Source organism: Ottowia sp. (assembly GCF_047601385.1).
GTDB lineage: Bacteria > Pseudomonadota > Gammaproteobacteria > Burkholderiales > Burkholderiaceae_C > Ottowia.
Map to the genome: position 1 here is coordinate 57,084 of NZ_JASGJP010000001.1, position 56,738 is coordinate 113,821.

The 56,738-nt window shown below is 69.1% G+C and carries 47 protein-coding genes and 1 pseudogene (2 of these 48 cut by a window edge); 21 read left to right on the top strand and 27 right to left on the bottom strand.

Going from position 1 to position 56,738, the window contains the following annotated elements:
- The 3 genes from QM772_RS00250 to QM772_RS00260 form a co-directional block, all read left to right on the top strand.
- A protein-coding gene (locus QM772_RS00250; protein WP_415133005.1) for a LysM peptidoglycan-binding domain-containing protein crosses the window boundary here: on the top strand, positions 1-2,728 show its 3' portion. 302 nt of this gene lie to the left of the window's left edge; 2,728 of the gene's 3,030 nt are visible here — the last part of the coding sequence; its start codon lies off the left edge, out of view; the stop codon is at positions 2,726-2,728.
- A 4-nt stretch (positions 2,729-2,732) separates the two neighbouring features.
- Positions 2,733-3,053: a hypothetical protein gene (locus QM772_RS00255; RefSeq protein ID WP_415133007.1), complete on the top strand. Its 321-nt coding sequence runs from the start codon at positions 2,733-2,735 to the stop codon at positions 3,051-3,053.
- A gap of 148 nt (positions 3,054-3,201) precedes the next feature.
- Positions 3,202-4,182, top strand: coding sequence for an IS5 family transposase (locus QM772_RS00260; protein WP_415133009.1), 981 nt, complete (start codon positions 3,202-3,204; stop codon positions 4,180-4,182).
- A 189-nt stretch (positions 4,183-4,371) separates the two neighbouring features.
- Here QM772_RS00260 and QM772_RS00265 read toward each other — a convergent pair.
- Positions 4,372-5,392 (bottom strand): annotated as a pseudogene (locus QM772_RS00265) (IS30 family transposase).
- 119 nt (positions 5,393-5,511) lie between these two features.
- On the opposite strand from QM772_RS00265, the gene QM772_RS00270 reads away from it, so the two are divergent.
- The 4 genes from QM772_RS00270 to QM772_RS00285 all read left to right on the top strand — a co-directional run bounded on the left by QM772_RS00270 (position 5,512) and on the right by QM772_RS00285 (position 8,336).
- Positions 5,512-6,687 carry a hypothetical protein gene (locus QM772_RS00270; RefSeq protein ID WP_415133011.1) on the top strand — a complete coding sequence of 392 codons (1,176 nt, stop codon included), beginning with the start codon at positions 5,512-5,514 and terminating at the stop codon, positions 6,685-6,687.
- Positions 6,585-6,836 (top strand): AHH domain-containing protein, encoded by a 252-nt coding sequence (locus QM772_RS00275; RefSeq protein WP_415133013.1) that lies wholly within the window; start codon positions 6,585-6,587, stop codon positions 6,834-6,836. The genes QM772_RS00270 and QM772_RS00275 overlap by 103 nt, the downstream gene beginning before the upstream one ends.
- Complete coding sequence (locus tag QM772_RS00280; RefSeq protein WP_415133014.1) at positions 6,833-7,390, top strand: hypothetical protein; 558 nt, start codon at positions 6,833-6,835, stop codon at positions 7,388-7,390. The genes QM772_RS00275 and QM772_RS00280 overlap by 4 nt, the downstream gene beginning before the upstream one ends.
- A 232-nt stretch (positions 7,391-7,622) precedes the next feature.
- Entirely contained in the window at positions 7,623-8,336 is a 714-nt protein-coding gene (locus tag QM772_RS00285; protein WP_415133016.1) for a hypothetical protein, read from the top strand.
- Here QM772_RS00285 and QM772_RS00290 read toward each other — a convergent pair.
- From QM772_RS00290 to lptF, 5 genes are read right to left on the bottom strand one after another with little or no spacing between them, the layout of a single operon-like run.
- Positions 8,240-9,421 (bottom strand): pyridoxal phosphate-dependent aminotransferase, encoded by a 1,182-nt coding sequence (locus QM772_RS00290; protein ID WP_415133018.1) that lies wholly within the window; start codon positions 9,419-9,421, stop codon positions 8,240-8,242. The two genes, QM772_RS00285 and QM772_RS00290, sit on opposite strands and share 97 nt — an antisense overlap.
- Positions 9,418-10,359 (bottom strand): CysB family HTH-type transcriptional regulator, encoded by a 942-nt coding sequence (locus QM772_RS00295; RefSeq protein WP_415133020.1) that lies wholly within the window; start codon positions 10,357-10,359, stop codon positions 9,418-9,420. The genes QM772_RS00290 and QM772_RS00295 overlap by 4 nt, the downstream gene beginning before the upstream one ends.
- Before the next feature lie 44 nt (positions 10,360-10,403).
- A complete protein-coding gene (locus QM772_RS00300) occupies positions 10,404-10,775 on the bottom strand; it encodes a sirohydrochlorin chelatase (RefSeq protein WP_415133022.1) in 372 nt (123 codons plus the stop codon).
- The gene (gene lptG, locus QM772_RS00305) at positions 10,772-11,881 is read right to left on the bottom strand and encodes an LPS export ABC transporter permease LptG (protein ID WP_415133024.1); all 1,110 of its coding nucleotides are present in this window, start codon (positions 11,879-11,881) and stop codon (positions 10,772-10,774) included. Before lptG ends, QM772_RS00300 begins: the two co-directional genes overlap by 4 nt.
- Positions 11,878-12,981: an LPS export ABC transporter permease LptF gene (lptF, locus tag QM772_RS00310; protein ID WP_415133026.1), complete on the bottom strand. Its 1,104-nt coding sequence runs from the start codon at positions 12,979-12,981 to the stop codon at positions 11,878-11,880. Before lptF ends, lptG begins: the two co-directional genes overlap by 4 nt.
- 28 nt (positions 12,982-13,009) lie before the next feature.
- On the opposite strand from lptF, the gene QM772_RS00315 reads away from it, so the two are divergent.
- The 5 genes from QM772_RS00315 to QM772_RS00335 all read left to right on the top strand — a co-directional run bounded on the left by QM772_RS00315 (position 13,010) and on the right by QM772_RS00335 (position 17,017).
- On the top strand, positions 13,010-14,512 hold the full coding sequence (locus QM772_RS00315) for a leucyl aminopeptidase (protein ID WP_415133028.1): 1,503 nt from the start codon (positions 13,010-13,012) through the stop codon (positions 14,510-14,512).
- Positions 14,513-14,535: 23 nt separating this feature from the next.
- On the top strand, positions 14,536-14,967 hold the full coding sequence (locus QM772_RS00320) for a DNA polymerase III subunit chi (RefSeq protein ID WP_415133030.1): 432 nt from the start codon (positions 14,536-14,538) through the stop codon (positions 14,965-14,967).
- A gap of 1 nt (position 14,968) precedes the next feature.
- Positions 14,969-15,379 (top strand): hypothetical protein, encoded by a 411-nt coding sequence (locus tag QM772_RS00325; protein WP_415133032.1) that lies wholly within the window; start codon positions 14,969-14,971, stop codon positions 15,377-15,379.
- Positions 15,380-15,480: 101 nt separating this feature from the next.
- On the top strand, positions 15,481-16,683 hold the full coding sequence (locus QM772_RS00330; RefSeq protein WP_415133034.1) for a branched-chain amino acid ABC transporter substrate-binding protein: 1,203 nt from the start codon (positions 15,481-15,483) through the stop codon (positions 16,681-16,683).
- A gap of 85 nt (positions 16,684-16,768) precedes the next feature.
- Positions 16,769-17,017: a hypothetical protein gene (locus tag QM772_RS00335; protein ID WP_415133035.1), complete on the top strand. Its 249-nt coding sequence runs from the start codon at positions 16,769-16,771 to the stop codon at positions 17,015-17,017.
- Between the two features lie 65 nt (positions 17,018-17,082).
- Here the strand turns inward: QM772_RS00335 and mnmC are convergent, their stop codons facing one another.
- Both mnmC and QM772_RS00345 read right to left on the bottom strand, forming a co-directional pair.
- On the bottom strand, positions 17,083-19,050 hold the full coding sequence (gene mnmC, locus QM772_RS00340; RefSeq protein WP_415133037.1) for an FAD-dependent 5-carboxymethylaminomethyl-2-thiouridine(34) oxidoreductase MnmC: 1,968 nt from the start codon (positions 19,048-19,050) through the stop codon (positions 17,083-17,085).
- 56 nt (positions 19,051-19,106) lie between these two features.
- On the bottom strand, positions 19,107-19,379 hold the full coding sequence (locus QM772_RS00345; protein WP_415133039.1) for an oxidative damage protection protein: 273 nt from the start codon (positions 19,377-19,379) through the stop codon (positions 19,107-19,109).
- Between the two features lie 100 nt (positions 19,380-19,479).
- On the opposite strand from QM772_RS00345, the gene QM772_RS00350 reads away from it, so the two are divergent.
- Positions 19,480-20,595, top strand: a complete 1,116-nt coding sequence (locus QM772_RS00350; protein ID WP_415133041.1) for a DUF6817 domain-containing protein — start codon at positions 19,480-19,482, stop codon at positions 20,593-20,595.
- A gap of 91 nt (positions 20,596-20,686) precedes the next feature.
- On the opposite strand, the gene QM772_RS00355 is transcribed toward QM772_RS00350, so the two are convergent.
- From QM772_RS00355 to QM772_RS00365, 3 genes are read right to left on the bottom strand one after another with little or no spacing between them, the layout of a single operon-like run.
- Positions 20,687-21,241: a VOC family protein gene (locus QM772_RS00355; RefSeq protein WP_415133043.1), complete on the bottom strand. Its 555-nt coding sequence runs from the start codon at positions 21,239-21,241 to the stop codon at positions 20,687-20,689.
- Positions 21,242-21,301: 60 nt separating this feature from the next.
- On the bottom strand, positions 21,302-22,942 hold the full coding sequence (locus QM772_RS00360; RefSeq protein ID WP_415133045.1) for an FAD-dependent monooxygenase: 1,641 nt from the start codon (positions 22,940-22,942) through the stop codon (positions 21,302-21,304).
- A 38-nt stretch (positions 22,943-22,980) separates the two neighbouring features.
- Entirely contained in the window at positions 22,981-23,943 is a 963-nt protein-coding gene (locus QM772_RS00365; RefSeq protein ID WP_415133047.1) for an MBL fold metallo-hydrolase, read from the bottom strand.
- A gap of 265 nt (positions 23,944-24,208) precedes the next feature.
- On the opposite strand from QM772_RS00365, the gene QM772_RS00370 reads away from it, so the two are divergent.
- On the top strand, positions 24,209-25,693 hold the full coding sequence (locus QM772_RS00370) for a metallophosphoesterase (RefSeq protein ID WP_415133049.1): 1,485 nt from the start codon (positions 24,209-24,211) through the stop codon (positions 25,691-25,693).
- 10 nt (positions 25,694-25,703) lie between these two features.
- On the opposite strand, the gene QM772_RS00375 is transcribed toward QM772_RS00370, so the two are convergent.
- Positions 25,704-26,525 (bottom strand): IclR family transcriptional regulator, encoded by an 822-nt coding sequence (locus QM772_RS00375; RefSeq protein ID WP_415133051.1) that lies wholly within the window; start codon positions 26,523-26,525, stop codon positions 25,704-25,706.
- Between the two features lie 110 nt (positions 26,526-26,635).
- Here QM772_RS00375 and QM772_RS00380 point away from each other — a divergent pair, with 110 nt between their 5' ends.
- Both QM772_RS00380 and QM772_RS00385 read left to right on the top strand, forming a co-directional pair.
- Positions 26,636-27,181, top strand: coding sequence for an NADPH-dependent FMN reductase (locus QM772_RS00380; protein WP_415133053.1), 546 nt, complete (start codon positions 26,636-26,638; stop codon positions 27,179-27,181).
- A gap of 85 nt (positions 27,182-27,266) precedes the next feature.
- Entirely contained in the window at positions 27,267-27,791 is a 525-nt protein-coding gene (locus QM772_RS00385) for a disulfide bond formation protein B (protein WP_415133055.1), read from the top strand.
- A 23-nt stretch (positions 27,792-27,814) separates the two neighbouring features.
- Here the strand turns inward: QM772_RS00385 and QM772_RS00390 are convergent, their stop codons facing one another.
- From QM772_RS00390 to QM772_RS00450, 13 genes are all read right to left on the bottom strand, one after another.
- The gene (locus QM772_RS00390; protein ID WP_415133057.1) at positions 27,815-28,060 is read right to left on the bottom strand and encodes a GlsB/YeaQ/YmgE family stress response membrane protein; all 246 of its coding nucleotides are present in this window, start codon (positions 28,058-28,060) and stop codon (positions 27,815-27,817) included.
- Positions 28,061-28,227: 167 nt separating this feature from the next.
- Positions 28,228-29,502 carry a guanine deaminase gene (gene guaD / locus QM772_RS00395; RefSeq protein ID WP_415133059.1) on the bottom strand — a complete coding sequence of 425 codons (1,275 nt, stop codon included), beginning with the start codon at positions 29,500-29,502 and terminating at the stop codon, positions 28,228-28,230.
- A gap of 5 nt (positions 29,503-29,507) precedes the next feature.
- Complete coding sequence (locus QM772_RS00400) at positions 29,508-30,809, bottom strand: NCS2 family permease (RefSeq protein ID WP_415133061.1); 1,302 nt, start codon at positions 30,807-30,809, stop codon at positions 29,508-29,510.
- A gap of 198 nt (positions 30,810-31,007) precedes the next feature.
- Positions 31,008-33,467, bottom strand: coding sequence for a xanthine dehydrogenase molybdopterin binding subunit (gene xdhB / locus QM772_RS00405; RefSeq protein WP_415133063.1), 2,460 nt, complete (start codon positions 33,465-33,467; stop codon positions 31,008-31,010).
- A gap of 12 nt (positions 33,468-33,479) precedes the next feature.
- On the bottom strand, positions 33,480-35,024 hold the full coding sequence (gene xdhA, locus QM772_RS00410; RefSeq protein WP_415133065.1) for a xanthine dehydrogenase small subunit: 1,545 nt from the start codon (positions 35,022-35,024) through the stop codon (positions 33,480-33,482).
- Positions 35,025-35,353: 329 nt separating this feature from the next.
- Positions 35,354-37,015 (bottom strand): PepSY-associated TM helix domain-containing protein, encoded by a 1,662-nt coding sequence (locus tag QM772_RS00415; RefSeq protein ID WP_415133067.1) that lies wholly within the window; start codon positions 37,013-37,015, stop codon positions 35,354-35,356.
- Entirely contained in the window at positions 37,012-37,305 is a 294-nt protein-coding gene (locus QM772_RS00420) for a hypothetical protein (RefSeq protein WP_415133069.1), read from the bottom strand. The genes QM772_RS00415 and QM772_RS00420 overlap by 4 nt, the downstream gene beginning before the upstream one ends.
- Positions 37,295-37,558 carry a hypothetical protein gene (locus tag QM772_RS00425; RefSeq protein ID WP_415133071.1) on the bottom strand — a complete coding sequence of 88 codons (264 nt, stop codon included), beginning with the start codon at positions 37,556-37,558 and terminating at the stop codon, positions 37,295-37,297. Before QM772_RS00425 ends, QM772_RS00420 begins: the two co-directional genes overlap by 11 nt.
- A 61-nt stretch (positions 37,559-37,619) precedes the next feature.
- Positions 37,620-40,031 (bottom strand): TonB-dependent siderophore receptor, encoded by a 2,412-nt coding sequence (locus QM772_RS00430; protein WP_415133073.1) that lies wholly within the window; start codon positions 40,029-40,031, stop codon positions 37,620-37,622.
- A gap of 141 nt (positions 40,032-40,172) precedes the next feature.
- Positions 40,173-41,369 carry a FecR family protein gene (locus tag QM772_RS00435; RefSeq protein WP_415133075.1) on the bottom strand — a complete coding sequence of 399 codons (1,197 nt, stop codon included), beginning with the start codon at positions 41,367-41,369 and terminating at the stop codon, positions 40,173-40,175.
- An 86-nt stretch (positions 41,370-41,455) separates the two neighbouring features.
- Complete coding sequence (locus QM772_RS00440; RefSeq protein ID WP_415133077.1) at positions 41,456-41,962, bottom strand: RNA polymerase sigma factor; 507 nt, start codon at positions 41,960-41,962, stop codon at positions 41,456-41,458.
- A gap of 201 nt (positions 41,963-42,163) precedes the next feature.
- Complete coding sequence (gene argA / locus QM772_RS00445; protein WP_415133079.1) at positions 42,164-43,510, bottom strand: amino-acid N-acetyltransferase; 1,347 nt, start codon at positions 43,508-43,510, stop codon at positions 42,164-42,166.
- A 528-nt stretch (positions 43,511-44,038) separates the two neighbouring features.
- Positions 44,039-44,467 carry a cupin domain-containing protein gene (locus QM772_RS00450; protein WP_415133081.1) on the bottom strand — a complete coding sequence of 143 codons (429 nt, stop codon included), beginning with the start codon at positions 44,465-44,467 and terminating at the stop codon, positions 44,039-44,041.
- Between the two features lie 86 nt (positions 44,468-44,553).
- On the opposite strand from QM772_RS00450, the gene hrpA reads away from it, so the two are divergent.
- From hrpA to QM772_RS00475, 5 genes are all read left to right on the top strand, one after another.
- Positions 44,554-48,732 carry an ATP-dependent RNA helicase HrpA gene (gene hrpA, locus QM772_RS00455; RefSeq protein ID WP_415133083.1) on the top strand — a complete coding sequence of 1,393 codons (4,179 nt, stop codon included), beginning with the start codon at positions 44,554-44,556 and terminating at the stop codon, positions 48,730-48,732.
- A 106-nt stretch (positions 48,733-48,838) separates the two neighbouring features.
- Positions 48,839-50,986 (top strand): TonB-dependent receptor, encoded by a 2,148-nt coding sequence (locus tag QM772_RS00460; protein ID WP_415133085.1) that lies wholly within the window; start codon positions 48,839-48,841, stop codon positions 50,984-50,986.
- Between the two features lie 10 nt (positions 50,987-50,996).
- Positions 50,997-51,275 carry a hypothetical protein gene (locus tag QM772_RS00465; RefSeq protein ID WP_415133086.1) on the top strand — a complete coding sequence of 93 codons (279 nt, stop codon included), beginning with the start codon at positions 50,997-50,999 and terminating at the stop codon, positions 51,273-51,275.
- On the top strand, positions 51,250-51,579 hold the full coding sequence (locus QM772_RS00470; RefSeq protein ID WP_415133088.1) for a hypothetical protein: 330 nt from the start codon (positions 51,250-51,252) through the stop codon (positions 51,577-51,579). The genes QM772_RS00465 and QM772_RS00470 overlap by 26 nt, the downstream gene beginning before the upstream one ends.
- Positions 51,576-53,255 (top strand): PepSY domain-containing protein, encoded by a 1,680-nt coding sequence (locus QM772_RS00475; RefSeq protein ID WP_415133090.1) that lies wholly within the window; start codon positions 51,576-51,578, stop codon positions 53,253-53,255. The genes QM772_RS00470 and QM772_RS00475 overlap by 4 nt, the downstream gene beginning before the upstream one ends.
- Positions 53,256-53,279: 24 nt before the next feature.
- On the opposite strand, the gene QM772_RS00480 is transcribed toward QM772_RS00475, so the two are convergent.
- Both QM772_RS00480 and map read right to left on the bottom strand, forming a co-directional pair.
- Positions 53,280-55,964 carry a [protein-PII] uridylyltransferase gene (locus QM772_RS00480; RefSeq protein WP_415133092.1) on the bottom strand — a complete coding sequence of 895 codons (2,685 nt, stop codon included), beginning with the start codon at positions 55,962-55,964 and terminating at the stop codon, positions 53,280-53,282.
- 5 nt (positions 55,965-55,969) lie between these two features.
- Positions 55,970-56,738 carry the 3' portion of a type I methionyl aminopeptidase gene (gene map / locus QM772_RS00485; RefSeq protein WP_415133094.1) on the bottom strand. 53 nt of this gene lie beyond the right edge of the window, so 769 of the gene's 822 nt are visible here — the last part of the coding sequence; the start codon falls outside the window, past its right edge; it ends in the stop codon at positions 55,970-55,972.

Sequence of the window (56,738 nt, forward strand, 5' to 3'; positions counted from 1 at the left end):
GCCCACCGAAGCCACCACCCCCGCCCCCCCCAGCGCCGACCCGATGGAAATCGCCGCGCTGGAACTCCTGCTGGCCGAGCCCGCCGCGCAGGAGCTCATCCAGCACTTCGGCGGCGACCTCCAGCCCCCACCCAGCGGCCACGCCGTGGCCGACAGCATCATCGCCCGCTACGGCAGCGACCTCGCCAGCCGGCTGAACCAGCTGCAAAGCGCCCAGCAGGAAGTGCAGAAGCAATACCTGGCCACGCTGGACGCCGCCATCGCCACCCCCGGCCCCCAGCAGCCCGGCAGCATCTTCACCCCCGACACCGGGCTCGGCGATGTGCCCGAGCACCTCATCGCCCTGCCCAGCCGGCCCGGCCAGCAGCAAGGCCAGCAAGGCAGCTGGACCCTGGACCCCGTGGCCTTCACCAGCGCCTGGGCGCAAGGCGACAGCCCCCTGCAAAGGGCCTACGCCCACCTGCACGGCGCCGAAGGCATGCAGCGCGTGACCTTCGATGCCGGCACGGAATACGAAACCACCCACTGGATGCTGGCCGGCCAGAAGCTCCACCTGGCCACGCAGCGCAGCGGCGACGCCGACCACGACACCGCCCAGAGCAAGCTGACCGACGGCTGGGACCGCATCGACCTGGAGCGCCCGCCCAAGCTCATCGACAACGACCTGGTGTGGTTCGACCCCGAGCGCGGCTGGGTCACCGACCGCAAGAACCTCAAGCCCGACGGCATCGACCGGGCCATGCCCATCGTCTTCGGCGCCGCCATGTCGTTCATGAGCATGGGAGCGGCCAGCGCCGCCATGGGCCTGGGCGCCGCCACCAGTTGCACTGCCGCCGGCGCCACCGCCACCACCATAGGCCAGAGTGCCATCCTCGGCGCCGTGGGCGGCGCCACCAACCAGGTGGTGAACATGATCGGCGGGGGCCGGTTCAGCTTCAGGCAGGTGCTGATCTCGGCCGTCTCGGGCGGCGTCGCGGCCGGCGTGACCCAGCTCAGCGGCCTCGGCCAGATGCTGCAAAGCGGCGACACCGCCACGCGCCTGCTCGGCCACGCCGGCCGCGCCGGCCTGCAAGGGGCCATCCAGCAGGCCAGCGGCGGGCGCTTTGCAGACGGCTTCATCAACAGCGCCATGGGCAGCGTGGCCTCTGAGGTCACCCAGAACCTCAACAGCCAGATCGCGCAGATGGAGCAGCAGGGCCTGGGCGCCAGCGAAAGCAGCCTGCTGCGGCTGTTCAGCCGCGCCGCCGGCAGCGCCCTGCGCATCGTGGGCAGCAACGACCCGGCCGCGGGCTTCGCCAGCGACTTCCTGGCCGGCGCCCTGGCGCAAGCCACCCCGGCGGATGCACAGGGCGAAACCGTGGCAGACAACGGCCAGGCCACCGAAGGCGGCGCGCGCGATACCGGGCAGGGGCCAGCCCCCGCCGCGCCGGCCAGCGTCACCGTCGCGGCCGGCGACACCCTGGAGCGGCTGGCGCGCCAGCAGTACGGCGAGCACTGGCGCGCCGGCCTGACCGCCATGGTGGCCGACAACCCCGGCATCGCCGCCAACCAGTGGGGCAGCCCCATCATCCAGCCGGGGCAGACGCTCAATATCCCGTCACTCGACGGCCTGAGCGCCGAGCAGCTGAGCCACTACGGGCAACTGGGCGGGCGCATCGTGGCGGGCAACACCCAGGGGCTGAATGTGCGCGCGGAGCTGCTGGCCGCGCGCGAGGCACAGCAGAGCGCCGTGCAGGCAAGCGGGCCGGCCACCATGAGCCAGGACGAAGCCTATGCGCGCTACATGGCCGAAGGTGGGCGCAGCCGTGGGTATGCGCAGGAAATGGGCGATCAGTACACGCCGACTTGGCATGAGGGAAGTGAGAGCCTGCCGGGAAGAACTACAACAGACTCCATTCGACCGCCGCAAGGTTATTTGGCTGACGTGCAGGCAATTGCCAATAGTGATCTTTCGTGGTCCGACAAGGTTCGGATGATCCGCGACACCACGAGCTACTACTATCAGATAACTCCCGGATTTCAGGGTGCCGTGCAAATGGCTGGGGGGGCTCTAGAGGTGGCTGGCGGCGTGGGCTTATCCGCACTACCCGGAGGCGCAGTGCCAGGGACTGTCGCCATTCTTCACGGTGCCGATACCTTTGTCACCGGTGTTCAACGTGTGGGGGAAGAGCGAAACGTCAATACTGTGACGTACAACTTGGTCTATGAAGCGACGGGGTCGGACCGGTGGGCCGACGCGGTAGATCGAGGGGTGCCTTTTTTTACTGGCGTGGCCGGTGGCGCGGGCACAATAAATGCTGCCAATAATATAGGCAAGATTCCACACGGATTTGAAGGCAATAGAGGTTTTAGGACATTTGGGGTTTATATCCAGGGCAGCTTGGATGATGCTGGTTATTCTGGTGTTAACCCGATTCTCCAGGGGAGCGCGGTGACAGGCAGAAGCTTTTCTACGGGGGCTGCTTTTGATGTTGGCCGCATTAGTGATTTTGATGTTGCTCTGGCAAGCCCTTCGCTATTCGGAAGAGCCCGAGAATTAGGTATTGGTCTCAGGCAAGGAAAAACGCGAACGGGCCCATTAACGCAAGAAGATTTGGGAAGGCTAGGTCTTTCTGATATGGCCAATCTGTTGCGTAGACAGTATGGAAGAGACGTAAATTTCATGATATATGAGTCTGCTCCCGGCGCCACTGCGCGGTCTCCGAGTCTATTAATTCCCATGAGGTAAGCGCATGGACACTTATGATATATACGGCTCAAATCTTGATTTGAAGCAAATAAAGATAAAAATTGAAGATTGCCTAAATATTGATTTTATTTTAAAAGATAGCTCATATTTTGGGGAGTATTTCCAATGGAGAAGTTCTGATGATGAAGGTATTGAGATAAAGAAAAATATAGATCTAACAGATGGCGAACCACTAAAGCCGCAGTTCTCTAACTATTCGGCATTGGTATTTATTGATCGCACAAAGAGATCAGATCAAATTTATAAGCTATTGAATGATAATGGCTTTGAAAGATTGAGCCATAACACTTATATGACAAAATAAATAGTCCGTCCTGAGCAAAGCGCAAGCCCTTGTTGGGCCTTGGGGAAGAAATATCAGGGTCAGATCACGATTTTCCCTAGGGATGCTCTTCACGAATCAGTCACTCGCGTGCTTGGTTGAATCTGCCCGGTGAGCGAACATGCGCCTCATGCAGCAAGACAGCCTTGGCCTTGGCACCAGCACCCGCCGCACACGCAAGCGCGAGTTCCTGGATCAGATGAATCGCGTCATCCCGTGGGTCGAGTTGGTTTGCCTGATCGAGCCCTACGCCCCCGAAGCCGGCCGGCGCGGCCAGCAGCCCTTTGGCGTCGAAGTGCTGCTGCGCATCCACTTCCTGCAGCAGTGGTTCAACCTGTCGGACCCGGCCATGGAAGAAGCACTGCACGACGTGCCCGTGTTTCGCGATTTCGCGCTCCTGAGCAACTGGGGCGACGCACTGCCCAGCGATTCGAGCATCCTGCGCTTTCGTCGCCTTCTGGAGCAACACAAGTTGGCCGATCAGATCCTGGCCACCGTCAACGACCTGCTCAGCGGCCGGGGCCTGCTCCTGAAGGCCGGCACCGTGGTGGATGCCACGCTCATTGCCGCACCCAGTTCGACCAAGAACAAGAACGGCGCCCGAGACCCCGAGATGCACCAGAGCAAGAAGGGCAACCAGTACTACTTCGGCATGAAGGGACACATCGGGGTGGATGCCGAGTCGGGGCTGGTGCACACCGTGCGCGGCACGGCCGGCAACGTCAGCGACGTGCTCGAGGGCAACAGCCTGCTGCATGGCCAGGAAGAGGTGGCCTTCGGGGATGCGGGCTACCAGGGGGTGGCCAAGCGCCCCGATGCGAACGCGAAAGTGACCTGGCATGTGGCGCTGGGCCCGGGCAAGCGCCGGGCGCTGGATGTGGACAACAACCCCATCGACGCGCTCACGCACAGGATCGAGAAGCTCAAGGCCAGCGTTCGGGCCAAGGTGGAGCACCCGTTTCGGGTGATCAAGCGCCAGTTCGGCCATGTGAAGGTGCGCTATCGGGGGCTGGCCAAGAACACGGCTCAACTCAAGACGCTGTTTGCGCTGAGCAATCTGTGGATGGTGCGCCACGTGCTGATGGGACAGGTGCGCCCGCAGCAGGGATGAAGGGCCCAAAGTGCCTGCCAGGAGCGTGTGCAAGCGCTCAAAACAGGCTGCCAGCGCATTCATTCGGCTCAGCGGCGCGCAAGCGATGAAATTTCCCACCGCCTCAGCACATCAGCACGCTCGCATGGGATTGGTGAAGAGCATCCCTAGGCGGTCTCAACTCTGAAGTGCAACACCGCTGATTGATATTCAATGGATGGTAGCGGAGTTCTTTTGGTCGATAGCGGCCATGAACTGCTGGAACGCCTGGTAGGGCGAATCCCAGCCGAGCGTCTGCCTGGGCCGGTTGTTCATCAAGTCGGCGATGGAGTCCAGCGCATCCTGATCATGCACGCTCAAGTCAGCTCCCTTGGGCAGGAACTGGCGCAGCAAGCCATTGGTGTTCTCGCAACTGCCCTTCTGCCAAGGGCTGTGGGGATCGCAGAAGTACACCCGCATGCCCGTGGCGGCAGCCAACTCCTTGTGGCGCGCCATCTCCTTGCCTTGGTCGTACGTCAGCGTCTGGCGCATCGGCGCCGCGATCTGGCGCAGCTTGTTGGTGAACGCAGCCAGCGCACTCTCGGCCGATGCGTCAGGCATCTTGCACAGCAGCACCAGGCGCGTAGAGCGCTCCACCAGCACCCCCACGGCGGACTTGTTACCCGCCCCTTTGATCAAGTCCCCCTCCCAGTGCCCCGGCATCACCCGGTCATTGACCTCGGGCGGGCGCACATGGATGGAAACCATGTCCCGGAATCTGCCCACGCCGATCAGCGCCTGCCGAGCGCGGTCGGCGTGTGCTCTTGCCTTGGCGAAGCAAAGAGATGAGCTGGCGGCGCAACTCGCCGCGCGGGTAGGCGTAGATGGCGGTGTAGATGCTCTCGTGCGAGACGTGCATGCCAGGCTCTGCGGGGTACATGCGCTTGAGTGTGCGGGCAATCTGCTGAGGCGACCAATACCAGCACAGCATGGTGCTGACCAGGTACCAAAGAGCGCCATCGCTGTGCAGCTTGGGCAATGGCCGAGCCGCGATGCGCCGCTGCTCGCTCTTGCGCTGGGCAGGCGCGCTGGCGTAGCGGCCATCGGTGGCATTGCGCCGCAACTCGCGGCTGATGGTGCTGGGGCTGCGCCCCTGAAGCCTGGCCATGGCCCTGATGCTCCAGCCTTGCTGGTGCAGCGAGGCCAACGTCACTCTCTCTTCTGGCTGCAACTGCTCGTATCTCGTTCCCATTTGCGTACAGTACCCTCTGTGAGGGTGTTGCACTTCAGAGTTGAGACCGCCCTGTTGGCATCGATCTGGCGAAGAACATTTTTCACGGGTAAAAATCTTTTTCTGACCCTAATTTCCGCGTGACCGCCGGCCTGAGCCACCTGCCCGGCGTGGGCCAGCACATCGACGGCCTTGCCGAGACATTCAGCCAGCGGCTGATGGAATACACCGGCCGCGCCACGGTGCAAGGCGCGATCCAGACGGTCATGGGCGGGCAGTTCAAGGACGGCTTCGTCAACAGCCTGATGGGCAGCGTGGCCGGCGAGGTCACGGCGCAGCTGGAGATGAGCATCAGCGAGTTGCAAGGGCAAGGGCTCGATGCCGGCCAGGCCAGCGCCCTGCGCCTGCTCACGCGCGCCACGGGCAGCGCGCTGCGCATCGTGGGCAGCGACGACCCGGCGGCGGGGTTCGCGGCGGACTTCCTCAATGGGGTCATGGGGGATCTTTCCCGGGGCGGATCCGACAACCCGCTCGTGAACGGCGAGGACGCCTCGATCCAGCCATCGGAGCCAGCGCCCGCCCAACCGAATGATCCGTTGCCCGCTCCGGCGGATGGCGGTCCCGCGCCAGACTATGGATTGGGCACCGGTGACGATGGGCTGGGCTTGCGGCCTGGTGGTGGCCAAGGCATGCGTTGGGGAGGTTCGCGGGCTGATGACGATGTGGAAGTGGCCTCTCCAGCGCCACGTCCCATCTACGACTTCGATCCTGAAGGCGTATGGGACCCAGAAGCCCGGGAACCAGTCAACGCGGTTGATACACCTGTGGCGTGGCTGGCGCCTCCCCTTAATCCGGTGACAGGTGGATTAGGCGTTGGCGCGGGCGGCTACCAAGTGGTGCGACCGGATGGCGCGGGCGGGCCACCTGGATACGATCCTCTATACGACCTGCCCACCGGTGCGCCAGGCTACAGGCCCGCCGATCCCGGGTTGGGCATTAGGACCCCGCCGTTTCAGGTAGTGGTTCCGCCAGCCAGTATGCTCACCATACTGCCGGCGCTTGGGACGGCGAGCATTGCTGATTACCTGATGGACAGGCGGGCCTCGGGCATCCTGTCTGATAACTTGGAGGCAATTGGTGTTGTCCGCCCCGCAGACACGGATGCACACCATATGTTCCATATGGTGACGCGCGGGCAACTCAACTACGCAGATTGCTGGAGCGCTTCGATATTGACATCAATTCACCCGATAATGGGGTGTTCTTACCGAACAAGCCGAGCAGTGAAGCGCCTGGCTCATATCATCCTAGATTGAATAATCGTGACTACTACGAGCAGCTAAACAGAGATTTCAGAAGTGTTTCATCTAGGCAAGAAGCGCTGGAAGTTTTGAGAAACATCCGAGATCAGCTATTGAATGGCACATATCCTGGCACTCGGCCTCGGCCTGGACTAAAAAAATGAAAATATTCGACCTCAGATTTAATCCCAACGACTTCGCATCATTTTTATTTAAAGATTTAGATGAAAATGATAAATGGGAATTCCCCCTGTTCGCGGGGGAGCGTTACGGGAAGGCTTATCCAGTTCCGGCTGGAGTAAGAGACCATGAAGGCGATCCGCCGTATCCTGAGGCATTGCCTGATTTTACAGGTATAGGATTGGGTCCTATCCCGACTTTTTCTGAACATGCTATACAGATCCTCGGTCCCATGCTAAGTGAAAACGGTGAGTTCGCGGCTATTGCTTTGGATGAGCCAGTCCGCTATTTCGGCTTCAACCCAACAACTATCGTCGATATCCTGGATGAATCGCGCTCGGATATAGTGCGCTTTAGCAGTGGCCGGGTGATGAAGGTTAACAAGCATGTCCTGCTAGACTCGGTCACCTCGTTACCACCGATTTTCAAGATTCCACAGACTCGGCGCAATACTACCTATGTCAACGAGGCGTTCGTGACGAAGGTAAGAGATACAGGGCTGACGGGCTTTCGATTCGATCTGCTTTTTGAGCGGTAGCTTGGGTCCAGAGTAATCGGAGTCAGATAACATTTCCCCGGGGGGAAATAGGGTCAGATCACGATGATTTCAGCCCGGCTGGGCCTACCACCCCGGCGGCGGCCATGCCGACAACTGGAGTGCCCCCAGCTGGCAGTTCGACCCCGGCGCCTTCGCCCGCGCCTACGCCCAGGGTGACAGCCCCGCGCAGCGCGCCATCGCCCATCTGCACGGCAGCGAGCCCTTGCAGTTCGTGCCCGCCCCCGACAGCGAGAGCGGCGCCCCCGCCCACTGGGAGCTCTGCGGCCTGACCGTGCGCGAAGGCCGCCGCGCGGACTTCGAGGACGGCCTCCAGGCCCTGTCGACCCACGACGGCTGGATTCCCTCGGACATCACGCGCCCCTACCACCACCTCGACCCCGCCCGCATCACCAAGCTGATCGACCAGGAGCTGGTCTGGTTCGACCCCGAGCACGGCTTCGTCACCGACAAGAAGAACCTCAAGGGCAACTGGCTGGACCGCTACTTCCCCCAGATCATGGGCGCGGCCTTCGCCGCCGTGGGCGCCGGGGCCGTCAGCGGAGCGATGGCCAACGCCGGCGCCGGTGTCGTCGCCCAAGGCGCCGCCGCCGGGGCCGTGGGCAGCGCCCTGAACCAATACGTCTCCACCGGCCACGTCAGCTTCAGGAGCGTGCTCACCTCCGCGCTGGCCGGCGGCCTGACCGCCGGCCTCACCGACCTCACCGGCCTGGGCCGGAGCACCGCCAACGCGAGCTTCGGCCAGCGGTTGATGGAACACACCGGCCGGGCCACCCTGCAAGGGGCCATCCAGGCGGTGGTGGGCGGGCAGTTCAAATTTAGCTATCAGCTTCACAGCCGAGCCAGCCGCTCCAGCGCCGCGCGCAGGGTGTCGTCTTTCTTGGCGAAGCAGAAGCGGATGGTCTTCTGGTCGAACCCGCCGCCGTAGAAGGCCGACAGCGGGATGGCGGCGACGCCGATCTCGCGCGTGAGCCACTGGCAGAAGTCGGCCTCGGACAGGTCGCGCTCGGGCACCGAGAGTTCGTCGATGGCCGCGCACTGGAAGTAGGTGCCTTCGCAGGGCAGCAGGCGGAACTTGGTTTTCGTCAGGCCGCTGCGAAACAGGTCGCGCTTGGCGGCGTAGAAGGCGGGCAGATCCAGGTACGGCGCCGGATCGGCCATGTAGCTGGCGATGCCGTGCTGCATGGGCGTGTTGACGGTGAACACGTTGAACTGGTGCACCTTGCGGAACTCGGCCGTGAGCGCGGCGGGCGCGGCGACGTAGCCTACCTTCCAGCCCGTCACGTGGCAGGTCTTGCCAAAGCTGCTGACGATGAAGCTGCGCGCGGCGAGACCTGGGAAGCGCGCCACGCTCTGGTGCTGCTGGCCGTCGTACACCATGTGTTCGTACACCTCGTCGCTGATGACGAGCACGCCGGTGGGGGCCAGCAGTTCGTCCAGCCGGCGCATGTCGGCGGGCGACCAGACGGTGCCGCTGGGGTTGTGCGGGGTGTTGACGATGATCGCGCGGGTGCGCGGCGTGAGGGCGGCGGCGATCCGGTCGAAGTCGGGGCGGAAGGTGCCGGGCACCAGCGGCACGCGCACCACGGTGGCGCCGGTCAGCTCGATGTTGGGCACGTAGCTGTCGTAGCAGGGCTCCAGCACGATCACCTCGTCGCCCGGGCCGGCGCAGCACAGCACGGCGGTGATGATGGCCTGGGTGGCGCCGGCGGTGACGGTGATCTCGCTCGCGGCATCGTAGCGGCGGCCGTACAGCGCTTCGACTTTGGCGGCGATGGCTTCGCGCAGCGGCGCGGCGCCGGGCATGGGCGGGTACTGGTTGTGGCCCGCGCGCATGGCGGCGTCCACCGCGTCCACCAGCCGGGGGTCGCAGTCGAAGTCGGGGAAGCCCTGGCCCAGGTTGACGGCCTGGTGCTGCGCGGCCAGCGCCGACATGACGGTGAAGATGGTGGTGCCGACGTTGGGCAGGCGCGAGGGGAAGGCGGGCGTGCGGGTCGTGGGAGCGATGGTCATAGTTCGTAGTCGGCCACGTGTCCGGTCATGGCGCGCAGGATCAGTTCCTTGTCCAGGCGGTCGGACAGCAGGCTGGCGAAGTGGTAGACGAAGTCGCGCAGGTAAGCGCCGCGCTTCAGCGCGATGCGCGCCACGTTGCGGCCCAGCAGGGGCCCCAGCGGGCGGGCCGCCAGGTCGGGATCCTTGTCGTCCTTGACGGCCATCTCGGCGACGATGCCCACGCCCAGCCCCAGACGCACGTAGGTCTTGATGACGTCGGAGTCGATCGCCTCCAGCACCACGCGCGGCGTGAGCTGGCGCTGGGCGAAGGCGGTGTCCACGCGGGTGCGGCCGGTGAAGGAGGGGTGGTAGGTGATGAGCGGCTGCGCGGCGATGTCCTCCAGCGTCAGTCGCTCCTTCTTGGCCAGCGCGTGGTCCTTGGGCACGACCAGCACGTGCTCCCATTCGTAGCAGGGCAGGGTGATCAGCTCGGCGTAGCTGGAGAGCGACTCGGTGGCGATGCCGATCTCGGCCGTCTCCTCGATCACCATGCGCGCCACCTGGTCGGGCGCGCCCTGGTGCAGGCTGATGTTGACCTTGGGGTACGTCTCGCGCAGCCGCGCCACCGGCACCGGCAGCACGTAGCGCGCCTGGGTGTGGGTGGTGGCGATCGACAGCGTGCCGGTGTCCTGTGCGCTGTACTGCTCGCCGATGCGCTTCAGGTTGCCGACCTCGCGCAGGATGATGGCGATGCTCTCCAGCACGTGCTGCCCGGGCTCGGTGATGCGCTTCAGGCGCTTGCCGTGGCGGGTGAAGATCTCGATGCCGAGCTCTTCCTCCAGCTCGATGATGGCCTTGGACACCCCCGGCTGCGACGTGTGCAGCGCCTTGGCGGCCTCGGTCAGGTTCAGGCCGCGCCGGGCGGCTTCCTGGACGAAGCGGAACTGATGCAGATTCATGGGGATGGGGTAATAAGAAACCCCGTCATTATGGTGTATTGCGTCTAACGACGTGTTTCGCCGAGCGCCGTGCGCGCCATTGTGTCCAGCACGTCGGGGTGCTCGCCGATGGCGGGTTGCAGCGTGAAAGTGATGCCTGGGTGGCATGTGCGCAGCGTGTCCAGCAGGCGCGGCAGGTCTTCGCGCGCATGGCGGCCGGCGCCCAGGAACATGGGCCAGACGGTGACTGCGCGCCCGCCGTCGGCCAGCAGCGCCTGCACGGCGGTGGCCAAGTCGGGCTCGGTGAGTTCGAGGTAGGCGCAGGCCACGCGCACGCCCGGCGCCAGCGCCCGCATGCGGGCGGCCACGGCCTCGATCGGCGCGTGCCAGGCGGCGTCGCGCGAGCCGTGGGCAAACAGCACGATGCCGTGGCTCATTGCCTGAGCACCAGCCAGCCGAACGCGCCGAGCGAGAGCAGCGAGTAGATGATCCCGGGCGAGGCGGCGGCGATCCAGGGCTCCCAGTTGCGCAGGTTGCCGATGAAGCCGAACACGTTGTTCAGCAGGAAGAAGCTGATGCCCACCAGCACGCCCAGGAACACGTAGCCCGTGATGTTGCCGGAGCGGAAGTGCAGGTAGGCGAAGGGCAGCGCCAGCACCATCATCACCAGGCAGCTCAGCGGGTAGAACACCTTGCGCCAGAACTCGATCTCGTAGCGCTGCGCGCTCTGGCCGTTGTCGCGCAGGTGGTTGATGTACTGGAACAGGCCGATGGTCTGCATGCGGTCGGGGCTGAGCAGCGCGGCCGACACCATGCCGGGCGAGATGGTGGTGGCCCAGCGCCATTCGGGCAGGCGCAGGGCGGCCACCTGAGGCTGGCTGGCGGCGGCCTGGGCGTAGTCGCGGCGCTCGACGTCGTAGAGCAGCCAGGCGCCGTCGCCGCTGAAGCGCCCGCGCGCGGCCTTGAGGGTGGACAGCGGGCGGCCGGAGGGGTCGGCGAACTCGAAGATGCGGATGTTGCTCATGGTGCCGTCCGAGGCCAGCGCGCCCACGTTGACGGAGAAGCTGCGCGCGTCCTGCCGGTCCTTCATCCAGGCGCCGGTGCGGCCCACCGTGATGTCGCCCAGAAAGCGCGCCTGCAGGGCCTGCGCCGTGCGGTTGGCGGCCGGCGCCACGTAATCGCCCACCACGAAGGTCAGCGCCACGAAGGCCAGGCCCAGCGCCAGCAGCGTGCCCAGCGCGCGGCGCGGCCCGAGGCCGCTGGTGCGCAGGATGGTGTATTCGGAACTCTCGGCCAGCCGCGCCATCACGTAGATGGTGCCGATCAGCACCGCGATGGGCAGCAGCTCGTACAGGTGGTTCGGCACCTGCAGCGCCACGTAGGCCAGGGCGTAGGTCACGGTGTAGCCGCGCGAGGCACCCTCGCTCAGCTCGCCCAGCTGGTCGACGAAGTCGAAGAAGAAGAACAGCAGCAGGAAGGCCAGCGTCACGAAGCCGACCGCGCGCAGGATCTCGGCGTAGATCAGCCGGCGGATCGTCTTCATGCCGCGCTCTCCGCCGGCGCGGCGCGGGGCCGCAACCGGTTCAGCCAGTCGCCCTGGCGCGCCAGCAGCCAGCCCAGCGCCAGCGCGAAGATGCCGCCGTGCAGCAGCAGCAGGAAGGCCGGCAGGCCGATGCGCTGGTTGGCGATCCAGCTCTCGCCGACGCCGATCAGGTTGTAGTAGCTGGCAAAGGCGAACAGCGTGAAGATCAGGCTGGCGCTGCGCCCCACGCGCGGGTTCACGCGGGTCGCGGCCAGCGCGATCAGCACGCAGTTGAGCGCCGCCAGCGTCAGCCCCAGCCGCCACGACAGCTCGGCCAGGTTGCGCGCCGTGGGTTCGCGCAGCAGCGCGGGCGTGGACTTCATGCGTGGCGAATCGTTGGTGGTGGGGCCGATGGCGCGGTCGTTCACGCGGTTGCCGTACTCGGCGAACTCGCTGAGGCGCAGCTTGCCGGTGGCGGTCTCGGTTTCCAGCCGGTAGCCCTTGTCCAGCACCAGGAAGCGTTCGTCCTGCAGGGTGCGCAGCTGGCCGCTCTGGGCCGAGGTCACGGTCTCCCGGCCGCGCTCGGTGGAGGTGATGAAGATGTTGTTGCCGCTCTGGTCGTCGGCCGCGTCCTTGTCGATGAAGAACACGCGCTGGCCGCCCGCCGACTCGATGAAGCGCCCCGGCGCCACGCGCTCGATGTCGCCGCGGCCCTGGTAGCGGTCGCGCAGCTCGCGGATCTGCGCGTTGGACCAGGGCCAGACCAGCAGCGCCAGCACCGCCACCGCCAGCAGCACCGGCCAGGCGAAGCGCAACAGCGGCCGCGCGAACGAGGCCAGGCCCTGGCCGCTGGCGAACCACACCACCATCTCGCTGGCCGCGTACATGCGCGTGAGTGTGGCGGTGATGGCCACGAACAGGCTCAGCGTCAGGATGGTGGGCAGGTGGCCGAGCACGGTGAAGCCCATCACCAGCATCACCTCCGAGGGGTTCACGCGGCCGACGCTGGCCTGGCCGAGCGTGCGGATCAGCATCACCGTCATCACGATGGTGACCAGCACCACCAGGGTGGCGCCGAAGCTGCGGCCCAGCTCCTTGCGTAGGGAGGAATCGAATAACATCGGTCGAAAGGAAAACAACCTGTCGATTATGGACTTTCAGCTCAAATCCCTGCGCCTGGCCGAAGCCGCTGCCGCCAAGGCGCCCGCCCTGGTGGTGCTGGTGGCCGAGGGCTTTCAGCCCGGCGGCGACGCGCTGTCGGCGCTGATCCGGCGCGCCACCGATGGCGGCGACTTCAGGGCCGAGGCGGGCAGGCTGCTGGCCAGCTACGGCAGCGCCGGCCTCGCGGCCGAACGGGTGGTGCTGGCGGGCGTCGGCGACGGCTGCCCCGCGCGGGTGCGCAAGGCCGTGGCCGCCGCGCTCGGCGCGCTCAAGGGCGGCCCGGCCAAGGCGCTGACGCTGTGCTTCGCCCAAAGCCCCGCGCCCGAGGCGGTGGCTGCCGCCGTGCTGGCCGCCGCCGACACGGCCTACGTCTACACCGCCACCAAGGGCAAGGACGCGCGCAAGGACCAGCCCGCGCTGAAGCAGGTCACCGTCGGCGCGCCGGACGCCGCCGCCGCGCGCGGCGCCTTCGAGCAGGCCGTGGGCATCGCCGAGGGTGTGCGCCTGGCACGCGAATGGGCCAACCGTCCCGCCAACCACGCCACGCCCACGATGCTGGGCGAGGCCGCGCGCGCGCTGGCCAAGTCGCCGCGCATCGCCTGCGAGGTGCTGGGGCCGAAGGAGGTCGCCAAGCTGGGCATGGGCGCCTTCCGAGCCGTCGCCCAGGGTTCGGAGCAGGAGCTGCGCTTCATCGTGCTGCGCTACGGCGGCGCCGGGAAGGACGACGCGCCGGTGGTGCTGGTGGGCAAGGGCATCACCTTCGACACCGGCGGCATTTCGATCAAGCCCGCCGCCGAGATGGACGAGATGAAGTTCGACATGGGCGGCGCCGCCAGCGTGCTCGGCGTGTTCCGCGCGCTGGCCGAGCTGCAGCCGGCCGTGAACGTGGTCGGCCTGATCCCGGCCTGCGAGAACATGCCCGACGGCCGCGCCGTCAAGCCCGGCGACGTGGTCACCAGCCTGAGCGGCCAGACCATCGAGATCCTCAACACCGACGCCGAGGGTCGCCTGGTGCTGTGCGACGCGCTGACCTACGCCGAGCGCCTGAAGCCGCGCGCGGTGATCGACATCGCCACGCTCACCGGCGCCTGCGTGATCGCGCTGGGCGGCGTGCGCTCCGGCCTGTTCGCCACCGACGACGCGCTGGCCGAGGCCCTGCAAGCCGCCGGCGAGCAGGCGCTGGACCCTTGCTGGCGCCTGCCGCTGGACGACGAATACGCCGAGGGCCTGAAGACCAACTTCGCCGACGTCGCCAACGTCGCCGGCCGGGCCGCCGGCGCGGTGACGGCGGCCAAGTTCCTGCAGCGCTTCACCAAGGCCTACCCGTGGGCGCACCTGGACATCGCCGGCACCGCCTGGAAGAGCGGCGCGGCCAAGGGCGCCACCGGCCGGCCGGTGGGCCTGCTGGTGAACTACCTGCTGGGGCAGGCGGCGCCGAAGCCGGCCAAGCCCGCACCCAAGGCCGCGCGCAAGTCCGCGAAGCCGCGCTGAAGGCACCTTCGGCGCCGGCCGTCATGACGGAAGTGGCCTTCCATTTCAACGTGCCCGACAAGCTGGGCTACGCCTGCCGGCTGCTGCGCAAGGCGCATGCCGCGGGCGGGCCGGTGGGCGTGGTGGCGCCGCCGGAGACGCTGCGCCAGCTCGACGTCGCGCTGTGGTCGTTCTCGGCGCTCGACTTCATTCCGCACTGCGCCGCCGCCGCGCCGGCCGACGTGCTGGCCGCCACGCCCGTCGTGCTGGCCGCCGACTGCGCCGCGCTGCCGCATGCCGGCGTGCTGGTGCACCTGGGGGCCGAGGTGCCGGCCGGCTTCGAGCGCTTCGAGCGCCTGATCGAACTGGTCGGCACCGGTGACGACGACCGCGCCGAGGCGCGCCAGCGCTGGCGCCACTACGCGGACCGCGGCTACGCGATTCAGCGCCACGACCTGGCCTCCGCCGGGGGATGACATGGACACCGACGACGACCCGCCCAACCCCGCCACGCCGCGCTTCGTGCCGACGCTGACCGAAGTGGTCGGCGCGCGGGCTGATACCGAACCCGCGCCCGTGGGCTTGCCGACCCTGGCGTCCGAACTCGAATCCGACACCGGGGTCGATCTGCCGCTCGAACTGCCCGCCGGGCCGGCCGCCGCGCCGCTGCCGCCCTTCAGTCTCGAGGCCACGGCGGCCACCGTGCTGCAACGCATCGGTCCCGACCTGGACCGCCAGATCGGCGAGGCCATCGCCCGCGTGCTGCACGAACAGATGCTGGGCTTCCACGGCCGGGTGCAGAAGGCCGTGGCCGAAGTGGTGCGCGAGGCGGTGGTGAAGAACCTGGCGCAGGGCGCACCCGGCGCGGACGCCGGTAAAGGCCCTTAAATGGGGCGCCAGGGCTACTATCGTCTCCCCTGATCCGTCTGGCATGTGAATTGCGGTATTCTTCACAGTCTTTATTTCTCAATCCTTTGGAGGTCGTGGGTATGAATGCAAAGTTGACTTGGGTGGCAGTGTTGGTCGGCGCGTCTCTGGCGGCCGCGTGCGGCAAGAAGGAGGAGGCTCCGGCGCCCGCGCCCGCTGCCGCCCCGGCACCCGCCGCGGCGCCGGCGCCCGCCGCGGCAGAGGAGCAGGTGGTCAAGATCGGGCACGTCGCGCCCGTCTCCGGCCCGCAGGCTCACTACGGCAAGGACAACGAGAACGGCGTCCGCATGGCCATCGAGGATCTGAACGCCCAGAACGTCGTCATCGCCGGCAAGAAGATCAAGTTCGAGATCCAGGCCGAGGATGACGCCGCCGATCCCAAGCAGGGCACCGCCGCCGCGCAGAAGCTGTGCGACGCCAAGGTCGCCGGCGTGGTCGGCCACCTGAACTCCGGCACCACCATTCCGGCGTCCAAGGTCTACAACGACTGCGGCATCCCGCACGTCACCGGCGCGGCCACCAACCCCAACCTGACCAAGCCCGGCTACAAGACCACCTACCGCATCATCGCCAACGACAATGCGCTGGGCGCGGGGCTGGCCTTCTATGCCGCCGACGACCTGAAGCTGAAGAAAGTCGCCGTCATCGACGACCGCACGGCCTACGGCCAGGGCGTGGCCGAGGTGTTCAAGAACACCGCCAAGCAAAAGGGCATGGAGGTCGTGGACGAGCAGTTCACCACCGACAAGGCCACCGACTTCATGGCCATCCTGACGGCCGTCAAGGCCAAGAACCCCGACGCCATCTTCTTCGGCGGCATGGACCCGCAGGGCGGCCCCATGCTGCGCCAGATGGAACAGCTCGGCATGAGCAACGTCAAGTTCTTCGGCGGCGACGGCATCTGCACCGCCGAGATCGCCAAGCTGGCCGCCGGCGCCAAGACGCTGGGCAACGTGATCTGCGCCGAAGGCGGGGCTTCCATCCAGAAGATGCCTGGCGGCACCGAATGGAAGGCCAAGTACGACGCCAAGTACCCGGGTCAGTTCCAGGTCTACAGCCCGTACACCTACGACGCCACCATGCTGCTGGTCGACGCGATGAAGCGTGCCGACTCGTGGGATCCGGCCGTCTACACGCCCAAGCTGATCGAATCCGACTACCAGGGCGTCACCGCCAAGATCGCGTTCGAGCCCAATGGCGAGCTGAAGAACGCGGCCATCACGCTGTACAACTACGTGGACGGCAAGAAGACCCCGCTGAACTGATCCGCGCCGGGTTTTCATCCTCACCAAAAGGCCACCTTCCAGGGTGGCCTTTTTCGATTTACGCGCAGGAGGGCAGGAGGGCAGCATGAAAGCGCAACAATCCGCGAAGCCCGGCAGAGCGCGGTCCGCTGCCGCGGTGTGGCTGCTGGCGGCAGGCTTGGCTGCATGCGCCAGCCTGCCGGCACCGGTGGCCACCCACTGGCTCGACCAATGGGGCGACCGTGGCGAGCAGGTGTTCGCCCGCGACTACCACGCCTGCGGGCGCATGGTCGAGAACCACCGTGCCCGGCTGCCCTCGTGCATGCGATCGCGCGGCTGGCTGCTGATGGATTGATGCCGGCGCGGTGCGCGGTTGTCTGCCGGCGCGTTCCTGCCGAGGCCACCTTCGGGTGGCCTTCTTCATGGCGACGGCTTGTTCCAGCGGCTGGCGCGCAGCGCATGCGCCAGCGAGCGCTCGACGGGCAGCGGCTCGCCCGAGGCCCAGGCGGCGGCGATCTCGCCCGCCAGCACGGCCAGCGTCAGGCCGCGCGAGCTCAGCCCGGTCAGCACCCAGGGCGCTTCGTTTTCAATAGCTGCCGGCGCTTGTCCAGCGGGCGCTGGAGCCTGATTTGATGCAAATGCCGGTCCCACCGCCGGCAGCCGGTCGGGCACGGTGCAGCGCACGCCGGTCCAGGCTTGGGCGCGGCCGTCGTCCCACTGCGGGGCCAGCAGGGCGGCGGCGCGCGGCAGCAGCTCGGTCAGGCGCAGGCGGTTGGCGGCATGGTCGGCGGCGCTGGTGGCGGGCTGCGCATTGCCGCGCTCGAAGGTGGCGCCCGCCACCCACGTCGATCCAGCGGCGATCAGATGGCCGTGGCCGTTGACGGGGAAGGGTGGCAGCGCGGCGGCATCGTCCGGCACGGGGCCGAAGGCGACCTGGCCGCGCAGGGCGTGCAGCGGCCAGCCCTGCGCCTGGCCAGGAAACGAGGCTTCCAGCAGCGCGCGCGTACCGAAGCCGGCCGCCAGCGCCACCAGCGCGGCCTCTGCGAGCACCTGGCCGGCTTCGTCCAGCACCTGCCAGCCGCTGCCATGCGCGGCGACGCGCGCCACCCGCGCGCCGCCGACGAAGCGGATGCCCGGCGCGGCGAGCAGAGCGCGCACCAGCGCGGCGGGCCGCATCCAGCCAGCGCTGGCGTGCCAGAGGGCAGGATGGGTGTCGTCGTCCGGCAAGCCAATATGCGAGCGAAAAAGGCCGCTGGTGCCCGTGGATAGAGCGCTAGCAGCTATCGATTTAGTAGTATTCCAGCCCTCGGGCCGGCGCCGCTCGCCGGGTGCGTGGCGCTCCAGCACGCCGCTTTCGGCGAAGTCGATGCCGTCCCGCAGCAGCGCGCGGGCGCGCGCCAGCGTGGCGGCGCAGCCGGCGCGGGTGAGGCGCGAGAGCGGCCGGTCGTCGGGCGACACGTGCGGCGCGAACACGCCGGCCGGCAGCGCGCTGGCGCCGTCGGCGGGCTCGTGCCCTTCGCCCAGCACCGTCACCTGCCAGCCGCGCGCGGCCAGGGCGTAGGCCAGGCTGGCGCCGGCCAGCCCCGCGCCGACGATGGCGCAGCGGCCGGGGGCGGTGGCCAAAGGCAGCACCTCGCCTGGCCGGGCGCGGCGGCGCGGCAGGTGGCGTGGCGCGTAGCGGGCTGCCAGTGCGTGGCGCTTGGGCGGCAGGCCGGGCACGCGCGCGACGTCGAAACCGCAGGCCGCCAGCCGCTCGCGCACCTCGCCGGCCACGCACCAGGTGGCCGCGCGCGCGCCGGGGCGGCACAGGCGGGCGATGGCGCGCAGCACGTCGGCCGACCACATGGCGGGGTTCTTCTGGGGGTCGAAACCGTCGAGGAACACGCTGTCGAAGCGGCCCGTCAGCTCGGGCAGCAGGGCGCGCGCATCGCCCACGGCAAGCGTGAGCTGCACGGCGCCGCCGGCCAGCGCGATGCGGTGCAGGCCGGGCAGCAGGCCGCGCCACTGCGCCGCCAATTGTTCGGCCAGCGGATGCAGTTCAGGGAAAGGCGCCGCGCTGCGCAGGATGTCCGCCGCCTCGGGCGGGTGCGCCTCGACCGCGCTGTAGAACAGGCGCGCGGGCCGCTGCGGATCGTCCAGCCAGGCCCGCCATGCGGCGAGGAAATTCAGGCCCAGGCCGAAGCCGTTTTCCAGCAGCTGCCACACCGGCCGGCCGGCCCAGTCGGCGGGCGCATGGCCATCGGCCAGCAGGCCGCAGCCGCGCAGGAACACGTGGCGCGCCTGGTCGAGGCCCGTGCCCGCGCTGCGGTAGATGTCGCCGTAGCGCGGGCTGGCGGGCGTGCCGTCATCGCGCCAGTGGACGATAGCGGGCTCGGGGTTGCTATTCAATGTGTAGCTGCCAGCGCTTGACTGGCGGGCGCTGGAGGCTTATTTGGCCTAAAGATTCAAGCACTCGGCGGCACGTAGCCCGCTGCCTGGTCGGCGCCGCCGCCGAAGAAGTGGCTCTCCATCTGGCGCCTGAGGTAGTCGCGCGCGCGCTGGTCGGCCAGGTTCAGGCGGTTCTCGTTGACCAGCATGGTCTGGTGCTTCAGCCACTGCTGCCAGGCTTCCTTGCTGACGCTTTCCCAGATGCGCTTGCCCAGCTCGCCGGGGTAGGGGGGAAAGTCCAGTCCCTCGGCGTCCTTGCCGAGCTTGATGCAGTGAACGGTGCGTGCCATGTGGGGTTCCTTCTCGATGGCGCCGATTGTCCCCCATCGGCGCTGTGCGGCCATGCCACACTCGGGCGCATCCTCGCCGGCCGCACAGGAACCCGAGCCCATGCCCCTGCCTTTGCACACCCTCGACCCCGACCAGCTTGCCCGCGCGCTGCCCCTGCTGGACGACGAATGGCTGGCGCGCGACGCCGACCTGGCGCCCGCGCTGCCCGTGGTGCTGGCGCGCGGCGTGGGTCAGGACTGGCACAAGGCCGGCACCTTCCGCCACCACCTGGCGGGCGTGGCGCGCTCGCTGGCGCTGTGGCGGCAGCCGCGCGACGTGCGCCTGCTGGGGCTGCTGCACAGCGTGTACGGCAACGCCTTCGTCGATCTGGTCAAGTTCGACGCCGCCACCGAGCGCGGGCGCCTGAAAGCGCTGGTGGGTGATTCGGCCGAGGAACTGGTCTACCAGTTCTGCACCGCCTCGCGCCGCCAGTTCACCGAGCAGGCGCTGGCCGGCCAAATCGAGCCCGACGGCCGCATGCACCTGCTGACCAACGCCGGCGAGCCCGTCACGCTGGCGCCGGCCACCGTGGCGGCCTTCCTCGTCGTCAGCATGGCCGACACCATCGAGCAGTGGTTTAGTTGGCAGGACGACATCTACTCGCGCTTTCCGGCGCCCAACCACCACCGGCCGCAGGCGGTGCACTGGATGGCGGCGCTCTGGCCCGGGCCGATGCGCCCGAGCGGCCGCATGCTGCACCAGATCAACCGGCTCGGCCTGGCGCTGCAACACCCGGCGCTGCAAGGGCTGCTGCCCATGCCGCCGGTGTTCGAGCACTGCACGCGGACTTTAAGCGCGGGCGACGACGCGGCCGCCGCGTCGCTGTACTGGTCCGTCATCCAGCAGGACCAGCCGCTGGTGGACCTGGACGTCGCCACCGGCGTGCTGGAGCAGGCCGTGCGCTGCAACCCCTGGGTGGGCGAGCCGCAGATGGTGCTGGCGCAGCTCTACCTCAGCGCCGGCCGCCGCGAGGATGCAGCCGCCGTCGCCCGCAGCGCGCTGCAATGCATGGCCTGCTGGGGCAACGCCTGGGACAAGCGCGTGCAGTGGGACGCCTGGCTGGCCTGGACGCGCATCCTGCTGCAAGGCGCCACGGCCGAGGGCGAAGGGCAGGGCGCCTGGCCCGAGTGCCTGGACAAGCTGAACAACGTGGCGCTGCGGCCGGGGGCGGTGTGAGGCCGTCGTAGGGGCTGCGCGCCAGTCAAGCGCCAGCAGCTACAAAAACAAAAGCGGCAGCCCGAGGGCTGCCGCTGTTGCATGGGGTGCTTCAATGCGCCCCCACCTTGCCGCTGCCGTCGTGCATCCAGCGCGCGTGCTGGGGGGCTTTCTTGGTGCGGTCCCATTCGTTGAGCATGTCCCACTTGACGTCGTCCAGCGCCTTGTCCATCTCGGGCGTGGAGGTGTTGACGGCCAGTTCCAGCCGGTGGCCGGAGGGGTCGCGGAAGTAGATGGACTTGAAGATGGTGTGGTCGGTGGGGCCGACGACCTCGATGCCGTCGGCTTCCATGCGCGCCTTGACGGCCAGCATGGAGTCGAGGGAGTCGGCCTTGATGGCCAGGTGCTGCGTCCAGGCCGGCGTGTTGGCGTCGGCGGGGGAGAGCATCTCGGCCTTGGTGGGCAGCTCGAAGAAGGCCAGGATGTTGCCGCCGCCCAGGTCCAGGAAGATGTGCATGTACGGGTCGGGCTCCTTGGTGGAGGGCACCTCGTTCTCGGCGATGGCCAGGATGAAGTCCGCGCCTAAGTATTTCTTGTACCACTCCACGGTTGCCTTGGCGTTCTTGCAGCGGTAGGCGACGTGGTGGACGCCGTTGAGCAGGGGCATGAGAGTCTCCTTGGGGTGTGAAGAGGGGGAGAGAATGAAACGCCTTCGCGGGTGAGGCGATCAGGCGGACACGGCGGTACGGTTGCCCATGACGCGTTGCAACGCTTCGCGCAAAACCTGATCGTCGTCTGGTGCGCAGATCGCCGCGATGTGAGCGTCGGGACGCACCACCCAGACTTCACTCGGTCGGGCTTGCAGGGCTTGCTGCAGGGCACCTTCGGCGTCGATGTCGGCGATGCGCAGGATGCGCAGCGGCGCGGCGATGGCGCCTTGCGTCGTCTCGCGCAGCCTGGCCAGGTCCACCGCGCTGCCGGCCAGCAGCAGCAGGCCGTCGCGCGCCACCTGGCGCAGGCGCGTGCAGTCCGTGCCTTCGATGCGTACCGGCACGTCGGGCAGCGCGACGCCGGGCGCGGGCGGCGGTACGTGGCCGCGCGGCGGGCGGCCGGCGAAGGGGCGCGCGGGGTCGGGCGTAGTGAGCGGCGAGTCGACGTACCAGAAGGGCTCCGACAGACGGCCCGAGTCGATCTGGGCATGCACGGACGGATCGGTCAGCGCCGCTGTCAGGCGTTCGACGCGGATGCGTTGTTGATCTTCGGTCTGCGGCACCAGGAAGTCCATGGTCTTGCCGGTGACCTCGATGTTCTCGCGCGAGGCGGCGCAGCGCTCGCTGTCGTAGCTGTCCAGCAGGGCGTCTTCGGCCCAGCCGCGCAGCACGAAGGCCAGCTTCCAGGCGGCATTCTCGGCGTCCATCACCCCGGTGTTGAGCCCGCGCGCACCGAACGGTGAGACGATGTGGGCAAAGTCGCCAGCCAGCAGCACGCGTCCCACGCGCATGCGATCGACCATGCGCGAGTGGAAGCGGTAAACCGATTTCCAGACGATCTCGTAGGGCTTGTCGCCGATGATCTGGCGGATGCGCGCGTCGAGCGCGCCGCTGGCCTCTTCCTGCTCGATGTCGTAGTCGCCCGGCACCTGCCAGTCGATGCGGAAGGTCGAACCGGGGCAGGGGTGGATCAGCACCTGTCGGCCGGGGTTCCACTCGGGGTCGAAGTAAAAGCGCCGCTCGCGCTCCCAGCCCGGCAGGTCGGCGCGGATGTCGCAGATCAGGAACTTGTCGTCGAAGCTGCGGCCGTCGAACGTGACGCCGAGCTGGTGGCGCAGCTCGCGTGGCGCGGAGCCGGCGGCGACGATGGCGTAGGGCGCGCGCACGGTCACCAGCGTGCCGTCGGCGCGGCGGCAGTGCAGCGCGACGCCCTCGGCGCTTTGCTCGATCTGCTCGACGCCGTGGTCCCACAGCGGCGTGATGCGGGCCACCGCCGCGATTTGTTCGTCCAGCAGTTCCTCGGTGCGGGTCTGCGAGATGTTGACGAAGGGCGGGAACACCGAACGCCCGGTGTCGATGAAGGGCTGTGTGAACAGCGTCGCGTCCTTGTACAGGGTGGTGGCGCGGTCCCAGGTGAGGCCTTCGGCGGCAATCTTGTGGCCGACGCCGACCGACTCCCACACGTCGAGCACGTCGCGCTGCTGGCAAATGGCCTTGGAGCCAATGGCGTCGCGCTGCGGCCGGCGATCGACCACGATGCAGTCGATGCCCCAGCGTGCCAGCAGCAGGGCGGCGGTCTGGCCGACCGGGCCGTTGCCCACGATCACCGCCTGGGTGTGGTGCTCGGTCGTTTCCGGATGAGAAGCAGGGATGTTCATGGTTTTGTCTCCTCAGTGCCTGCCAAAAAGAACTCGGGTCAGGCTTGCAGCGCGTGCCACATCTGCTGGTCGCGCTCGGCCGTCCAGATGCGCGGGTCGCGGATGCCGCTGGCCTCGTCGTGCGCGCGGGTCACGTCGAAGGGCAGGCAGTGCTCGTAGATGAAGACCTGGGCGAACTTCGGGTCCATCGCCTGGCGGGTGTGCTTCATGCAGGCGTTCAGGTCCATGCCCTGGGCCACCGCCTCCTGGGCGCTGCGGTACAGCGTGCTGACGAAGTCGCGCGTGTAGGCCAGGCCCTTGTTCACGGCCTCGGGCGTCATCAGCGTGGGCCCGCGGCCGGGCACCAGCTTGTCGAACTTCATGGCGGCCAGGTTGTCCAGCGTCTGCGGCCAGTCGGCCAGGTAGGCGTCGCCGGTGTAGCAGGCGGCGTCGGCCTCGACCAGGTCGCCGGAGAAGCAGATGTTCTGCGAAGGCAGGTAGACGATGGCGTCGCCCTTGGTGTGGCCGCGGCCGATCTGCTTGATCTTCACTTCGAGCTTGCCCAGCCACAGCGTCATCTCGCCCTGGAACGTCATGGTCGGCCAGGTCAGGCCCGGCACGCTCTCCACGGCCTGGAACAGGCGCGGGAAGCGGCCGATCTCGGAGTCCATGTCCTGCTGGCCGCGCTCGACGATCAGGTCGTAGGTGTCCTGGCTGGCGATGATCTGCTGCAAGCCCTCGGCCTTGTAGCCGCTGGCGCCCAGCACGCGCACCGCGTGGTAGTGCGTGAGCACCACGTACTTGATGGGCTTGTCAGTGATCTCGCGGATCTTGCGGATGACGCCCTGCGCGGCCACGGGCGTGGCGGTGGCGTCGATGATCATCACGCCGTCGTCGCCGATGATCACGCCGGTGTTGGGGTCGCCCTCGGCGGTGTAGGCGTAGGCGTTGTCGCTGAGTTTGTCCCAGCTGATCTGCTTTTCTTCCAGGTCGGCGTGGGAGGCGAATTTCTTGTCGGACATGAGGCTTGTCTCCTTGGGTGGGTGTTGAAATGGATTGTGTGTTGATTTTTGCTATTCGTCAATAGATTCGACAATGTTTAATTTACAAAAGTCAGTCGATGTATCACCCACAGGGGTATGGATACACCTGCTGACGTAGCGAAAGGTAGTACAGGCGGATACCTCCTCAGAATCGACCGAGGCGATGCTGGATACCCAGGCCAGTGCCGCTGTCACCACGATCCGTTTCCATTCATCGAGGAGGAGTCCACCTATGTCATGGCGCATGTCACGCCCCGTCCTGGCCGCTCTCGCGGCTGCCCTGGGCGCCGCCGCGCCGGCCGTTCACGCGCTCGACTGCGCGCGGCTGGCCACGCCGGTCTACCAGTCCGTCAACCCGTCGTCACAGGCCAACCTGCTGACCCGCTGGCCCACTGAAATCGAAAGCGCCCGCGCCAGCCACGGCTTTACCGACGTGCGGGGTGAGGTCTTCAAGGCCGCCACGGCGGCCGGCGACGGTCTGCTGCCGGTGCACCGGCTCTATCGGCCGGGCAGCAACGACTTCGTCTGGATCGCCCACCAGGCCGAGATCGCCAACGCCGTGGCCCGCTATGGCTACGTGGACCACGGCGTCAACTTCTACGCCGCCGCGGCACCGGCCACCTGCGCGCAGCCGGTGTTCCGCCTGCAGAAGGGCGCCATGCACCGCCACGCCACCACCGAGGCCGAGCGCGACGCCCTGGTGGCCGCCGGCTGGCGCTATGAACTGGTGAGCTTCTACGCCGCGCGCGGCACCAGCACGCCGCTGGTGGTGGAGACGAAGTTCTCGATCGCCATGATCCCCGACACCCAGAACGAGGCGCAGGCGCTCTACCCCGGCAGCACCGCGCGGCGGCTGAACGACTGGCGCATCCAGATGCGCAACCAGTGGCTGGTGACGCAGCGCGAGCCGCTCAAGCTGGCCTTCGTCGGCCACACGGGCGACCTGGTGAACTGGGGAGAGACCGAGGTGCCCGAGGCGCCGCAGTACGCCGAGCACCAGTACAAGGTGGCCTCGGCCGGCATGGGCGTGCTGGGGACGGCCGGCATCCCGTACGCCATTGCGCTCGGCAACCACGACACCCGGGCCGTGTGCGCCGGCGGCAGCGCCTGCCCGAACCAGAGCGCGCACGACAACGTGCGCCTCTCGCCGCTGTTTAACCAGTACTTCGCCGGCAAGTTCACCGCGCTGGCGGGCCAGATGACGGCGGGCGAACTGCAGAACCACTACAGCCTGTTCGAGGCCGGCGGGCTGAAGTGGCTGGCGCTGGTGGTCGAGTTCATGCCGCGCCAGGAGGCGGTCAACTGGGCGCGCGAGGTGATCGCGGCGCACCCGCAGTACAACGTGATCGTGATGACGCACGCCTTCCTCGACGGCAGCGGCAACGTCATCACCGGCAACGACGGCTATGGCGACAAATCGCCCGCCCACCTGTGGGACACGGCGCTGAAGATGTACGCCAACGTGAAGTTCGTGTTCTCGGGCCACACCGGCACCCAGGCGCGCCGCACGCTGGCGGGCACCAACCAGAACCGGGTGGAAGCTTTCAACCAGACCTTCCACGACAGCACGGCCGCGCCGGTGCGCATCGTCGAGATCGACGCCGCCGCGGGCAGCGGCAGCAGCTACGTGGTGCGCCCGGCGCGTTACGAGAACAACGCCACGGTGATGGTGGAGCAGCCGGCGCGCGAGTACGAGGTCACGTTCGACGGCATGGCTTTCGTGCGTTGAGGCCGGCCGCTCAGGCCGTCGTCTGGCCGTCGTGGCCGAGGCGGCGCGACACGTTGCCCGCGTGCTCGCGCAGCATGCGGCCGGCGGGGCCGTCGATCTCGGCGTCGAACACGCCGTGCGGGCCGATCATGGTCATCACCAGGGCGATGCGGCCGGCGGCGTCGAACACCGGCGCGCACAGCGTGTTCACGCCCGGCTGCGGCATCGACAGCCCGCGCCCCATGCCGGTGGCGCGGATCTCGGCCAGCATGCGACTCACCTCCGGCGAGTCGAAGGCGCCGTTGGCGCCGCCCACCACGCGGCGGTGCTCGTCCTCCAGCATGGTGCGCACCATCGGCTCGGGCAGGTAGGCGGCGAACACGCGGCCGGTGATGGTGTTGAACACCGACATCACCGTGCCCACGCGCAGGTTCACGTGCAGCGGGTAGCGCGGCTCGTCCAGCCGCACCACGGTCGGCCCCAGGTGGCCCCACACGGCCAGCGCCACGCTCAGGTCGGCGCGCGCGGCCAGCAGGGCGGCTTCCTGGCTGGCCTCGGTCAGCGGGTCGAGCTGCTGCAGGGCGGCCAGGCCCATTTGCAGTGCGGCGGGGCCGAGTTCGTAGTGGCCGGTCAGCGGGCTCTGCTTGACCATGCCGGCCGCCATGAAGCTGACCAGGTACGGGTGCGCCTTGCCGGGCGGCATGCCGGCCAGCTGGGCCAGTTCCTTCAGCGGCAGCGGGCGGCGCTGCTCGGTCAGCGCGCGCAGCACGCGCATGCCGACCTCGATGGACTGTATGCGGCGCTGGCGCCTGGGTTCGCCGGAGTCGCTTTCGGGGGGCTGGGAATGGGCCATGCGGCGATTATCCCTACCCGATTTCGGGTGGCCCCGCCGGTGCCGGGCCATCGCGAAAGCGGCGAAGATCGCCGGCTTCCATATCCAACGCATCGCCAAGGAGTTCATTCATGAGCCAACTCAACATCGCCATCGTCGTCGGCAGCCTGCGCAAGGACTCGTTCAACCGCCAGTTCGCCCAGGCGCTGGCGAAGCTGCTGCCGGCCGGCGTGACGGCCAGTTTTCCGCGCATCGACGACCTGCCGCTCTACAGCCAGGACGACGACGCCGACCAGGCGCCGCAGGTCAAGCGCCTGCGCGAGGAGATCAAGGCCGCCGCCGGCGTGCTGTTCGTCACGCCGGAATACAACCGCTCCATCCCCGGCGTGCTGAAGAACGCCATCGACCACGCCTCGCGCCCCTGGGGCCAGAGCGTGTGGATCGGCAAGCCCTCGGCCGTGGCCGGCGTCTCGATCAGCCCGGTCGGCGCGGCGCTGGCGCAGCAGCACCTGCGCAACATCCTGGCCGCCCAGTCCTCGCCCACGCTGCCGGGCAACGAGATGTTCATCCAGTGGAAAGACGACCTGGTGGTGGACGGCGAGATCGGCCCCGCCAGCAAGGAATTCATGCAGAAGTTCGTCGATGCCTTCATGACCTGGGTCAAGAAGGTGGGCTGAGGGATTGAGGGTAAAATCGGCCTCCAGCGCTTGCCAGTAAAGCGCCATAAGCTATCAAATCGGTAGCAAAAGACGGAGAAGTTCCTTGCTTGGCACCCTGCTCGACCGACCCCGCCGCGTGTTCGGCGCCATCGCGCTGATCTGCGCGGCGATGCTGGCCTTCGGCATCCTCTACCTCCAGAACGTCGTCGGGCTGGAGCCGTGCCCGATGTGCATCGTGCAGCGCTACTGCCTGATCCTGGTGGGGGTGTTCAGCGCGCTGGCGGCGCTGTCCCGCGGCCGGGGCGGGCAGCGCCTGTGGGGGCTGCTGGGCGTGGGCATCGGCGCGTTCGGCGCCTTCACGGCGGCGCGCCAGAGCTGGCTCCAGTGGTACCCGCCCGAGGTGGCCACCTGCGGGCGCGACCTGTTCGGCATGATCGAATCGTTCCCGCTCCAGCGCGCGATCCCGATGATCTTCAAGGGCAGCGGCGATTGCAGCGCGGTGGACTGGACGTTTCTGGGCGGCACCATCGCCAACTGGTCGTTCGTTTGGTTCGTCGTCTTCATCGTCGCCACCCTGGCGATGCTGCTGAAGCGCCCGCGCGCGGGCGGTGGTGTCTATCCGGCCTGAGCACGGCCTGCGCGGGGTGGGGATCAAACCCGCCTGACCAGCCGCAGGAGCACGATGAGAATCACCGCGCCCAGCGTCGCCACCACGATGCTGCCCAGCAGCCCGCCGCCCACCGCGCCCCCCAGCGAACCGAACAGAAACCCGCCGAGCAGGGCGCCCAGGATGCCGACGACCATGTCGCCCACCACGCCGTAGCCGCCGCCCTTGACCAGCATCCCCGCCAGCCAGCCGGCCACCAGGCCGACGATCAGGAACCAGACGATTTCCATGTCATTTCTCCTTTTTGAGTTGAACACGTGGGGCGGTCTGGAATGCTTTGCGTGTCGCCAGTACCGCGCCGCACGGGTTCACTCTAGGCTGGGGTTCGTGCACTCGCCGTAGGAAAAATGCGCGCCGCCGTGCCGGAGGGGCGGCGGTGTGCGCCGTGGGGCGTGCCTCAGGCCACCAGCACCCGCTCCACCACGCGGTCGTCGCCCAGCACGATCAGCGAGAACAGCAGTTCCTCCAGGCTCTGCGCGTGCGCGGTCTTGCGCGCCAGCAGCGGCGTGGCCTGGGGGTTGAGCACCACCACGTCGGCCTCGGTGCCCGCTTGCAGGGTGCCGACCACGCCGGCCAGCCCCAGCGCGCGCGCCGCGCCGCCGGTGGCGTTCCACCACAGGCGCGAGGGCGGCAAGGACAGGCCCGGCTTGGTCTGGCCCTCGCGCCCCACGCAATAGGCCGCCAGCATGGTGTGGAAGGGGCTGAAGCTGGTGCCACCGCCCACGTCGCTCGCCAGGCCGTGGCGCATGCCGATGCGCTCGGCGCCCGCGTAGTCGAAGAAGCCGCTGCCCAGGAACAGGTTGCTGGTGGGGCTGACGGCGGCCGCCGCGCCGGTCTCGCGCATCAATTGCCGGTCGGCGTCGTCGAAGTGGATGCAGTGGGCGTAGACGGCGCGTTCGCGCATCAGGCCGAAGCCCTGGTACACGTCGAGGTAGGAGCGCGCCTGGGGAAACAGCTCGCGCGCCCAGCGCACTTCGTCCTTGTTCTCGGCCACGTGCGAGTGGATCCAGGTGCTGGGGTAGCGGGCGGCCAGTTCGCCGGCGCCGCGCAGCTGCGCCTCGCTGCTGGTCGGCGCGAAGCGCGGCGTGATGGCGTAGCCCAGCCGGCCCTGGCCGTGCCAGCGCCGGATCAGCGCCTCGGTGTCGATCAGGCTCTGCCCGGTCTCGTCGCGCACGCCGTCGGGCGAGTGGCGGTCTTGCAGCACCTTGCCGCCCATCATGCGCAGGCGGCGGCGCCGCGCTTCGGTGAAGAAGGCGTCCACCGACGCGGGGTGCGAGGTGCAGAAGGTCAGCGCGGTGGTCACGCCGTGGCGTTGCAGCTCGTCCAGGAAGAAGCCCGCCACCTCGGCGGCGTGCGCCGGGTCGGCGAAGCGTGCCTCGGCCGGGAAGGTGTAGCGCTCCAGCCAGGGCAGCAGCCCGTCCGCCGGCGCGCCGATGATGTCGGTTTGCGGGTAGTGGACGTGCATATCGATGAAGCCGGGCGCCAGGATGCGCCCCGGCCAGTGCGTGACCGCCGCCTGCGGGTGGCGCGCTGCGACCTCGCGGTGCGGCCCGGCGTCGACCACGCGCTGCACGCCATCCTGGTCGGGGGCGGTGACCAGCAGGCCGTCGTCGTCGAACAGCGCCTCGCCTTCGGGCGAGAAGCGCAGCAGGCTGGCGCGGTAGGCGTGCATGGGTTTCAGTGCCCCCCGATGTAGATGAACTTGAACAGGAACACGCCGCCGATGATCCAGACCATCCAGTGCACTTCCCGGGCCTTGCCGGTGAACAGCTTCAGCACCGCGTAGGTGATGAAGCCGAACGCCAGGCCGTTGGCGATGGAATAGGTGAACGGCATGGCCAGCGCGGTCACGGTGCCGGGGATGACCTCGGTGGTGTCGCCCCAGTCGAGTTCCGTCAGCTCGCGCAGCATCAGGCAGGCGACGAAGAACAGCGCGGGGGCCGTGGCATAGGCTGGCACCACGCCGGCCAGCGGCGCGATGAACAGGCAGGCCAGGAACAGCACGGCCACCGTCACGGCCGTGAGCCCGGTGCGCCCGCCCGCCTGCACGCCCGAGGCGCTCTCCGCGTAGGCCGTGGTGCTCGACGTGCCCAGCAGCGCGCCCGCGAAGATGGCGCCGCTGTCGGCCAGCAGCGACTTGTTCAGCCGCTCCATCCTGCCCGGCACCAGCAGGCCCGCGCGCTTGGCCACGCCCATCAGCGTGCCGGTGGCGTCGAACAGCTCGACCAGGAAGAACACCAGCACCACGTTCAGGATACCGCCGGTCAGCGCCGCCTTGATGTCCAGTTGCAGGAAGGTTGGCGCGATGGAGGGCGGCGCCGAGAACACGCCGCGGAACTCGTTGCCGCCGAAGAAGAACGAGGCGATGGTCACGGCCACGATGCCGATCAGGATGGCGCCCGGCACCTTGAGCTTGTCCAGCGTCACGATCAGCACGAACCCCAGCACCGCCAGCACCACCTGCGGCGTGTGCAGGTCGCCCAGCGTGACGAAGGTGGCCGGCGAGGCGGCGACGATGCCCGCGCTCTTGAGCGCGATCAGCGCCAGGAACAGGCCGATGCCCACCGTGATCGCGAGGCGCAGCGAATGCGGAATGGCGCGGATGATGAGCCCGCGCAGCCCGAACAGCGTCATCGCCAGGAACAGGCAGCCCGAGATGAACACCGCGCCCAGCGCCGCCTGCCAGGTGAAGCCCATTTGCAGCACCACGACGTAGGCGAAGTAGGCGTTCAGCCCCATGCCCGGCGCCAGCGCGATCGGGTAGTTGGCGTACAGGCCCATGATGGTGGTGCCCAGCGCGGCGATCAGGCAGGTGGCGACGAACACCGCGTCCTTGGGCATCCCCGCGTCCCCCAGGATGGAGGGGTTGACGAAGATGATGTAGGCCATCGTGAGGAAGGTGGTCAGGCCGGCCAGCAGTTCGGTGCGCACCGTGGTGCCGTGCTCCCGCAGCTTGAAGACGCGTTCGATCCAGTTCATCGGGAATTTCCTTCTTGGGGGTGGTTTTTGGCGGGATGCGGGGGCGGCGGCAGGCGTATGGGTTGTCCACGACGCCGCGCATCACCCGCGATGCATGAAGTCGGACCGATCACGCCGTCTCCATTGGCGGGAGATGCCCGGGGAGAAGGGCCTGTGCAGCGCGCGGACGTGACGTGCTTCACTTCAGGGCCACGGACTTCAGCCGCGCTGCACGGCGGTGATGGCGCGCAGGATGGCCTCGCTGGTGGCGGGCGCCGACAGCGGCGGCTCGGCCTGCGGCCCGCCCATGGCGGCCACCGCGTCGCGCAGGGCGAAGAACACCGAGAAGGGCAGCAGCAGCGGTGGCTCGCCGCCGGCCTTGCTGCGGTGGATCGAGTCCATGACGTTGTCGCCTTCGAAGAGGCGCACGTTGAAGACCGGCGGGCAGTCGTTGGCGGTGGGAATCTTGTAGGTGCTGGGCGCGTGCGTCAGCAGCAGGCCGCTGGCGGGGTGCCAGACCAGCTCCTCCATGGTCAGCCAGCCCATGCCCTGGATGAAGGCGCCCTCCACCTGGCCGATGTCCACCGCCGGGTTGAGCGAGCGGCCGACGTCGTGCAGCACGTCGGCGCGCAGCAGCTTCCATTCACCGGTGAGGGTGTCCACCAGCACCTCGGCGCAGGCGGCGCCGTAGGCGAAGTAGTAGAAGGGGTTGCCCTGCATCCGGGCGCTGTCCCACGACAGGCCGGGCGTGGCGTAGAAGCCGTCGGACCAGAGCTGCACGCGGTCCACGTAGGCGTCGGCCACCAGCGCCGCGAAGTCCAGCGCCTTGCCGTTCGCGTGCACCTGGTCGTTGGCGAAGCGCACGTCCTCGGCCCGGCCGCCGTGGCGGGCGGCGGCGCAGGCGGCCAGGCGCTCGCGGATCTGGCGCGCGGCGTCCTGCGCGGCCTTGCCGTTCAGGTCAGAGCCCGTGGAAGCGGCGGTGGCCGAGGTGTTGGCGACCTTGCTGGTGTCGGTGGCGGTGACGCGCACGCGCTCGAAGCCCACGCCCAGCTCGTGCGCTACCACCTGCGCGACCTTGGTGTTCAGGCCCTGGCCCATCTCGGTGCCGCCATGGTTCACCAGGATCGAGCCGTCGGTGTAGACGTGCACCAGCGCGCCGGCCTGGTTGAAGTGCTTGACGTTGAAGCTGATGCCGAACTTCACCGGCGTCAGCGCCAGCCCGCGCTTGAGCACCGGGCTGCCGGCGTTGAAGGCGGCCGCGGCGGCGCGGCGCGCGCGGTAGTCGCTGCTGGCCTCCAGTTGGTCCACCAGTTCGTGGATCACGTTGTCGCGCACGGGCTGCAGGTAGGGCGTGACGTTGCGCTCGCCGGCCGGGGAAGCCGAGTCCCGGCCAGGACTCGGGCCGTAGAAGTTGGCGCGCCGAACGTCCAGCGGGTCGCGTTCCAGCCGGCGCGCGATGCCGTCCAGGATGTACTCGATGGCGATGGCGCCCTGCGGGCCGCCGAAGCCGCGGAAGGCAGTGTTGCTCTGCGTGTTGGTCCTGCCGCAGTAGCCATGCATGGCGACCTCGGGCAGCCAGTAGGCGTTGTCGAAGTGGCACAGGGCGCGCGTCATCACCGGCGCCGACAGGTCGGCCGAGTGCCCGGCGCGCGAGACCATGGTGACGGCCGCGCCCAGCACGCGCCCCTCGTCGTCGTAGCCCACCTCGTATTCGTACCAGAAGCAATGGCGCCGGCCGGTGATCAGGAAGTCGTCGTCCCGGTCCAGGCGCAGCTTGACCGGGCGCTGCAGCAGGCGGGCCGCGACGGCCGCCACGCAGGCGAACAGGGCCGACTGCGATTCCTTGCCGCCGAAGCCGCCGCCCATGCGGCGGCACTCCACCAGCACCGCGTGCGCCGGCACGCCCAGCGCGTGCGCCACCAGGTGCTGCATCTCGCTGGGATGCTGGGTGGAGCAATGCACGTGCATGGCGCCGCCCTCCCTGGGGACGGCGTAGCTGATCTGGCCCTCCAGGTAGAACTGCTCCTGCCCGCCCACGTCCAGGCTGCCTTGCAGGCGGTGCGGCGCGGCGGCGATGGCGGCGCGCACGGCGGCTTCGTCGCCGCCGCTGGCGCTGCGCACCAGGTGCATGGGCGGCACCACGTACTGGCCGTGTTCATGGGCCTGCTGCGGCGTCAGCACGGGCGCCGCCGCCTCCACGCGCAGCACCTTCTTGGTCAGCGCGGCGGCGCGGCGCGCCTGCTCGCGCGTGCGCGCCACCACGGCGAACACGGGCTGGCCGAGGTAGCGGATCTCGCCGTCGCACAGGATCGGGTCGTCGTGCACGATGGAGCCGCAATCGTTGGCGCCGGGGAGGTCGGCGGCCACCAGCACCCGCACCACGCCGGGCAGGGCGCGCACGGCGGCCAGGTCGATGCCGAGCAGCCGGCCGGCGGCCACCGGCGCCAGGCCCAGCGCGCAGTGCAGCGTGCCGGCCAGTTCGGGCAGGTCGTCGATGTAGGCGGCGCTGCCGGCCACGTGCAGCGCGGCCGATTCGTGCGGGCGGCTGATGCCCACGCGCGCGCCGCCTTCCTGGGCGCGCGCCTCGGCCTCCACGTCGAGCCGGGCGGCCTGGTTGTCGCGGTAGCCGGCGAAGGGCTCGGCCGCGCGCAGCAGGTGGTCGGCAACGGGCTTGTTCATGGCGGGTCCTCTCTAGGCGGGCGCGTGCGGCATGGCGCTGAACACGCTGGTGGCGGCGGCGGGCAGCGGCGCGTCGGGGCGGGTTTCCAGCCACAGGCGCTGCAGCAGGTTCTGCGCCACCTGCAGGCGGTAGGCGGCGCTGGCGCGCATGTCGGTGAGGGGTTGGAAGTCCTGCGCCAGCGCCTGCTGCGCGCCGCGCACGCTGTCCTGCGTCCATGGCTGGCCGGCGAGGGCGGCCTCGGCCCGCGCGGCGCGGCGCACGGTGGCGGCCATGCCGCCGTAGGCCAGGCGCACGCTGCGCACCGTGGCGCCCTCCAGCTCGATGGCCAGGCCGGCGCACAAGGCCGAGATGTCGCAGTCGAAGCGCTTGCTGATCTTGTAGCCGCGCACCTGCCGGCCGAACGCGGCCAGCGGCACCACGATGGCCTGCACGAACTCGCCCTCCTGCAGGGCGTTCTTCATGTAGTCCAGGTAGAAGTCGGTGAGCGGCAGGCGCCGCACCGCATTGCCACACCGCAACTCCAGCGCGGCGTCCAGCGCCATCAGGATGGGCGGCGCATCGCCGATGGGCGAGCCGTTGGCCACGTTGCCGCCCATGGTGCCGGCGTGGCGGATGGGCAGCGAGGCGAAGCGCAGCCACACGTCGATAAGCGCGGGGGCGCGCCGCACCAGCGCGCGCCAGGCGTCTTCCAGCGAGGCGCCGGCGCCGATGCGCAGCTCGCCCGCCGTTTCCTCGATGCGGCGCAGCTCGGCCACGCCGCCGAGGTAGATCAGGTCGCCGACGTCGCGGAACTGCTTGTTCACCCACAGCCCGATGTCGGTGCTGCCGGCCAGCAGGCGCGCCTGCGGCTTGGCGGCGCGCAGGGCGGCCAGCTCGTCCAGCGTGGCGGGGGCGTGGAAGTGGTCCACGCGCGGGCCGGCGGGCGTGGCCAGCGGCGCGGCGTAGTCGAGCGCGCGTTCGCGGCGCAGCTCGCGCAGTGCCTGGGCGGTGGCGGCACTGTCCAGCGGCACGGCGGGCAGGTCGAACATGCGCTGGCCGGCGTCCAGGATGGGGCGGTAGCCGGTGCAGCGGCACAGGTTGCCCGACAGCTCGTCGGCCAGCTGCTGGCGCGTGGGCTGGGTGCCAGCCTGGCGGTGCTGCTCGTAGCTGGACCAGAGCGACATGACGAAGCCGGGGGTGCAGAAGCCGCACTGCGAGCCGTGGCACTCCACCAGGGCCTGCTGCACCGGGTGCAGCGCGGCCGGGTCGGCGGCGGGGCGCGGCAGGTCTTCCACGGTGAACAGCGCTTTGCCGTCCAGCGTGGGCAGGAACTGGATGCAGGCGTTGACGCTGGACAGGTGCAGGCGGTCCTGCGCGTCCAGCTCGCCCAGCACCACGGTGCAGGCGCCGCAGTCGCCTTCGTTGCAGCCTTCCTTGGTGCCGGTGCAGCGGGCGCTTTCGCGCAGCCAGTCGAGCACCGAGCGGGTGGGGTGCTCGCCGGCCACCGAGACGATCTCGCCGCGGTGAAGAAAGCGGATCGGCGCCGTGGGGCCGGCGGGCGGGGCGGAAGGGCTCATGGTGTCCTCATCGGCTCGTGGGCGGGCAATATGCGCAAGCATGATCCGTGCCGAGATCGGGGCCGGCCCGGGCGCACGGGTGCATCGGGCCCCACCATACCCGATACGCGGGAAGTCTTGTAGGCCCGGTTCAGCCCCGGCGGCGCGGGGTGTCTCTCAGAGCCGCTCTTGGCCAGTCCTTGGCTGCGCCGGTCCCCGTGGTGCCTGCGTTTGCATGGCTCGGGCCGTCACTTCAGGCCCACCGGCCGGACGCCGAAGATGCGCGCGGCGCTCAGCGCCTGCGCGCACCACCGAGGCTGCGTATGGACTTTGCACCGCCATGGGGCGCTTCAGCTTTCCCGCGCGGCCACGGCCGGACTGGCCGCGGGCTCTGCCCCCCGCGCCGACCACACGCTGTCCACGGGGCCGTGCTTGACGCGCCGCGCCGTGGCGCGCGCCATCCAGGCCAAGCACAGCGCGCCGACGAAGGCCGTCACGTCCACGCCGATGGTCGCGGCGCTGCCAGGCGCCCATAGGCCCAGGGATGGGAACAGCACCGCCAGCAGACTCTTCAGCGGGATCGCCAGCGTCGCGGCCGCGCACAGCCACAGCAGTTCCACCGACGAACGTGCCGCGCCCCGGGCGAAAGCCCAGGCGATGGAGGCGAAAAACACCGCGTAGTAGATGACTTCGTGCCAGTGGTTCAGATCGGCCACGCGGCCGTGCAGCCACTTGGCGGCGGCGATGGTGGCCGACAGCCCGGCCACGCAGCCCAGGCACACGCCCACGGTGCCGGCCGCCAGCCAGTACGTGTCGCGGCGCTGCACGGGCAATTCATCGCCGGCCTTGCGCTGCGCCTTGCGCCGCGTCTCCACCCACAGCAGGTTGCCGCCGTAGAACAGCCACGCGCCCGCCAGGCCGAGCAGGAAGTAGCTCCAGCGCACCACCGCGCCGCCGTACTGGCCGAAGTGCAGGCCCGCCAGCGTCATGGTGGTGCGCCACCAGGGATCCTGCCGCGAGGGGCGCAGGCTGTCGTTGACGGCCTCGCCCGTCACGGCGCTCAGCACCACGGCGGCGTAGCGGTGTTCCATGACGTAGCCGGGCTCCCTGCCCGTGAAGCGCACCACGGCGGCCTTGTCGCCCGCCTTCTGGTAGGTCATGGCCTCGGGCACGAAGCCGGGGGCCTGCGCCTGCACCCGCTCCAGCAGTTGCGCGGGCGCCAGCATGGGCGCGGCCTCGCCCGTGGCCTGGGGCTGGCGGAACTGCGCCTGGAAGCGCTGCATGGCGGCCCGGTGCTTGTCGCCGTAGATGAGCGTGCCCTGCGCGCCGAACAGCAGCGCGCCCAGGCTGAAGGCCACGCTGGTGGTGGCGATGATGATGTGGAACGGCAGGCCGGTGATGCCGACGACGTTGTGCGCGTCCAGCCACATGCGCTTGAGGTTCTTGCCCACGCGCAGCGCGAAGAAGTCCCGGGCCAATGAGGGCAGCAGCACGATCACGCCGGAGATGAGCGCCACGCCGTACAGCAGCGAGACGGCGCCCATGAAGCTCGACCCCCACCAGCCGGGAATGCCGACGCGCATGTGAACCTCGTCGATGAACATGCCCAGCTCCGACGGCTCCTCCTGCCGCGCCACCAGCGCGCCATCGGGCGCGAGCGCGGCCCACCAGTGCGCGTGTTCGTGCTCGTGGCCGGGGTCGCTTTCGTCGTGGGGCAGCTCCACTTCCCAGGTGACGCGCGCGGGCAGATCCTCGCGCGGCGCCAGGTGCACGGTGAAGCCGTGCTCGCGCACCTCGGGGTGGGCGGCGAGCAGCTTGTCGATGAGCGCGGGCGTGGCGTCCAGCGGCGTCTGCGCCACGCCGGGCGCGGGCGGCGAGGCCCAGCGCGCGATGGGCTCCATGAACATGGTCAGCGCCCCCGCGTAGAAGGCGATGAACAGCGCGAAGCCGCAGGTGATGCCCGTCCAGGTGTGGACGGTCTTGTAGATCTTGACGATGGGTGCGGGGATCATGCAAAGAGCCAGAAGCGGCAGGCGAACAGTGCCGCGAAGGCGATCAGGTTGGCGCCGCCCAGCCACAGCCACGCGGCCAGCCCGCTGCGGAACAGGTAGCACAGGCTGAAGACGCCGATCCAGGCGAACGGCATCAGGAAGCGCAGCGTGGTGAAGCGCCCGTCCGGCGCGGTGATGCCGCCCGGCCCGAGGTAGGCCAGCAGGCCGACCAGCGCCATCGCCAGGCCGAAGCCGAGGAACAGCCCGGCGCTGGTCTTGGCCCACCAGTCGGGCCGGATGTCATTTGCCATGTCCGCCCTTGCGCAGTACGGCGATGTAGGGAAAGGCAAACAAGCACGTCATCACCACGTGCAGCGCCACGAAGAAGCCCGCCAGCGGCTGCAGCGCCGTGGCCCAAAGCCACGTACCAGCGATCAGCAGCACGATGCCCACAGCGAGGAACGGCGCCGTGGGCAGCGGCCGCGCGCGCCAGCGCTGGTTGGGGCTGACGAGGTAGAGACACACGCAGGCCAGGACGGTGAGCGCCAATGCGGCGAGGGACATGCTGTTAATCAAAAATGATAGCTGCCAGCGCTTAATACACAAGCGCTGGAGGCCGATTTGATTAGAAGTCCACCGTCAGCGATGCCGACACCGTGCGCGGCGCGGCGATGGTGGCGATGGCGTACCCCTCGCGGAAGATGCCGGAGTAGTAGTTGCGGTCGAACACGTTGCTCACGTTCAGGCGCAGCACGGCGTTCTTGCCGTACAGGCGCGTGGCGTAGCGCGCGCCCACGTCGGCCACGGCCCAGCCGGGCAGCTTGAGGGTGTGCGCATTGGTCAGCCATTGGCTGGTGGTGGCCTGCACGCGGCCGGTGAGCGTCAGCCCCGGCACGCCGGGCACGTCCCATTCCGCGCCCAGGTTGGCCTGCCAGCGCGGCGATCCGACGGCCTCGTAGCCGTCGAGCGTGCCGCCCGCCGTCTTGGTCTGGATGCTTTGCGCATAGACCACGCCGCCGAGCACGCGCACGCCGCGCGCGAGTTCGCCGAAACTGTTCCATTCCAGCCCGCGCACGCGCTTTTCGCCGCCGTCGGTGGCGTCATAGCCGCTGCCCGATGCGAAGGTGATCAGCTCCGGCTTGGTGATCTGATAGAAGGCGAAGGTATGGGTGAACGTGCCCGCGTTCCACTTGACGCCGATCTCCGCCTGCTCGGTCTTGTAGGGCGCGAAGGCGTAGTTGCGGATGTAGCCGCTGGTGGTGCTGATGGTCGCGCCCTGGCTCAGGCCCTGCACGTAGCTGGCGTAGAGCGACAGGTTCGGCCCCCAGGGTTTGAAGACCACGCCCAGCGCGGGCGTGACCACGCTCTTGTCATAGGCCACTTCGCCGCCCTCCGATATGCCGTCGGCGGTGGGGGCGACCTTGTAGCGCTGGTGGCGCAGGCCTGCCGTCAGCTTGAGCCTGTCGTCCAGCAGCGAGAACGTGTCCACCAGCGCCAGGCTGTCGAAGGTCTTGTCCGACCACTTGGACGCCGCGCCGGGCAGATCGGGCATGGCGACGTACGCCGGGTCGTACATGTTGGTCGTGCCGCCGTTGGAATTGGCGGCGTAGCCGTAGTCCATCTTCAGGCGCGATGCCTGCAGCGTCAGCTCGTGGCCGACGCCGCCGGTGCGGAAGTTGAAGCGCAGTCCGGCCTCGGCATTCACGTTGTGCTCGTACATGCGCTGGCCGGCCAGGGACACCGTGCCGGTGCCGTCGGCCGCCGCGGCGACCACCCACGAGCCGGTGTACAGGCCCGCCACCGTGCCATGGCGCACGCCGATGCCGCCGTAGGCGGTGACGGTGTCGTTGAAGCGGTATTCGGCACGGGCGATGGCGGCGGCGTTCTCCGCCGTGCCATAGGCGGCGGGGAACTGGTTCAGGCTGGCGTCGGGCGCCTTGAGCACGCCCAGCGCGGCGTTGCGGAAGAAAAAGCCCGCTGGCGTGCCGCCGGAGAATTTCTCCTTGCTGTAGTAGGCGTCGAGCGAGGCCTTGAAGCCGCCGTTGCGGTAATCGAGCGCGCCCGAGAGGAACTGGCGCTGCTTGGACTGGCCATGCAGCGTGGTGTCGCCATCGGAGAACGAACCGTTCACGCGCAGCCCGACGGCGTTGTCCGGGCCGAAGCGGCGGCCCAGGTCAAAGCGCGTGCCGAACTGGCTCTTGCCGATGTAGTCCAGCGACACGCGGTTGAGCGGCTCCTCGCCCGCGCGCTTGGGCACCAGGTTGATCGTGCCGCCCAGCGCACCGGCCGGGGCCATGCCAACGAACATCGCGCTCGGGCCGCGCAGCAGCTCGACGCGCTCGAACATCTCCACCGGCGTGTGGCCGTAGGGCGCCATGCCGTACATGCCGTCGATGGTCATCTCGTTCTGGTTGACGCCGAAGTTGCGGATGCGGAAGTTCTCGAACGGATGCCCGTCCGACGTGGAAGACCGCACCGAGGCGTCGTTGCGCAGCACGTCGGCCACGCTGCGCGCGCCCTGGTCCTCGATGGTCTGCGCCGTGTAGCTGGTGACGGTGAACGGCGTGTCCATCACATCCGCGCTGCCCGTCAGGCCCAGGCGCGCGCCCTTGGCCACCTGGCCGCCCGCGTAGGCTTGCGGAAGGTCGTCCGCGCGTACGGCCTGCGCCTTGACGGTGACTTCCTCGAGGGTAGCCGTCGACGAGGAAGACGTCGGCGCGGGCTGCACGATGACTTCGCCCCCGTTGATGCTGGCTTGCAGCCCGCTGCCCGCCAGCAAGCGGTCGAGCGCTTGCCGCGGCGTCAGGTTGCCCGACACGGCGGACGCCTGCTTGCCCGCCACCAGATCGGGGTGAACCATCAATTGCAGCCGCGCCTGGCGGGCCAGCTCGTTCAGCGCGGCGCCCAGCGGCTGCGCGGGCACCGCGATGGGCACGGCCGTGGCGGCGGGCGCCTGGGCCCGGGCTGGAAGGGCAAAGCCCCCCAAGCACGCCAGGGCCAGGGCGAGGGGTGCGAGTCGGAAGCGCGGGTGCGGCATGAGAGCGATCTCCAAAGTAGAAAAAAGACAAGTTCCTGCACGTGGAGACGCTCGACCTTCGGATGTGTTGAGGTCGCGATGCAATTTTTTGGGTTTGCCGCCGTCCCGGCGGCCCGGGGGCCGCGTTCGGGCAACCGCCGCTCATTGGCGGGCGATTTCGGTCCGGCCGTCGCTGGTGGGCCTGAGCCGCACCGGCAGCACCTGCGGCAACGCCCGCGCGAAGGCGCCGACATGGCGCAGATCGAAGCTGCCCTGGACCTTGAGCGCGGCGGCGGCCGGGTCGTGGATCACCAGCCCGGTGCTGCCGTAGCGCTCGAATTCCGCCAGCGCCTTGCCGAGCGGGGTGCCGTTGAAGCTGACGCGCCCTTCGCGCCAGGCTGCCGGTGCCGCGGCGCCGCTGCCGACCGGTCCCAGTGCGCCCTGCGCGTCGGCGGTGACGGATTGGCCGGCGCCCAGTTCGACGGCGTGCGCTGCGCCGCCGCCGGTGGCCAGCTCCCTCGATGCCGAGCGGCTGGCGACGCGCACGCGGCCTTGCTCCACCACCACGTTGACGCTGCCTTCGTCCCCGATGCCGCTGCGGGTGTGCCGCACCGAGAAGCGCGTGCCGACCACGGTGACGCGCGTGGCGCCAGCCAGCACGTCGAAGGGCTGCTCGGGGTGGGACTGCACGGCGAAAAGCACCTGCCCTTCGGACAGGCGCACCTCGCGCCGCTGCCTGTACAGGGTGGCGTCGATCCGGGTGGCGGTATCCAGCCACAGCGTGCTGCCATCGGGCAGTTGCAGCTGTTTCTGCTGGCCGATCTCCGTGGCGAAGGTCTGGGTGAAGGTGGGCTGGTGCTGCCAGGCGTGCCACCCGAGCCAGCCCCCGCCGAGCAGGGCCAAGGCGACAGCGGCGGCCGTGGCCCGGGGCGCCAGCCGCCCCGGGCCGGCCAGCCAGGCGGCCGTGGCTGGCCGGGAGGGTGCGCGGCGACGGGGGAGCGGAAGGCCGGGTGCGGCGGCGGCCGGGCGAGCCGCCGGGGCGGCCGTGCTGGCCCGGACCGATGGCAGGCCGGCCCTGAGCGATTCAACGCTTTCGCCGGGAAGCTCGCCGATGCTGCCCCAGACTTCCTGCATCCGTGCCAGCGCCTCGGCATGCGCGGGATCGGCGGCCAGCCAGGACTGGAACTCGGCCTCTTCCTCGGGGCTCAGCCCGTCCTGGCGCCGCACCAGCCAGCTTGCCGCCGCTGCCTCCACGGGATCCTGGCTGGCGATGAACTCGGCCGAGGCGCGTGCTTCCGCCTCGTCCTGCCGGGCGTCGCAGGAAGGAGCGTCGGAGTTGCGGGGGGCGGCTGGGTTCATGTGGAAAGGATGAGGTTCTTCTCGTCTGTGAAGACGCACGAGGCCCCGATCAGTGGAGCCCCCGGGGTGGTGCCGGGCAATCCCCGCTATGGGCCCGGCTCACCGTGAAATGCCGCGTGGCAGGCCTTGCAGACGAGCATGCCGCGGATGACGTGCTGGGCGACCATGTTGCGTGAGATGCCCATCCGGTCGGCCACTTCCTGGTGCGACAGGCCCTCGAAGCGGTTCAGGACGAAGGCCTCGCGGCAACGCGGGGGCAAGCCTTCGACGGCGTCGTGAATGGCCTGCGCGTACTGGCCGAAGGCGTAGAGCTCCTCGGGCTGCTGGTGGCGAGGCAGGGCGGGCTGCGCGTCCTCCGTCATGGCCTCCAGGCTCTGGTGATCGGCGCGCACGCCGCGACGGCGGCACTGGTCGATGAGCAGATTGCGGACCGTGCGGTAGAGCAGCGCGCGTGGATCGGCAATGGCCTGGCCGGCGCGGCTGACCGCCAGGAGCCGCGCATAGGCTTCCTGCACCAGATCGGCCGCGGCATCGCGGTCCTTCAGGCTCCTGGCGCAGAAGTTCAGCAGTTCTCTGTAGTAGTGGATGGCCACGGCGCGGCGTTGACGGACGGGGTCGGCGCAGCGTGGTCTGCGCGTGCGCGGATCAAATGGGAATGGTTCTCATTATATGTCCTCGGTTCGGCCAGTCGTGTCCGTCTGCGCTTGAACGCGCCGTGGCGGCGTGTCCTGTTGTCCGGGTGGCGCGGCTCGGGGCAGGGGACCGGTCGGGGGCAAGCCCTGCCGGCTCTTGGCTCAGAGTTTCTTCACCAGCACCTGACTTTTGCGGTCCCAGTTGTACTTGCGCTTGCGCGCCTCGGGCAGCCAGTCGGGGTCCACGGGCTGGAAGCCGCGCTTGATGAACCAGTGCATGGTGCGCGTGGTCAGCACGAAGATGCTGGCCAGGCCCATGGCGCGGGCGCGCTGCTCCACGCGCTTGACGATCTTCTCGCCGTCGCCCTGGCCCTGGCTCTGCGGCGAGACGGTGACGGCAGCCATCTCGGCCGTCTTCGCCTCGGGGTAGGGGTAGAGCGCCGCGCAGGCGAAGATCACGCCGTCGTGCTCCAGGATGGTGTAGTTGCCGATGTCGCGTTCGATCTCGGTGCGGCTGCGCTTGACCAGCGTGCCGTCCTTCTCGAAGGGCTCGATCAGCTGCAGGATGCCCGTCACGTCGTCCGCCGTGGCTTCGCGCACGCTCTCCAGCTTCTCATCGACCACCATGGTGCCGATGCCGTCGTGCACGTACACCTCCAGCAGCAGCGCGCCGTCCACCGAGAACGGCAGGATGTGGCTGCGCTCCACGCCGTGCTCGCAGGCCTTGACGCAGTGGCGCAGGTAGAAGCCGACGTCGGTCGGCAGCTCCGGCGGCGGCAATTTGGCCAGCAGCGCGCGGGCCTCGGCCAGCGGGATTTCGGTGTCGATGGGGTTGTCGTCGGACTCGGGCTCCAGCGGCTGGACGCGGATGCCCGGCTTCTCGGTGAGGAAGATCAGCTTGTCCGCCTGCAGCGCCACGGCCACCGAGGTGGCGACTTCCTCCATCGCCAGGTTGAAGGCCTCGCCCGTGGGCGAGAAGCCGAAGGGCGAGAGCAGCACCAGCGCGCCGGCGTCGAGCGAGCGCGTGATGCCGGCCACGTCCACCTTGCGCACCGTGCCGGTGTGCTTGAAGTCCACCCCATCGATGATGCCCATCGGCCGCGCGGTGATGAAGTTGCCCGAGATCACCCGCACGGTGGAGCCGGCCATGGGTGTGTTGGGCAGGCCCTGGCTGAAGGCGGCCTCGATCTCGTAGCGCAGCTGGCCGGCGGCCTCCTGCGCGCTGTCGAGCGCCGCCTCGTCGGTGATGCGCATGCCGTGCGAGTAGCGCGGCTCGTGCCCCTTCAGGCGCAGCTGCTCGTTGACCTGCGGGCGGAAGCCGTGCACCAGCACGATCTTCACGCCCATGCTCTGGATCAGCGCCAGGTCGGTGGCGATGGCGCCCAGCTTGCCGGCGGCGATGGCCTCGCCCGCCACGCCCACCACGAAGGTCTTGCCGCGGTGCATGTGGATGTACGGCGCCACGGAGCGGAACCAGGGGACGAAGGTGAAGTTGAAGACGGTGGACATGGGGCAGGGCGGCGGGCGGGAGGATCGGAGTGTAGCGATTCGGGGGGGCTCAATCCGCGCCGCGCCGAGAGGATGTATATCAAAAAATATAGCTGCTCGCGCTGTGCCGGAGCGCGCTGGAGGCTGATTTGACTTGAAATAAATCCGCCCGATCGCGGGCATGTTCGTCGATCAGTGATTGACCGGACTACGAGCGTGCCAACGCATCGCGCGGAGAGTCCCGGCACGAGGTGAACCATGGACGTGGCTGTGAAGCGGTCGGCGCGCCGCTGCGCGCCCTGGGCTGAAACGGGAGCGCGTCAGGTGTGCGTGGAATGAATCGAGGTCATCTTTCAAAACCTCCTGGGCTGGGCGTCGTCGGCAAGCTTGCTCGTTGCGGACGGCGGGGGCGCCAGGAAGAATGAGCGGCGGATTGCGCGCGCATCGCACCCGCCTGCCAAGCGGAGCGCCGCATCGGTGCGACGACGTTCTAAAAGAAAAGTGCCGCCAGCGCCTGCTGGGCAAGCGCTGGCAGCTATCAGAACGATATCAAGGCTTCTTCTTGGGCACGACGTCCACCGCCCACAGCTCGGCCGGCTCGGTGGTGCTGGGGTTGCGGAACCAGTGGGTGGTGTCGGCGTTCTCGAACCAGTAGTCGCCGGCCCTGAGCACGCGCTGCGCGCTGCCGCGCCCTTCGACGATGGTGCCCTTGATCACGCGCACGATGCCCGGCTGGCCGGCGTGCGGGTGCGGCGCCGCGCCGCCGCCGGGGGCGATGGTCAGCAGGCGCGCGCGCAGCTCGTAGTCGCCCGGGCTGCCGGCCATCTTGTGCGCGGCCATGTCCACCGTGCCGACGGGCGTGCCGCCGTCGATGCCGGCGTTCTTCTGGGGCGCGGTGACGTGGCGCACGTCGGGCTGGCTGGCGCAGCCGGCGGCCAGCAGGGCGGCGGCGGCCAGGGGCAGGAAGGGGCGAAGCATGGGGGGTCTCCTCGGGTTGTGTATAGGGCGCCGGAACGGCGGCATCGATGCTAGTGCATGGGCGCACAGGGATAATCCTGCACCCCATGACCGACCCGCGTCCGCCCCTGCACATCGAGTTCCCCGACAACCTGCCGGTCTCCGCGCGCAAGGACGAGATCATGGCCGCGCTGGCGGCGCACCAGGTGGTCATCGTCTGCGGCGAGACGGGCTCGGGCAAGACCACGCAGCTGCCCAAGATCGCGCTCGCCATGGGTCGTGGCCGCATCAACGCGAAAGCCGGCGAGCGCGGCCGGCTGATCGGCCACACGCAGCCGCGCCGCATCGCCGCCACCAGCGTGGCCAAGCGCATCGCCGAGGAGCTGAAGACGCCGCTGGGCGAGGTGGTGGGCTACAAGGTGCGCTTCAACGACCGGCTGGCGAAGGACGCCTCGGTCAAGCTGATGACCGACGGCATCCTGCTGGCGGAGACGCAGACCGACCCGCTGCTGCGCGCCTACGACACGCTCATCATCGACGAGGCGCACGAGCGCAGCCTGAACATCGACTTTCTGCTGGGCTATCTGAAGCAGCTGCTGCCGAAGCGGCTGGATTTGAAGGTGATCGTCACGTCGGCCACCATCGACGCGGACCGCTTCGCCACACACTTCGCATCGGCCAAGGGGCCGGCTCCGGTCCTGATGGTGTCGGGCCGCACCTACCCGGTCGAGCAACGCTGGCGGCCCTTCGAGGAAAGCCGCGACCACGATTTGAACGACGCCATCGCCGACGCGGTCGATGAACTGTGGGCCGGCCGCCCCGGTGGCGACATCCTCGTGTTTTTGCCCGGCGAGCGCGAGATCCGCGAAGCCGCCGACCACCTGCGCAAGCACCTGGCGCACGGCGCGCTGACGCGCGGCGCCGAGGTGCTGCCGCTGTTCGCGCGCCTCAGCCAGGCCGAGCAGGAGCGCGTGTTCGAAAGCGGCCACGCGCCGCGCATCGTGCTGGCCACCAACGTGGCCGAGACCTCGCTCACGGTGCCGGGCATCAAGTACGTCATCGATGCCGGCACGGCGCGCGTCAAGCGCTACAGCTACCGCAGCAAGGTGGAGCAGCTGCTGGTCGAGCCCGTCAGCCAGGCGGCGGCCAATCAGCGCGCCGGCCGCTGCGGGCGCGTGTCGGACGGCATCTGCATCCGCCTGTACGACGAGAAGGACTTCGCCGGCCGCCCGCGCTTCACCGACCCGGAAATCCTGCGCTCGTCGCTGGCCGCCGTGATCCTGCGCATGAAGAGCCTGCACCTGGAGGGCGACAGCGGCCGGGTGGAGGACTTCCCCTTCATCGACCCGCCGTCCGGCCGCGCCGTCGCCGACGGCTACCAGCTGCTGAACGAGCTGGGCGCGGTGGATGATGCGCAGCAGCTCACCCCGCTCGGCCGCGAGCTGGCGCGCCTGCCGCTGGACCCGCGCGTGGGCCGCATGATCCTGGCCGCGCGCGAACGCGGTGCGCTGCGCGAGGTGCTGGTCATCGCCGCCGCCCTCAGCGTGCAGGACGTGCGCGACCGCCCCATCGAACAGCAGGCCCAGGCCGACCAGGCGCACGCCAAGTTCGACGACGAGAAGAGCGAGTTCAGCGGCTACCTGCGGCTGTGGAAGTGGCTGCACGACGCCCGTGGCGGGCACGTGGTGAAGACCCGCGCGCAGATGGCGGCGAAGGAAGGGCAGGGCGCGGCGCGCAAGCCCACCAACGCGGCGGCGCTGCCGGTGGCCCAGCGCGCCGCCCTGGCGCTGGCCCAGGCGCGGCAGAAACTATCGAATCAGGAGCTGCCGGCGCAGGTGGGGCGGGCTCTGGAGGCCGATTTGGTTCATGAAACCGAAGGCGCCGCCCACAAGCTCAGCAACCGCCAGTGGGAAAGCCTGCTGCGCCAGAACTTCATCAACATCCGCCGCGTGCGCGAGTGGCGCGACATCCACACGCAGCTGCACACCGTGGTGGCCGAGCACGGCTGGCTGGAGAACGCGCACCGGCCGCCGCCGGGCCGCCCCAAGGCGGCCGGAGCCCCCTCGGGGGGCAGCGAAGACGCGCAGCGCGGAGCGTGGGGGCCTGTTTCTCCGGCGGGCTACGAGGCCGTGCACAAGTCGCTGCTCGCCGGCCTGCTGGGCAACATCGGCTGCAAGCTGGAGACCGACGACGCGCAGAGCGGCGAATACCTGGGCGCGCGCGGCATCAAGTTCTTCCGCCACCCCGGCGCGCACCTGAGCAAGAAGCCGGGCAAGTGGATCGTCTGCGCCGAGCTGGTGGAAACCACGCGCCTGTTCGGCCGCGGCATCGCCGCCATCGAGCCGCAGTGGCTGGAAGAGGTCGGCGGCCACCTGCTGCGGAAGCAGCTGCTCGACCCGCACTGGGAGAAGAAGGCGCAGGACGTGGTGGCGCTGGAGCGCGCCACGCTCTACGGCCTGGTGGTCTACAGCGGCCGGCGCCGCAGCTTCGGCGCCGTCGATGCCCACGCCGCGCGCGAGATCTTCATCCGCGAGGCGCTGGTCGGCGGCGAGCGGCCGGAGGAATGGGCGCGCCGCCTGCCCTTCCTCGCCGCCAACGACAAGACCATCGCCCAGGTGGAGGAGCTGGAGCACAAGAGTCGCCGGCAGGACGTGCTGGTGGACGACGAGCTGATCTATGCCTTCTACGACCAGCAGCTGCCGCAGGGCATCAGCAACGGGCGCGACTTCGAGAACTGGTGGCGCGAGGCCAGCCGCACCAACCCGAACCTGCTGCGCCTCACGCGCGAGGAGCTGATGCGGCACGAAGCCGCCGGCATCACCACCAGCGCTTTCCCCAAGATGATCCGTCTGGGCGGCGTGGACTGCGCCGCCAGCTACCTGCACCAGCCGGGCGACGCCCGCGACGGCCTCACCGTGACCGTGCCGCTGTTCGTGCTGAACCAGGTGAGCGAGGCGCGCGCCGAATGGCTGGTGCCCGGCATGCTGAAGGACAAGATCCAGGCGCTGCTGAAAAGCCTGCCGCAGAAGCCGCGCAGCCGCTTCGTGCCGCTGCCCGAGAGCGCCGCGCGCCTGGCCGAGCTGCTGGGCACACCCGAAGCCTTCGGCCACGGCAGCCTGACCGACGCGCTGCTGAAGCACGTGCGCGATCAGACCAGCCTGGATGTGAAGCGCACCGACTTCAAGCTCGACATGCTGCCCGCGCACCTGTTCATGAACTTCCGCGTGATGGACGAGCATGGCCGCCAGCGCGGCCTGGGCCGCAACCTGCCGGCGCTGAAGGCCGAGCTGGGCGGTGAGGCGCGCGGCGCCTTCCAGGCGCTGGCGGGGCTGAAGACGGCCAAGGCGGAGCTGGTGGGTTCAGAGCCGAATCGGCCTCCAGCGCCCGCCAGTCAAGCGCCGACAGCTACCAAAACCATAGAGAACCCGAAACTCGCCGAGGACGTGCGCCACACCCAGTGGGACTTCGGCGAGCTGCCCGAGCTGCTGGAAATCCGCCGCAAGGGCCAGGTGCTGGTGGGCTTCCCGGCGCTGGTCGATGCCGGCGACGCGGTGGGCATCGAGGTGTTCGACGAGCCCGAGGTCGCCGCCGCGCGCCACCGCACCGGCCTGCGCCGCCTGTTCGCGCTGCAGGTGAAGGACGCGCTGAAGTACCTTGAAAAGAACATCCCCGACTTGCAGAAGATGGCCGTGGCCTACATGCCGCTGGGCACCGTCGAGGAGTTGCGAGAACAGATCATCGACGTGGCGCTGGAGCGCGCCTTCCTCGCCGAGCCGCTGCCCGCCACCGAGGCCGACTTCAAGCGCCGCGTGGAGGAGGGCCGCACGCGCCTGGCACTGATCGCGGGCGAGGTCGCGCGCCTGGCCGGCGCCATCCTGACCGAATACGCCGCCGCCGCGCGCAAGATCAAGGACACCAAGGCCACGCCCGAGGCCACGAAGGACGCCGCCGAGCAGCTCCAGCGCCTGCTGCCCAAGCGCTTCCTCGCCGCCACGCCCTGGGCCGCACTGCAGCACTTCCCGCGCTACCTCAAGGCCATCGTGCTGCGCCTGGACAAGCTGCGCGCCGACCCCGCGCGCGACGCCCAGCGCATGGCCGAGGTGCGCGCGCAGGACCAGCGCTTCTGGCGCCTGGTCGCCGAGCGCAAGGGCGTGCAGGACGCGCGCCTGCAGGAGCTGCGCTGGCTGCTGGAGGAACTGCGCGTCGGCCTGTTCGCGCAGGAGCTGCGCACGCCGCAGCCGGTGAGCGTGAAGCGGCTGGAGAAGGTGTGGGGGCAGGTGGGGTAGGCCGCGCCAGCCCGGCCGTTTCGGGGCGTGTCTTCTTTCGATGCTTTCCTTACGAATTACAATAAGACTGATTCTTATTAATAACCTGAGGGAAGCGTTCAATCCTATGCAAGCCATTCATCACCGCGCGCTGCGGCTCAATGCCATCGTCCTGGCGCTGCTGGCGGCCAGTACCGGTGCCACCGTCCACGCCCAGTCGGCCGCGGCCGCCGCAGCAGCATCCGACGCCCAGCCCGCGACGCTGCCGCAGGTCGACGTGCGCGACAAGTACGAGCGCGAGGATCTGCCCAACCTGGCGCCCGGCCGCAAGGCCGCCAAGGGCGCGCGCCTGGGCATCCTGGGGGCCACCTCCATCCTGGAGGCGCCGCTGCACGTCAACGCCTACACCCGCGAACTGGCCGAGGACTGGTCGGCCTTGACCCTGCAGGACGTGCTGGAGAACGATTCCGCCGTCGTCTTCACCACCAACAAGAACCACCTGCTGCAGAACTTCAACCTGCGCGGGCTGGACATGGGCGCGATGGACATCGCCACCAACGGCCTGTACGGCATCGCCCCGGCCAACTCGGTGCCCATCGAGATGTTCGAGCGCGTCGAGGTGCTGCGCGGCCCGAACGTGCTGCTGTCGGGCATGCCGCCCAACAACAGCGTGGCGGGCACCGTCAACATGGTCACCAAGCGCGCGCTGGCCAAGCCGATCGCCGACCTCACGGTCACCTATGGCAGCCACTCCTACGGCCAGGTGCACGCCGACCTGGGCAAACGCTTCGGCGAGGAGCAGCGCCTGGGCCTGCGCTTCAACGGCGTCTACGGCAAGGGCGAGATGGGCGCCCAGGACGAGAAGCAGCAGCGCCGCGTCGGCGCGCTGGGGCTGGACTACCTGGGCGACCGGGCGCGCTTCTCGCTGGACGTGTACAGCAGCGTCAACAAGATCGAGAACGGCAGCCCGGGCATGTTCAGCTTCACCGGCACCACGGCCATTCCCGGCGTCGGCGTGCTGCTGGACCCGCCCAGCGGCGACACCAACATGTTCCGCGGCACCCACGGCAAGTACGACAACAGCGGCCTGCTGGCCCGCGCCGAGTTCGATTTCACCAAGGACTGGCAGGGCTACCTCGCCGTGGGCGGCTCGGAGGCCGATGGCCTCGGCCTGCTGTTCGGCACGCGCGCCATCGTCACCGGCCTGGACGGCACCACGCGCGGCGCGATCTACCACGTGCACACCAAGTCCGAGCGCCGCACCGCCGAGGCCGGCGTGATCGGCAAGTTCGACACCGGCGGCGTCAAGCACCGGCTGCAGCTGTCGGCCGGCGTCCTCAAGCACAAGGAAGGCACGGTCAACACCGCCTGCAACTACTGCTACACCACCAACATCTACAACCCGGTGACCCCGACCTTCCCGGCCGAGCCGGTCTGGACGGCCTACACCACTCAGAACGATTTTCGTTCGCTGGCCGTGGCCGACACCATGAGTTTCGCGGGCGAGAAGGTGCTGCTGACGGTGGGCGGGCGCCACCAGACCGTGAAGATGCCGCTGTCGAGCTACAGCGAAAGCCGCTTCTCGCCGATGGTGGCCGCCGTGGTGCGGCCCTGGGGCGACGGGATTTCGCTGTTCGGCAACTACACCGAGGGGCTGGAGCCGGGCCAGGTGGTGGGCTCGACCTACGCCAACGCGGGCGAGGCGCTGGCGCCCAAGGTCACCAAGCAGTTCGAGCTGGGCGTGAAGCTGCAGACCGGCGAGCTGACGCACACCTTCAGCGCCTACCAGATCAAGCGCCCGTCCTTCGTCACCGACAGTTCCAACTACCTGGTCGCCGATGGCGAGCAGCGCCTGCGCGGGCTGGAGTGGAGCGTGTTCGGCAAGCTGACGCAGGACTTGTCGCTGCTGGGCGGCGTCACCCACATCAAGTCCGAGCAGCGCAACACCGGCAAGGACACCTACGGCGTGCCCGAATGGCGCGCGCGCATCGGCCTCGACTGGCAGACGCCCGTGCAGGCCCTGACGGTGGGCGGCCGCCTGATCTACACCGGCAAGCAGTGGGCCGACTCGAGCAACACCCTGCGCGTGCCGTCCTGGCACCGCGTGGACCTGATGGCCAGCTACGCCACCAAGTTCGGCGGCACGCCGGTGCGCTTCAACGCTAGCGTGGAGAACGTGGCCGACAAGAAGTACTGGATCGGCACCTTCGGCGACGGCTTCGTGATGCCCGGCGCGCCGCGCACCTTCAAGGTGTCGGCCATCGTGTCGTTCTGACGCGCCTGCCATGCCGTTTTTCACGGTGGCCGGCCTGGGCCTGATCGCGCTGGCCTGCCTGTGCGTCTACGCGGCCTCGCCCAACCAGAAGCTGTGGGCGTCGCCCTGGCCGGCATGGCCCGCGCGCCTGGCGGGCGCGGGGCTGCTGGTGGCGGGCTGGCTGGCGTTCAGGCACGACATGCAGCGCCTGGCGGCCGTCTTCGCGTTCGTCACCGCGCTGATGCTGGCCTTCGCCGTGCTGCCCTATATCGGAGCGCTGTTCCATGCCCGACGCGCACGCAGCGCCTGACGCCGTCGGGCGCCGGAAGCTCGGCCCCATCCGTCCCGACTGGGTGTCCAAGACTCTGGCGGGCCTGCTGCTCGGGTTCACCCTGGCGATCATTTGCAGCGGGCTGCTGGCGGCGCGGCTGGCCGGCATGCCCCTGCCCGTAAGCGGGCAGCTCGCCATGTGGCTGGTGCCGCCGGTGTGGCTGGGCGTGCTGTCCGGCGTGTATTTCTTCTCCAGCGGCCTGCGCGCCTGGGCCTGGCTGGCGGCCGCCAATGCCCTGGCGCTGGGCCTGCTGTGGCTGGCCAGGCCGGCGGGCGCGGCATGAGAGCCGACTTCATCCGCATCTACAAATCCGTCCACACCTGGACGGGCATCGTCAGCGGCATGGCGCTGTTCATCGCCTTCTACGCGGGCGCGCTGACGGTGTTCAAGGAGCCGCTGCGGCGCTGGTCCACGCCGCCCGCCGCCGCCGTGCAGCCGGTGCCGCTGGACGAGGTGCAGCCGCTGATCGTCCAGACCTTCACCAGCACCCCGGCCGCCGCGCGCGGTGCCGTGGTCAGGCTGGAGGGCGGGCAGGCCATCCCGCGCGTGGAGTGGCAGGTGCGCGACCCCCAGGCGGGCGACCATGACGAGAGCGCCACGCGCCACTACGCGGCCACGCTGGGCGAAGGCGGCCGCGTGCGGGTGAGCGAGCAGCACCCTTCGCGGCTGGTGGAGTTCATCGACGTGCTGCACCGCGTGGTCGGGCTGCCGGTGGATTCGGACCCGAACCGCTGGATCATGGGCGTGATCTGCGTGCTGTACAGCGTCGCGCTGGTCTCCGGGGTCGTGGTGCTGCTGCCCTCGCTGGTCAAGGACTTCTTCGCCCTGCGCGTGGGCAGGAACCTCAAGCGCATGTGGCTGGACGCGCACAACGTGGTCGGCATCGTCAGCCTGCCGTTCCACCTGGTCATGGCGCTCTCCGCCGTGGTGTTCGCCTACCACGACCAGATCTACGCGCTGCAGGACAAGGCGATCCACCAGGGCCGGTGGGCGCAGACCTACGCCAGGCCCCAGGTCGGGCCCGGCGACGCGCCGCCCCCGCGCAACCCGGCCGACATGCTCGCGCCCACGCAGCTGGTGCGCATCGTCCAGCAGGCCGCTCCCGGCTTCGAGCCCAACGGGCTGCAATACGCGCAGGTGACGGGGCCGAGGGCGACGGTGCGGGTGTGGGGCCACAACCCGCAGGCCGTCTCGCCGCGCGCCACGGGCGGCTTCGCCGCGCTCGATCCGTACAGCGGCAAGCTGCTGTCGGCCGACTACCTCACGGGGGCGCAGAGCGCGCCCAACCTGTTCATCAGCAGTTTCTTCGCCCTGCACATGGCCTCGTTCGGCGGCCTGGCCGTGTGGTGGCTGTACTTCCTGCTCGGCCTGGCGGGGGCTTGGCTGTTCTACGGCGGCAACCTGCTGTGGGTGGAAACGCGGCGCAAGGCCCAGCGCGGGGATGCGGCCATGCCGGTGCAGCGGCGCGACACGGTTCTCATGGCCGCCGCCACCGTAGGCGTGTGCGTCGGCTGCGTGGCCGGCCTCTCGCTGACCCTGGCCGCCGCCAAGTGGCTGCCGGGGCGGGTGCAGGACCTGGCCGCCTGGCACGTGGGGATCTACTACGCCGTGTTCTTCGCCAGCGTGGCCTGGGCCTTCTGGCGCGGCGCCGCGCGCGCGGCCGTGCCGCTGCTGTGGCTGGCGGCGGCCTGCACGGCCGCGATCCCGCTGTCCACCTTGCTGGGCTGGCTGCTGCCGGGCACCGGCGCATGGGCCGAGGGCGGCGCGCTGCTGGGCGTGGACGCGACCGCGCTGGCGGGGGTGCTGGCGCTGGCCTGGATGGCGCGCGCCACGGCGCGGCGGGTGCGCCACGGGCCGGCGGACAGCGTCTGGTCGGTGCACCAGGCGGCGCCGTTCGGCGGCGGGATCGCGGCGGCGGAGCCGCGCCATCCGCCCATCGATCCGCGGGCCCAGGAGTGAAGCGGCGCCTGGCGCGAGACCGGGCTACGCTTCCTCCAGCGCGTCCAGCAGCTCCTGCTCGATACGCAGCTGCGTCTTGCCGTTCTGCAACTGCGCGCCGTGCAGCAGGAACATGTCTTCCACGCGCTCGCCCAGCGTGGTGACCTTGGCCAGTTCGACGTCGATCTGGTGGCTGCCCAGCACGCGCGCGATGCTGTAGAGCAGGCCGACGCGGTCGCTGGCGGTGACGGTGAGCAGCCAGCGCTGCGCCTTCTCGTCGGGCCGCAGATCGACGCGCGGCGCGATCGGGAAGCTCTTGACCCGGCGCGACACGCGGCCCAGGCGCGGCGGCGGCAATTCGGCCTGGCTCTCGATGGCCTGGGGCAGGTCGGCCTCGACCATGCCGATGAACTCGCGGTAGTGCTCGGCGCCCAGCGGGCTGACGACCTGGTAGGTGTCCAGCGCCCAGCCGTTGCGGGTGGTGTGGATCTTGGCGTCCAGGATGGAGAAACCCGCGCGGTCGAAGTAGCCGCAGATGCGCGCGAACAGGTCGGGCCGGTCGGGCGCGTACACCAGCACCTGCAGGCCCTCGCCGACGGGCGACAGCCGCGCGCGCACGATGCCGGCCGGAGATTGCAAGCCTTTTTGGCCTCCAGAGCCCGCCGGATCTACGCCGGCAGCTGCTGATTTAGGAGCGTTGGCGGGGCGTACGTGGCGCGCCAGGTGGCGCGTGTGCCAGGCGATGTCGCCGGCGTCGTGGCGCATGAAGTAGCTCACGTGCAGCGTGTCCCACAGCGCCTTGTGCGATTCGTGCGGCTCGGAGGCCAGCGCGAGCTGGATCAGCGCCTGCCGCTTGCGCGACTCGATGACGGCGTTGGCGTCCGGCGCGCGGCCGCCCAGGGCGCGCACGGTCAGCTTGTACAGGTCTTCCAGCAGCTTGCCCTTCCAGGCGTTCCACACCTTGGGGCTGGTGCCGCGCACGTCGGCCACCGTCAGCAGGTAGAGCGCGGTCAGGTAGCGCTCGTTGCCCACGCGCCGGGCGAAGGCCGCGATCACGTCGGGGTCGCTCAGGTCTTCCTTCTGGGCGATGCGGCTCATGGCGAGGTGCTCGCGCACCAGGAATTCGATGAGCTGCATGTCCTGCTTCTGGATGCCGTGCTGCTGGCAGAAGCGCCGCACCTCGGTCGCGCCCAGCTCGGAATGGTCGCCGCCGCGGCCCTTGGCGATGTCGTGGAACAGCGCCGCCACGTACAGCACCCAGGGCTTGTCCCAGCCGGCGGCGAGCTGCGAGCAGAAGGGGTATTCGTGCGCGTGCTCGGCGATGAAGAAGCGCCGCATGTTGCGCAGCACCATCAGGATGTGCTGGTCCACCGTGTAGACGTGGAACAGGTCGTGCTGCATCTGCCCGACGATGCGGCGGAACACCCACAGGTAGCGGCCCAGCACCGAGGTCTGGTTCATCAGCCGGAAGGCGTGCGTGATGCCCTGCGGCTGCTGCAGGATGGCCAGGAAGGTCTTGCGGTTGACGGGATCGTTGCGGAACTGGTGGTTCATCAACGTGCGCGCGTTGTAGAGCGCGCGCAGCGTGCGCACCGACAGGCCCTTGATGCCCGCCGTCTGCGTGAACAGCAGGAAGGTTTCCAGGATGGCGCGCGGCTCGCGCTGGTACAGGTCGTCGCTGGCGACTTCGAGCAGGCCGTCCTTGTCGAAGAAGCGCTCGTTCAGGCGGCGCGGCTTGGGGCTGCGCTCGCCGCGCGCGCCGCGCAGGTATTCCTCGATGCTTTGCAGCAGCATCTGGTTGAGCTGGGTCACCGCCTTGGCGGCCCAGTAGTAGCGCCGCATCAGCACCTCGCTGGCGCGCAGCACCACGCGGCCGTCGTCGGCGAAGCGGTGCCTGTAGCCGAAGGACTCGGCCACCGCGTTCTGCAAGTCGAACACCAGCCGGTCCTCGCGCCGGCCAGCGACGATGTGCAGCCGCGTGCGGATGGCGGAGATCACCGCTTCGTTGTGGCGCAGCTGGCGCAGCTCGTGCGGGGTGACCAGGCCGGCCAGCGCCAGGTCTTCCCAGCGGCTGCCGATGCCGGCGGCGCGCGCCGTCCACAGGATGACCTGCAAATCGCGCAGGCCGCCGGGCGATTCCTTGCAGTTGGGCTCCAGCGCGTAGGGCGTGTCCTCGTACTTGGCGTGGCGCTGGCGCATCTCCAGCCGCTTGGCGACGAAGAAGTCCAGCGCGTCGAGCTGGGCGGCGAAGCGCTGGTGGAAATCGCGCAGCAGCGCGCGCGAGCCCGTCACCAGGCGGGATTCGAGCAGCGCCGTGCGCACGGTGACGTCGGCGCGCGCGATTTCGAGGCACTCCTCGATGGTGCGCACGCTGGAGCCGATCTCCAGCCCGGCGTCCCAGCAGCCGCTGATGAAGCCCTCGATGCGCTGGCGCAGCGCCGGGTCGGCGGCCGGGTCGGCGCCGGGCGGCAGCAGCAGCAGCACGTCCACGTCGGAATAGGGGAACAGCTCGCCGCGCCCGTAGCCGCCCACCGCCAGCAGGGCGAAGCCGGCGTCGAAGCCAGCGGCGCGCCAGAGGGCGGTGAGCGCGTCGTCGGCCAGGGCGGAGAGCCGGCTCAGCGCCTGACGCACGCCGCGCATGGGGGCACCCTCGGCGCGCTGGGCGTCGAGCAGGGCCTGCCGCTGCTGGCGGTAGCCGGCGGCCGGCGCGGCGGCCGGAGGGATCGACATGGTGTTCAGGCGGGAACCGGTGCCGCGCCCTTGACGAACCCGGGCACCGCCGGGCTGCCGGCCGACAGCGTCAGCACCTCGTAGCCGGTGGGCGTGACCAGCACGGTGTGCTCCCACTGGGCCGACAGCGAACGGTCGCGCGTGACGATGGTCCAGCCGTCGTTCATCTCCTTGATGTCGCGCCGGCCGATGTTGACCATGGGCTCGATGGTGAAGGTCATGCCCGGCACCAGCGCCTCGCCCGTGCCCGGCCTGCCGTAGTGCAGCACCTGCGGCTCCTCGTGGAAGCGCTGGCCGATGCCGTGGCCGCAGAACTCGCGCACCACCGACAGGCCGTGGCCTTCGACGAACTTCTGGATCGCATGGCCCACGTCGCCCAGGCGCGCGCCGGGGCGCACCTGCTCGATGCCGAGCCACATGGCGTCGAAGGTGAGGGCGCACAGGCGCCGCGCGGCGATGGAGACCTCGCCGATCTCGAACATGCGGCTGTTGTCGCCGTACCAGCCGTCGGGGGTGATGACGGTGACGTCCACGTTGACGATGTCGCCTTTCTTCAGCGGCTTGTCGGCCGGGATGCCGTGGCACACCACGTGGTTGACGGACGTGCACAGGTGGCCGGGGTAGGGCGGGTAGCCCGGCGGCTGGTAGCCGATGGTGGCCGAGCGCGTGCCCTGCGCGGCCATGGCCTCGGCGCCCAGGCGGTCGATCTCCAGCGTGGTGATGCCGGGCTTGATGTGCGGCGTGATCGCGTCCAGCACTTCCGACGCCAGCCGG

What these genes read in the sequence shown, in the direction of transcription:
- QM772_RS00355 (WP_415133043.1), bottom strand. Translation starts at nt 21,241, where the DNA reads ATGCCCCTGCTCAACGGCGTCCACCACGTCGCCTACCGCTGCAAGAAC.
- QM772_RS00345 (WP_415133039.1), bottom strand. Translation starts at nt 19,379, where the DNA reads ATGGCACGCACCGTTCACTGCATCAAGCTCGGCAAGGACGCCGAGGGA.
- lptG (WP_415133024.1), bottom strand. Translation starts at nt 11,881, where the DNA reads ATGAAGACGATCCGCCGGCTGATCTACGCCGAGATCCTGCGCGCGGTC.
- QM772_RS00420 (WP_415133069.1), bottom strand. Translation starts at nt 37,305, where the DNA reads ATGGCAAATGACATCCGGCCCGACTGGTGGGCCAAGACCAGCGCCGGG.
- xdhB (WP_415133063.1), bottom strand. Translation starts at nt 33,467, where the DNA reads ATGAACAAGCCCGTTGCCGACCACCTGCTGCGCGCGGCCGAGCCCTTC.
- QM772_RS00450 (WP_415133081.1), bottom strand. Translation starts at nt 44,467, where the DNA reads ATGCTTCGCCCCTTCCTGCCCCTGGCCGCCGCCGCCCTGCTGGCCGCC.
- guaD (WP_415133059.1), bottom strand. Translation starts at nt 29,502, where the DNA reads ATGCACGCCTACCGCGCCAGCCTGCTGCGCTTCTCGCCCGAAGGCGAG.
- QM772_RS00415 (WP_415133067.1), bottom strand. Translation starts at nt 37,015, where the DNA reads ATGATCCCCGCACCCATCGTCAAGATCTACAAGACCGTCCACACCTGG.
- QM772_RS00365 (WP_415133047.1), bottom strand. Translation starts at nt 23,943, where the DNA reads ATGTCCGACAAGAAATTCGCCTCCCACGCCGACCTGGAAGAAAAGCAG.
- argA (WP_415133079.1), bottom strand. Translation starts at nt 43,510, where the DNA reads ATGTCCACCGTCTTCAACTTCACCTTCGTCCCCTGGTTCCGCTCCGTG.
- QM772_RS00460 (WP_415133085.1), top strand. Translation starts at nt 48,839, where the DNA reads ATGCAAGCCATTCATCACCGCGCGCTGCGGCTCAATGCCATCGTCCTG.
- QM772_RS00465 (WP_415133086.1), top strand. Translation starts at nt 50,997, where the DNA reads ATGCCGTTTTTCACGGTGGCCGGCCTGGGCCTGATCGCGCTGGCCTGC.
- QM772_RS00480 (WP_415133092.1), bottom strand. Translation starts at nt 55,964, where the DNA reads ATGTCGATCCCTCCGGCCGCCGCGCCGGCCGCCGGCTACCGCCAGCAG.
- QM772_RS00330 (WP_415133034.1), top strand. Translation starts at nt 15,481, where the DNA reads ATGAATGCAAAGTTGACTTGGGTGGCAGTGTTGGTCGGCGCGTCTCTG.
- lptF (WP_415133026.1), bottom strand. Translation starts at nt 12,981, where the DNA reads ATGTTATTCGATTCCTCCCTACGCAAGGAGCTGGGCCGCAGCTTCGGC.
- QM772_RS00350 (WP_415133041.1), top strand. Translation starts at nt 19,480, where the DNA reads ATGCCCCTGCCTTTGCACACCCTCGACCCCGACCAGCTTGCCCGCGCG.
- QM772_RS00400 (WP_415133061.1), bottom strand. Translation starts at nt 30,809, where the DNA reads ATGAACTGGATCGAACGCGTCTTCAAGCTGCGGGAGCACGGCACCACG.
- QM772_RS00320 (WP_415133030.1), top strand. Translation starts at nt 14,536, where the DNA reads ATGACGGAAGTGGCCTTCCATTTCAACGTGCCCGACAAGCTGGGCTAC.
- QM772_RS00370 (WP_415133049.1), top strand. Translation starts at nt 24,209, where the DNA reads ATGTCACGCCCCGTCCTGGCCGCTCTCGCGGCTGCCCTGGGCGCCGCC.
- QM772_RS00470 (WP_415133088.1), top strand. Translation starts at nt 51,250, where the DNA reads ATGCCCGACGCGCACGCAGCGCCTGACGCCGTCGGGCGCCGGAAGCTC.
- QM772_RS00260 (WP_415133009.1), top strand. Translation starts at nt 3,202, where the DNA reads ATGCAGCAAGACAGCCTTGGCCTTGGCACCAGCACCCGCCGCACACGC.
- QM772_RS00335 (WP_415133035.1), top strand. Translation starts at nt 16,769, where the DNA reads ATGAAAGCGCAACAATCCGCGAAGCCCGGCAGAGCGCGGTCCGCTGCC.
- QM772_RS00325 (WP_415133032.1), top strand. Translation starts at nt 14,969, where the DNA reads ATGGACACCGACGACGACCCGCCCAACCCCGCCACGCCGCGCTTCGTG.
- QM772_RS00475 (WP_415133090.1), top strand. Translation starts at nt 51,576, where the DNA reads ATGAGAGCCGACTTCATCCGCATCTACAAATCCGTCCACACCTGGACG.
- hrpA (WP_415133083.1), top strand. Translation starts at nt 44,554, where the DNA reads ATGACCGACCCGCGTCCGCCCCTGCACATCGAGTTCCCCGACAACCTG.
- QM772_RS00375 (WP_415133051.1), bottom strand. Translation starts at nt 26,525, where the DNA reads ATGGCCCATTCCCAGCCCCCCGAAAGCGACTCCGGCGAACCCAGGCGC.
- QM772_RS00435 (WP_415133075.1), bottom strand. Translation starts at nt 41,369, where the DNA reads ATGAACCCAGCCGCCCCCCGCAACTCCGACGCTCCTTCCTGCGACGCC.
- QM772_RS00300 (WP_415133022.1), bottom strand. Translation starts at nt 10,775, where the DNA reads ATGAGCCACGGCATCGTGCTGTTTGCCCACGGCTCGCGCGACGCCGCC.
- QM772_RS00315 (WP_415133028.1), top strand. Translation starts at nt 13,010, where the DNA reads ATGGACTTTCAGCTCAAATCCCTGCGCCTGGCCGAAGCCGCTGCCGCC.
- QM772_RS00290 (WP_415133018.1), bottom strand. Translation starts at nt 9,421, where the DNA reads ATGACCATCGCTCCCACGACCCGCACGCCCGCCTTCCCCTCGCGCCTG.
- QM772_RS00390 (WP_415133057.1), bottom strand. Translation starts at nt 28,060, where the DNA reads ATGGAAATCGTCTGGTTCCTGATCGTCGGCCTGGTGGCCGGCTGGCTG.
- QM772_RS00425 (WP_415133071.1), bottom strand. Translation starts at nt 37,558, where the DNA reads ATGTCCCTCGCCGCATTGGCGCTCACCGTCCTGGCCTGCGTGTGTCTC.
- QM772_RS00380 (WP_415133053.1), top strand. Translation starts at nt 26,636, where the DNA reads ATGAGCCAACTCAACATCGCCATCGTCGTCGGCAGCCTGCGCAAGGAC.
- QM772_RS00430 (WP_415133073.1), bottom strand. Translation starts at nt 40,031, where the DNA reads ATGCCGCACCCGCGCTTCCGACTCGCACCCCTCGCCCTGGCCCTGGCG.
- QM772_RS00255 (WP_415133007.1), top strand. Translation starts at nt 2,733, where the DNA reads ATGGACACTTATGATATATACGGCTCAAATCTTGATTTGAAGCAAATA.
- xdhA (WP_415133065.1), bottom strand. Translation starts at nt 35,024, where the DNA reads ATGAGCCCTTCCGCCCCGCCCGCCGGCCCCACGGCGCCGATCCGCTTT.
- QM772_RS00295 (WP_415133020.1), bottom strand. Translation starts at nt 10,359, where the DNA reads ATGAATCTGCATCAGTTCCGCTTCGTCCAGGAAGCCGCCCGGCGCGGC.
- QM772_RS00280 (WP_415133014.1), top strand. Translation starts at nt 6,833, where the DNA reads ATGAAAATATTCGACCTCAGATTTAATCCCAACGACTTCGCATCATTT.
- QM772_RS00360 (WP_415133045.1), bottom strand. Translation starts at nt 22,942, where the DNA reads ATGAACATCCCTGCTTCTCATCCGGAAACGACCGAGCACCACACCCAG.